Below are 56857 nucleotides of genomic sequence, written 5' to 3'. Positions count from 1 at the left end.
ACCAGTGCCTGCTGGCTCATTTCCTTCACGCTGAGTGACGCGATGATCTGTTCGAAGACACACGGATCGTCGCAGATGGCGGGCAAGTCGATCTGTCCAGCGGGTTTGATCAGGAAATTGTCGTCCTGCTCAATGTCGTCGCCGCAAAACAGATGTTTTAGCTGTGCCTGCAGGTTGGTGAAGCGCGGCGCAAAGTCCATCTCGAACCAGTACATGGCCGCGAAATTCATCTTGTTGATGCTGTGCATGTCTCCGGTGATAATCGTCGGCGCGATATCGGTCGTGTTGTGGTAACAGAGGTCGAAGACGTAATGGCTTTCGTGCTCGTGCGCACCGATGAGGTTGGCGAGTGTGGCAACGTGATTGGTGAGGGAGGTAGAGGCGACGACTCCCCGTTCGCGACCGAAATATTTGCGCGAGTGCCTCGCCTTTGCGGTCGGAGTGGCGGCAGCGAACTTCTGTCCGTCGATGGCACCGAAAAGTGCGCCAAGATCGGACGAGTAGTACTCGAAGATCGGTAATTGTGCGATGAAGTTGGCAACCCGGTCGTTGGCAGCCCGCAGTGTGGCCAGACGGCAGTACTGGCGATATGTTTCGTCGAGTGTGTGATACGGGATATCGCAGGTCTGGGACATGGCGAGATTGCCGAGATTGGTGGCCTGCGCAATAATCACCGCCATCAAGCTGTCCGCGTCGGCGATCTTCTTCGCGTAACGGGGTTGCAGGGGCGTCATCGTCGACAGGAAGCCGCAACGCTCATTCACAAACCGGATGATGTCGGCAATGTCGCGTAGCGGCAGCTTCGCGTAGAAGCTTTCCTGCTGTGTGGCGTTTTTGTCGGTTCTGTCGCGATAAGGAATTAAGGGCGACCGAGGGTGGCAAGAGCGCCGCGGTCATATGGCCAAGGAATAGAACTGCTCGGCGGCCGACGGACTGCTCCCCTTGGGGATAACCATCTGCCCTTTGCGGATCATCCGCATGGTCTCGATGCCACCGAGTACGATGCGAGCGCAGCGAAAATTCTGGAACCCCTACATCGGCCTGACCCGGCGTTTGATGCCACGGTGGTCCCGCTCAACGAGGTTATTCAGATACTTGTTCTGCCTGATCTTGATCGGCGTTTCCCGCTCAGCATTGATCGCCTGCAGGGCCGCGAGGTTCGCGCCACTCTTGTCCACCGTGACGGTCTTTGGCGCACCGTTCTGGGCGATGGCCTTTTCGAAGAAGCGCCGGCGCGCAACAGGAAGTCAATGGTCTTACCGGCCTTGTCCCTGTCTCTTACTCCACTCAAGGGCCAGTGGAAGTATCTCTGCCGGGGCGTAGTCGAACTATTTCTGCCTCTCCTCCCCGAACCGGACGTGCGCCTCTCAGCGCATCCGGCTCTCCGCTGAAGTGTCGTTTCGAACAAAGGCGACACCGTTCCACCGTGCCGCCAGTTTGCTTTGTATTTCACTGATTATCGAAGGTCTTCACCTCACTACAGTCAGTTAATCAACAGGCAAACCACTTCAACTGCCCCCCTTCGCCATGTAGCCGCCTTTCCCGGCCTCGGACTACTACGGAGGCTCCGCCAGCTTGCACATCATTGGGGGCACACTCCCTTAACATCTGTGCAAGCCTTCCCCAGTTCACATGCTGGACTCAAGCGCACGGGCGAGGCTGCCTGTCGCAGTCTTTATCCTTGCTTGCCGCAAGTCGTCGCGAATACCGCGGCCTAGCTGCGCGCTCTCCATGGCTCCGTGCTGATGGGCCTATATGGCCAGTCAGCATTCGCGTTGCCGGGCCGTACATATGATCGGCAACAATTCGCGTCCTGCCTATTAAGCGGTGTAGGCAGGGGTGACGATTCAACCCTCAGATGCGTTCAAACAGGTTCGTGTTCCTCAACCGTCCCATGCTCAGCCTAGAGGCTCATCTTGGCGTAACCGCCTCGCCGCAAGCCCCGTTTCCCACGGACTTCGTCACCGTGCCAGTGTCGGCAAGTCACCGCCGCTTCGGCTCACTTCCTCTCGCAGCAGAAGAAGGGCATACCCCGGTACTACAACAGCAACTTCTCCGGGTTTTGCATTCCAACTATGCTCAAGCAACTTCACCCCCATATAGGCGGGCTACGTTGGCTGGGCGTACTGTAGGTCTCGTCCATGCGCCAGCTGTTGCCTACCGGGCGCTGGCGCCGACGAAAGGCCTTCTCGAGCACCGGCAGCAGCTTGATCGCTTGATCACCCAGCGATGCACCGTGGAATGATCCACCTCGATGCCGCGCTCGGCCATCATCTCTTCCAGATCCCGCAAGCTCAGCGAGTACGCCACGTACCAGCGCACGCACAGCAGAATCACGTCCACCGGATGGTGCAGGCGCTTGAGGACATTGGCAGCAATGCCGCCTGGCAGGCTCGTGCGCGGCGTCTTCGCTGGCTTATTCATCTGCTGACTTGCAGTTTCCAAAACCGGCCATTCTACTTCCCGTTATCGCGACAGAACCTCACCGGTCGCCTCGCTTGCGCTCAGCGGACACTGATCATACCCACTCGCATTCACTGATGGCATAAAAATTGCAGCAAGGTACGCCGACGACGTAACCTATACATAGTCAAGGCCAAACATCCATGCAAAAAATTGTCACCATCTTTCTGCTTCTAACTTCCTACTGCACGTTGCTATCGGCTGCTGACAACCAGGGGAACGGAACCATACACCCCCCCTTTGCTCTTACCCCCTCAGACTTTCAGCGGGCTCTCACAGTTCGTTATCAATACTCGGATAAAATTGTCAATTTCGTCGATACCCCCCCTTTCTGGCTTTCGCCCGAGACCCTTGCCTACCGACGGACGACACATGGTGAGCGCCAGTTCATTAAATTCAATATCAAAACTGGGAAGAAGCAACCGGCTTTCGATCATAGCCGCCTTGCCGACGCATTAAATAAGGCGGCCTCCTCGAATTTCCGAGGCAATTCGCTGCCCTTTGACCGTTTCGAAATCGGACAAGACGGCAACCAGTTGCTGTTCTCCATTCATTCCGTTCAGTGGAGTTGTGATCTTTCAAGCTACATCTGCACTAGGATCTCTCAGGGCGAAATCTTGTCATTTCATAACGACTTCACGCCAACGGCTGAAAGCGATAGTCGAATCACAAGCGATTCACCGGACGGCAAGTGGAAAGCATATATCAAAAACTACAACGTCTTTCTACTGAGTAAGGACGGGTCAGTAAATGTACCGTTAAGTTGGGACGGGACAGAAGCGAACAATTACGTCTTCTCATCCCTAAAGTGGTCCCCTGACTCCAATCACCTCGCAGGTTACCGTGTCGCCGTCGGCCAACCGCGTCAAATCATGCTTGTCAATTCCTCAGCAACAAACCATCAAGCGAGGTATGAGCCAATAGCGTATCCCAAAGCGGGAGATATTCTTCCGCGACCGCAACCGGTACTATTCGACATAGTCAACAAGCGCATGGTCAATATCGACAATGCTTTGTTCCCGAATCCTTTTGACCTTTCCCAAATTAATTGGTGGAAGGATGGGGAAGGCTTTACATTTGAGTACAACCAACGCGGCCATCAGCTCTACCGAGTAATCGAGGTGGAGGCAGCCACCGGCCGTACGCGCTCTTTGATCGATGAGGTCAGCTCCACGTTCGTCGATTATACAGATTTAAGAAATAACCAAATAAATGCCGGAAAACACTTTCGTTACAATGTTAATGATGGAGAGGAAATTATCTGGGCATCCGAGCGCGATGGATTTGAACATCTGTACCTCTTTAATGGCCGTACCGGTGTTTTAGAAAACCAAATCACCAAAGGTGACTGGATTGTCCGCGCGGTGGACCACATCGATCCAGTCAGAAGGGAAATTTGGTTTGAAGCAAGCGGAATGAATTTCGGTGAGGACCCTTATTTCGTTCACGCCTACCGAATTGGCTTCGACGGAAAGGGGCTGACATCACTTACGCCAGAACCGGCCAATCATCACATCGAGTTTTCTCCTGACGGTAGATTCTACGTCGACCTCTGGTCACGTATCGACCTTCCCCCACGCATGGCGCTTTTCCGGTCTAGAGACAACGCTAAACTGATGCAGATTGAGAGCACCGACATCTCCCAACTCGAATCTAATGGATGGAGAGCACCAATCAATTTTGTTGCCAAAGGGCGCGATGGTAAGACCGATATTTGGGGAATCATTCATCTACCAGATAGATTCGATCCACATCTGAAGTATCCTGTGGTGGAGGATATATATGCCGGCCCGCAAGGCTCTCACGTCCCAAAGTCATTCACAACCACAACAGATCCCCTTACCCAGTTGGGTTTTATCGTTGTGCAAATCGACGGAATGGGCACTAACAACCGTTCACGCCTTTTCCATGACGTCGCGTGGAAGAATCTGAAAGATGCAGGCCTTCCCGATCGCATTCTGTGGCATAAGGCGGCTGCCTCTCTATATCCCTGGTACGACATCTCGAATTTGGGAATCTTCGGTACATCAGCTGGCGGCCAGAACGCCATTGATGCACTGCTATTCCATTCGGACTTCTATAAGGTTGCGGTAGCCAACAGTGGTTGCTATGACAACCGTATGGACAAGATATGGTGGAACGAACAGTGGATGGGCTGGCCCGTCGGCATTGAATACTCACAGTCCTCCGCCATCGACAATGCCGACAATCTGCACGGCAAACTTATGCTTGTTGTGGGCGAAATGGACCACAATGTCGATCCGGCCTCCACCTTTGCGCTCGCCGACAGTCTCATTAAGGCGGGAAAGGAATTCGAAATGGTCTATGTGCCTGGTGCTGATCATGGAGCCCCCGGTATCTTCACCGAGCGTAAGCTCATGGATTTCTTCGTTCGCAATGTTTTCGGGCAAGATCCGCCTAATTGGAATGCCACATCGACGCATTTTCCGTCGAGTTGATGACCCTTTATACTGATCGCCGTGACATTGAGTTCGTAGGATTTTTGTATAGTCACATTCAATCGTTTACATTGGGCTCAGGACTGCTATTGCTTGCCTTCGTTGAACGCAAGCCCGCAAGATTCCTGTGGGAGACCGGCGCAGTGTCATCGCCGGTCGCTGAGCGTCGCCGTCGTTCAGGCGCTACGCCTAAAGCAGTGGGGTCAATGCTTTTGCGCGTTGGCGATCGTACTCGCTCTGGCGCTTGAAAAATTTCTCGCCTCAGTGGTCTTGGACCTGAGGATTGAAAGTGGCACGGCCATTGGGATGCCAACGAGATCATTCGCTTGTAGGGGTTATAAGCTGGAACCGCCGATTTTTTCGAAATTCTTCGAATTCAATAGGTTAGCGGCTATTTTCGGGCGGCAAAGGCCTGATCCATATCCCTCGCACGCTGGATTTCGTCGCCGTGCAGGTAGAGGGATGTCGTCGCGATCGATGCATGGCGCAGGTTGTCGCGCACGCTGGTCAGTTTGGCCCCGCTAGCGAGCGCGTGGCTCGCGTGACTGTGGCGCATCCAGTGCGGACTCGCGCGGCGCAATTTTTCGGCAGCTACCGGATGATCGGCCTCGATCACGTCGGCTGCCTGTGCGAAGAAGCGGCGCATGACGCGCCCCAGACGCGAACCCGCGATACCCGCGTCGCCGTCTTCGCCCAGACTCGCGACCAGTGATGTCTTCGGGTTCCAGCGTTGTGGCGTGACAGGCAGGCGTCGCTGTGCAAGGTACTGATCGAGCGCAGTACGCGCGAGCGGCGGCAGTGCCACCTTGCCGGGCTTGCTGCCCTTGCCGACCAGATGCAGCCAGTGATCACCGTGCCCGTCCACGCGGATGCTGCCGAGCTCGGCGCCGACCAGTTCGCTCGCGCGCAGACCCGTCGCGTAGCCGAAGTCAAGCAGGAAGCGCAGCCGCTGCGCCGCTGGCTCCGACCAGCCATAGGACCATTCGAGGCCGTCGGCAATCGCGCGGACCAGCAGCCACTCACCCTCGGTGAAACCGCGCGTCGTGTCCAGCGCTGGCTGCGAGGCGTGGCCTCGGACCTTGACGCCGGAAAACGGATTGGCGAGCACGTAACGCTGCTCGATCAGCCAGCGAAACAGCGCCGAGAGCACCGTCAGTGCGTAGGCTGCTGAGCGCGCTGACAGGCCGCCCGTAAAGGGGCGCCATTCGACGGAATCGCGCGGCCGCGGCGGCCCGACCCAGCGCTCGCGCGGCGTCGGACGTCTCACGAACGCCCGGTAGGCGATCGCGTCGTCGGTTGTCAGTGACGACAGCGCCCGCCCGCGTTCGACGATCGCCCACAGGATCAGCCGCTCGGCCTCCTTGCGATAGGCGCGCTGCGTCGTCGCTGTTTCGTGCAGCGCAAGCCACGCCTGTACCGCCTCGTAATCGTTCGTCGCGTTCAGCGTGCAGGCATTACGCGGCGCCCGGAAACTGCCCTGCGAGCCATCGACCTCGTGCGGCAGGCGCAACTCTTCCCACGGCACGATGCTGCGTGGCTGGGTGACCGCGACCAGTGCGCGGGCGCGCTCGGTCAACAGCGGATGCCCGGCGAAGAAGGCTTCGACTTGCCGAGCCCCCATCGCGCCGAGCCCCTCGATCGTTCGCCACCATCCGCGCCGTCGCGGGATGCGTACGGTCAGTTCCGAGAGCGTATGGATGCCGTGTGCACGCAGGGCATTCGCGGTCCGGGGTGCGAGCCACCGTTCAATGTCGTCGCTGATCTGGGGCTGTGGCGCAGTCAACGAGGGCAACGTCCTGAGCGCGTGTTCAACTGCCTTGGCTCGCCCCTGCCGCTCTTGGGGCGTGTGCTGGAATACCGCCGCCAGATCCAGTCGATGGCGGCTTTCGGCGAACGCGATGAGCTGCCGGCGGATGCGGCCGAGCATGCCACGTGCGGACTGGCCCGACGCCTTGAGGCCAGGCAGGTAGCGCAGGACGGTTGCACGTGAACTGAGGCCTGCATACCAGCCACGCAGCGCGGCCAGCGCATCGGCATCCGGGAACCCGGGTTCGGCAGGCGTCGCGGCCGGGCGCCGGGGCAGACGCGTCTTCATCGGTTGAGGTTATGTAAAATCAAGATGATAGCCCGATAATATCAATTATTGGTCTGTCACGCTTTAAAATGGCGCCCTTTCAGTTTCTTCCGCCTCTGGATGCGCGCCCACAACGGCCATCTCACCCTGTTGCCCGAAGCAGAACGGCAAGCGCTCTATGACCGCCCCGAATTCGATGATTTCCAGCGCGCGGAGTACTTTGCCTTCACCGCCGACGAACTGGCGCTAGCGGAACGGCGCCGCGGCCTCAACGAACAAATACTCTGTCTGCTGCAAACCGGCTATTTCAAGGCCACACGGGCGTTTTTTACGTTTAGGGGTCTTCAGGAAACGGAAAATAAAACACGCTAAGCGGGGTAGCCTCAAGAAACGGATTTTTACGTACGCTACACCTAGGTCTCCCCACGGGTTCTGTCGCGATAAGGAGGTACCGTAAAATCAGAACATGAAAAATTTGTGCAAAGCGCCGGTGAAGAAAGAACGCATTTCCCGGAAGACGTTGCCGGTGGGGATCGCGAAGGTCCTGAAGCGGCTGCATTTCCCGGTGGACGTGATTTTGCTGTGCGTACGGTGGTATGTGGCGTATTCGCTGAGTCTGCGTGATCTCGAAGAGATGATCGCGGAACACGGTATCGAAGTCGATCATTCGACCGTGCACCGATGGGCTATCAAGCTGGTGCCCTTGTTCGAAAAAGCCTTCCGCAAGCACAAACGTCCGCTCGGCAAAAGCTGGCGGATGGACGAGACGTACATCAAGGTGCGGGGCCAGTGGAAGTACCTGTATCGGGCGGTGGACAAGGCCGGAGACACGGTCGATTTTCTGTTTCGGGCCCGTCGGGACAAGATTGCCGCGCAACGATATTTTGAAAAGGCGATCGACCAGAATGGCGCGCCGGAGACGGTCACGGTGGATAGAAGCGGGTCCAACCTTGCGGCGCTTCAGGCCGCCAATGCCGAGCGGGAAACGCCCATCAGGATTCGCCAATGCAAGTACCTGAACAACATTGTTGAGCAGGATCACAGGGCCATCAAACGTATCGTCAAACCGATGATGGGCTTCAAGGATTTTCGCTGCGCACGCATCATTCTGTCTGGCATCGAGACCATGCATATGATTCGGAAAGGCCAGATGCGGGTGAAAAAAGGCACCCACCCGTCAGCCGCCGAGCAGTTCTACTCTTTGGTTATGTAAGCCATCCTGATTATATCGAGCAGGCTCGTCCGTCCACCGTTACCGCGACAGAACCGGCGCTTGAGCACCTTCGCCACCGCGGGATTCAGGTTCTGCTTTATCGGTCAGATCGTCCGTCTTCGGGACGTCAGCATAGCAGGTCCCTTATTGCGACATAGCCCGCGTCGCTACATCAGAGCGTTACTGTCAAGCTTCGTGTGAAATCGCTGTCCAGCTTGCCGTGAAATCCGTGTCCACCTTCGCGTGAAATGCCTGTCCAGCTTGCTGCGAAATCAGTGTCCGGCTTGGTGCGAAATACGCATCGAGAATTCATCGTCAAAACAAAGAACGACGCGTAACCCGAGGGCACTGCGCTCCACTCATGTGATCTTTGGCGCCGAACACACGCGTGCGGGATTGCCGACAGCAGTGGCGCCAGCTGGCACGTCGCGCGTGACGATGCTGCCTGCGCCGATCAATGCGTCGTCGCCGATCGTCACGCCCGGCAGAATGATCGCGCCGGCACCGATCCAAACGTTGCGTCCGATCCTCACCGGCCGACCGAATTGGAGCCCTGCCCAACGAACAGCCGGATCGCGAGGATGATCCGCGGTCAAAATCTGCGCGCCGGTTGCAATTTGCGTCATATCGCCGATCTCGACCCGAACGACGTCAAGGATGATGCAGTTGTAATTGAGGAACACCCCGGCGCCCAGACTGATGTTGAAGCCATAGTCACAATGAAACGGGGGACGAATCATGGAGTCTGTTCCAATCGTAGCGAGTCTCTCTTGCAAGAGTTCGTATCTCTCCGAGAGCGGCATGTCGATGGCTCCGTTGAAGCGGGCCATCCATGCTCGGGCTTCCGCCTGATCGACCTGAATCTCGGCTGCCCTCGCCGTGTACAGTTCTCCGGCAAGCATCTTTTCTTTCTCCGTTCTGCTCATAACCCTTCTCTCCAGTCAAGCTCGTCGCTTGCGCCATGTTCCCATAGTCGGTAAGCGCGCGTCGAGTCGTCAGTCATTCAACATCCACTCCGGGTATGTGGCGTCTGCCCATAGAATGCTCCTGTTCACGTGCAGCCGTTTTGACGAATACGCGCTTCTCATGAGTGAACTCGGGGATCTCGGCTTTCGCCGCAGGGTAACTGCGCAGCGGGTCCGTCAGATCCTGCGCGGCACCGGGTTCGAACACAGCACCCACCGGAAAAGCGCTTTGCCGCGGCCTTGTCGCGTCGCTCTTGCATCAGCACATCGAGTTTGGCGCCGTGCTCATCGATCGCACGCCATAACAGATACGACCCGCCGCGCAGCGTCACGAAAATCTCATCAAGATGCTGAAGATACCAAGTGCTATCCAGCTTTCGCCGCGCCGCTTTGACGCACTGGGCAAAGACAGCACCGAATTTGTTGCAGTTCAGTGAACACACGATCTAGCACGCCGTCGCTGGACCAGCGATTCATTCGCGTGTAGATCGTTTGCCATCGGCCAAAGCGCTTGGGCAGTCCGCGCCATTTGCTCCCATGCTCGGCCACATAAAGAATCGCATTGAGCACCTGCAGGTTTGTCAGGCTGACATTGCCGCGCTGTCGCGGCAGGCAATGCTCAATCCGCTGATATTGGGCTTCGGTGATTTCCATCGCCGAAGGATACGATCCAATACGATTAGTGTGAACAGGCCCTAGCCTTCGCATAGCGCGATTTCTCCGTGCATGGCCGGCCTTTCGGGATCGGGTGGAAAGACGCACCACTTTCCGTCTCGATGTCGAAAAAAGAACATTGCCTTCGACCCGGTTCCGTTGTCTGCGACCACGCAGACATATCGTCCCCTGCTGGATCTTCCGTAGTGGCTGACTCGAAACCCTCTCTTCGGGTCAGGCGCCAACCAGTCCTGCACCATACTTCTCAGCGACGTCCCTGCTATCGCCATACACAAATCCGTCCGGCCGCGTGACGGGGTCAACGGACTGGATTGTCCGGTCGAGTTAATAGCCGAACCACTGCGACCACTCATAGTCCGGGCTCGACAAGTCGTCATAGATGCCAAGCCTGCTCGATGCCGAGCCATTCAGATTCCAGAGCCTCGGCGGACGTGGAAACTTCAGCTCGGCGATTACCCCGTGCTGGACTGCAAACGTATCGAAATAAAACGTTCCGGTGCGCGTCACGTCGTTCTTGCAGAACTGCGCCTCCCAGATTGCCGTCTCCGCCGCATGGGCCGCGTAGAGCCACCAGAATGGCGGTGTGCCGTCCGGCCGGAATAGCTCAGGCGGCGGACCAAATCGGTAGACACGCTGTACCCTGACGGGCAACACGCTCTCGGGCACATACGCGGCACGGAATAACTGTGCGCTCGTGTCCGGATCCGCGAGCTCGCGGGAAAGTGCCTCCCTCAAAAGCTCTTGCGACGGAATCCGGTTCCGCAGATGCGGGGGTAGTTCGACGATCGGTTCATTCTTATTGGTCATTGCATTAGCCGTTCACTCGGCCATGCCTTTCTCCGACGCCCGAACCAGCGACAATACCCGACGTTGGCGTTCCATCGCGGGCAACTGCAAGAGTCGCAGCTGGCTGGGGTGCACCGACGGGCGCGTCTCGAACGGCACGCCAGCCAATATCTCCGCGGGAGACAATTCGTTCAGTTCGTCCTGCGCGGTCACGAAGAAAGCATGCACCTCTGTTCTCAACGATCCTCGAAGCGCGAACAGCACCGGTTGAAGCAGCTCGGGTACCGGCTCAACAAACTGCCACGCCGGAAACTCACGCCCGTTGCTTTGCCCCGCAGGCACGACGCAGTAGAACTTATTCGCTTCAACATAGCGATACAGGCTCGCGAGCGACATGCTGACCTTGCGCTGTTCAATCACGTCCGAGGGTCTCAGATTGGCCACAGGCAACGTGGGCGAGCGGTTTTCCGCGTCTTGGGATTTTTCCAGCGCCAGCATCGTTGCCAGACGTCGCTCAAGAACGTTGCGCACGAGTTCGTGGATCCTGCCAGTCACCAGTTCGGGCGCTTGGCCGCGCAAAGTGCCCTCGACGTCGGATGCAAACAGTTCGGCGACGTCACGAGCCGCTCGCTGTACGTCAAGAGGCGTCCCGCCCGACAGGAAAGCGCGGATCTTGAAGTCAGCCGCAGCATTCCGCTCGTTGATTGCCTGTGCCATGAAACTCTCCTTCATGCGATTTGCGGAGGTGCGCCAAGCGGCGTCATGCGCTTCGCGATGGCCGCCGTACTACCCGTTTCGACGGTAGCCCGTGCGATATGTCGGAGCAGGAATGCGCGGGCCGCAGCGAAGCACTGCGCGAGGTGTCGTCGGCTGGCCACGAGCTCGCGCAACCGCGCCAGACGGTATTCCCGTGCGAGCTCACGGCTATTGACGGCGTCGAAATCTGCCGCCAGGTAATCGGCGCCGGGTGCAGTTCTTGATCCGAGCAGCGCCGCAGCAACCTGCACCACTAGCGATTTGCTGGAGCGCGTATCGGTCGGTTGACCAAACAGCAGCGTCCAGACTCGCCAAAAGGCGTCGGGTTAACAGCGAGCAAGGTGTTTTGACGTTCTGCGGGGTCAACCTTCGCGGGGTTTGACACCGCTTCATTCGATTCAGCGAGCAACGGGTAAAGCAGCAGCCGCGCGGGCCGAGCCTCACGCTCGGCGTATTCGCCGGGTGCGGGCACAGGCGGTGTGACCTGATTCTCAGTCACATCCGCTACGCATCCCCCTATCGCTTCGGACAGATCGCAGTCGGTGTACCACATGGAGCATCTGCCGTTCGGATGTTTCCACGATAAGCTATTTTCGCAGTTTTCGCAATATTATTCTTTGTCGCATTCGTTGCGTTTTTCTCAGGTAAGCCTGCCGTGAACGCATCATTGCCAGAATAGGTTTGCTATCTGTCTATGAGCGTCTAGTCTGGGTTGCTGGCGAGTGGCCCCGAAGTACGGCGTTATGGGCGTACCTCACAGTCCCCGCCAATCGGCGAAACATGGCAGCCTCTGCCCGACTATCGCGCCGTCGTTCGCGCTCAGGGCGTGCGCGTGCGCACGACCATGAAAGACAGGCATGTCCTGACCACCCGCCGCGACGGATGGATTCAGTTCACCGTCGACGACGACAACTTCTATATCGATACAGAGTTCCAGGGATGAGAAACACGCGACGATCGTTGAAGGCCGGAAACATGACCTGGTGATCGTGAAGGCCCTGTCTAAGCTTACGGCCTACCGCATGCATGTTCCCAAGTGAGCGGTCGCGCCGACGAGCGGCGCCGGTGCTGGCAGGCATGGCGGCCACGCTAACCGGGCTTAACGCCCTTTATCTCGCACTGGACGTCGACACGGCCGTACGGGAATATCAGCAGATTTCTCCATTGATGCCGCCGGGCACGCTTGTCAGTTACCAGTTGACCGTTGACCCTATCGTCGACTTTACAGGCGGGTATCAGAGCGGAAAATGATCTGCCCTGTGGGAAGATTTCTATTGCGACTGGCGTGGCTGCTGGTTCAACCAGCGCATCGAACCCCCAGCCGGGTTGTCGGTGACGAGGTTATCGCGGCCGGGGCGAAAGGGATTCTCTTCAGGTCACGCCTATCGCCGGATGGAGTAAATCTCGTCCTATACGTGGATGAGCTTGAGCCGACAGATCGACTTGACGTGCATGACCCACAGCGTTCGCTTCCGCAAAACCAGTCGTCCTGGACGTAAGCGCCTTCGCAGCGGACGGCATTGATCATGTGTAGAATGTGGACAGATATGCGCATATTCACCAACATGGAGGCTCACATGGCACATGCAACTGCCGCCGTGCCACGGAAGGCGACCAATGTCACGCTGCCTGTCGACGTTTATGAGCGGGCGAAGGAACTGGGCATCAACTTCTCGCGTGCCTGCGAGCAGGCTTTGCGCGACGCAATCAAGGCCGAGGAAGGTCGTCGCTGGGCGCAGGAGAACGCGGAGTTCATTAAGAACACCAACGACTGGGTCGAAAAGAATGGCCTTCCACTCGCTGAATACCGGATGTTTTGATGGCGCGATTCGAAGTTTATGCCAACCCCGGTAAAAGCAAGGCGAGTACGCCGTACCTTATCGACGTGCAGAGTGACTTTCTCGATGGCCTGACAATTCGGGTTGTTGTCCCGCTGATTCGTGCGGACTCTTTCCCTCCCGGCAAACTGCCAGCAGATCTCACGCCGTCCTTCGAGATCGCTGGCGTCAAATGCCTGATGCACCCGGCGTTCATTGCATCTGTTCCGTTAACCGAGCTTGGTCCCTCGATCGGCTCATTGCGGGAGCATCGGGACAAGATCACTGCAGCGCTTGACCGTCTGCTGGGCGGCTACTGATCGCTCAATCACTGCTGTTGGCATTACCAAACAGGACCCAATCGGTCGACGCGACATCCCTCGTCAGCATCAGGCGTTATCCTCCCCCGGCCGCATAATGCAAGAGTTCGCGACCTGCAACTCTTGCATGCGGTTGCAGCCTGGCCCTATCCTCGAAATTGAAGACCCTTGATTGTCGGTCGATTCGTAAAAGCGCCTAAAATATAGGATACCTATCGATATTCGCTAGATTGAGTCTATGCGCAGTCGTGATTCGCGCCTTGAGGTAGCGCCAGGCCGTCGCCGGCGAAATCGCGACACCGTAGTCCCACTCAATCAGAGAGTCGGCCAGGATTCAAAAATCCGTAAGAGCGAAACAGGTCGCCGGCTCAAGCGGTGAAACGCGGGACAAAAGATCACCCGCGGCGTTTCGCGGATTTCGACGTAGTACGCGGACGTGCAACGGGCTTTTGAGACGCGACCGAACGGTTCGTCTTCGATGTGCCGGGATCGGAGTTGCCCCTGGGCTTTTTCATGGCAGCGGGGCCGGACTTCGCGGTCGGCGTCGCGACCTTGCCCTTCGGCGCCGATTTCACGGTCACGGACGGCTTCGGCGTGGTCAAAGCAGACTTTCTCGCTTGCGAAGTGGATGGTTTGCGCGTGCGGTTGCCTCGGACCGAGTCGGCATCTGCAAAGGGTTCCGTGTCAATGTCGATACCGAACACATCGCCCAGAACGGCAGTATCGAGCAGCTTGCCGGACGCCGGGACGGCTTTTCCCGCACCGGACAAATTCGCACCTGTGTGATTGACGAGATCGGTGGGGTCAACGCCACGTAACGTAAAGAGCAATTCGGGCTGCTGGTCGAGCCGTGCGCCGATGCCATAAAGTACTGCTGCGATGTGCTTGCACATCACCGCCCAATCCAGGCAGTTGCAACCGAATTTGATATCTTTCGGCGCAGGGAAAAGCCCGGTGCCGGGCTGGCAGATGCGGCCCATCACCGCAGCCGAGAGCTTACCCTGCAGCAGTTCGACCATCGAGTCAATCGACGACGAACAATCGGCGCTCAACGCGCGCCACTGCCTTTCCGGACAGGCGGCGACATCAATTGTGATCTCGTACAGGCTTGATCCCATCACCTGCGCATGGATCTTCCCTCTTGTAATCCGCAGATCGATCACCGAACCATTACGCACGTAGGTGCGCCCCCTTGGCAGGCGGCTATCGTAGTCGCTGTACTGCTCCAGATTATCGCACCACGCTTTGCCCCAGAAAGTCTTCGCAATGGCCCCGCGATACGGTGCAATGGGTGACAGGGTCTTGCCAGCCCTGGTCGCTCTGGCGACCAGCTGCTCCGCTTTTTTTCGCCGCTCGGCCACCGGGACGTAAGGGTTCCATCCACCGTAGTTTGCCATCAGCGTTCCTCTCCATGATCAGTTTTCCTGCGCGGAATGAATATCGAGCTTGACAAGATCAAGCAGCTCCTGGTCACTCATCTCGGTCAGCTGCAGTTCCGCACCGCCTTCAAGCATATCGTTCACCAACTGCTGCTTCGATTCGATCAACTGGTCAATCCGATCCTCGACCGTGCCCTGGCAAACAAACTTGTGCACCAGAACATTCTTGCTCTGGCCAATGCGAAACGCCCGATCGGTCGCCTGATTCTCTACGGCGGGATTCCACCAGCGGTCGAAGTGAATCACGTGAGACGCCGCGGTGAGATTCAGTCCCGATCCTCCCGCCTTGAGCGACAGCACGAAGAACGGTGTTGATTCGTCTTCCTGGAATTGCCTGACCAGTTCGCGCCGTTTGCCTACGGCCGTACCGCCATGGAGAATCAAGCCCTCCCGGCCGAAAAGGGATCCCAGGAACGCGGCAAGCGGCTCGGTGGTCTCGCGGAACTGGGTGAACACCAGTACCTTTTCCTGCTTCGCCGCGATCACGTCGACCAGTTCCCGCAGGCGGCCAAACTTGCCGCTGGCTTCGGGGCTCCACGCCGCGTCGCCAAGCCACTGGGACGGATGGTTGCATATCTGCTTGAAACGCATCAGGTAGCTTAAAACGATGCCTTTGCGTTCAATACCGTCGGCACCCTCGAGCGCCGCCGCCAGGTCCTTGACCGCGCGTTCGTACAACGCGGCCTGGACGGGGCTCAGATGGCACCACGCCTTGAGTTCGGTCTTTTCGGGGAGATCGGCGATAACACGCCTGTCGGTTTTCAGACGGCGCAAGATGTAGGGCCGCACAAGCGTGCGAAGCGGACCGAAATGCTCGATTTTTGCCAAACGCCGGCTGAGATCGGCAAATTCCTTCGCCGAGCCCAGCAGGCCTGGATGCGTGAAATCAAAAATGGACCAAAGATCCGACAGGCGGTTTTCCACCGGGGTGCCCGTCAGGGCGATACGTGACTGGGCCTGAAGCTTCTTTACCTGTTTCGTCTGCCTGGCGCCGGGATTCTTGATCGCCTGGGCCTCGTCGACAATCGCGATGCGCCACTGGATCGTTTCCAGACCGGGTTGACGCAGCAGCGAACCGAAACTGGTAATGACGAGGTCCGTCTGCGTGAGGTGCGCGTCGCTCAGTGCGCGTAGTTCTTCTGCAGGCGTCACGGACGGGTGAGCCACCAGCACACGCAGGCCGGGTGCGAAGCGTTCAGCTTCCGCTGCCCAGTTTGCCAGCAAGGACGCGGGGGCGAGCAGCAGGCTCGGGCGCGAGTCGGCCTGTTCGCGCTTCAGGATCAACAGCAGGGAGAGTACCTGCATCGTCTTTCCGAGGCCCATGTCGTCGGCCAGACACGCGCCCAGCCCGAGCCGGTTAAGGAGGTATAGCCATCGCACGCCGGCCTGCTGATAGGGCCGAAGCTGGGCTCTCAGGTCGGGGCCCGGATCGACCTGCACCAACCCTTCCGGTTGGCGCAAATGTCCAAGCGTCTCTGCCAGCCAGTCTCCTGCAACGACCTGTGCCCAGTCGCGCTCGTCGGAGCCTTCAGCTTCATCGTCCGATACGCCCGCGAGGAGACGCAAGGCATCGTTCAACGGCAGCCCCGATTGCGCCGCCTTCTCCATACTCTCAAAGCGTTGGAGTACGTGGCCGAGCTTTTTCGTGTCCACTTCGATCCAGCGTCCACGAATCCACTGGAGACCGTCGGCCCCATTGAGCAGGCGCCGGATCTCGGCGGGACTTAACGCTTCGCCATCGAGCGACACCTCCATTCTGAAGTCGAGCAGCGCATCCTTGCCGAGGAGCGACGGAGGCCGTGCCCCAACGCTGGCCTTGACCGCAGGTCGCGCGGGGCGGCCCGTCGCCCAGGTAGCTGGTAGCCGGACCATGATTCCGGCAGATTCCAGAGCGGGCAAATCGCAGAGAAGACGGTAAGCGTCAGCCGGCATCCAGCGCAACGGGTGGTATATTTCGCGCGAATCGAGCATTGCACGAAGCCAGTCGCAGCGTTCAGCAGCGCGCTGAACCGGCATCAGGAGAGAGAGCAGCTTCGCCTTGTTCCGCGCACCGGAAAATTCCTCGAGCGCCCGCGAAAGCGGTTGATGTTGTGTCTTGCCATGGGCCGATATCCGCGCTGCGTAGGTTGCCAGGAAGGCGAAAGGGGCTTCAGGATCCTTGCGGTTTTCGGCAAGGTTGAAGTGAACACGGCCCACAAGATTCCAGGCAGGATGACGCGACTTGAGAAATGCCTGAAGCGACTCCCCCGTGCTCGCCAGCTCATCACGTAAAGCGATGTCGATTTCGCCCCACAGTGCCGCCAGGACATCCGACGTGAGATATTCGGCACCCGTCATGGGAGGTGCATCTTCGATCAGTCTTTCGAAGTCCCCAGTGTCCGGTTGAGAGACCGTGACCTCCTCGCCTTCTGACGTGGTGCATAAAGACGTGACATAGCGGGCGCCAAAGTCGCGCCACCATGCCCAGGCAGGCGGCAGTGCGCGCCCTATGGTTGCGCTCCCCAGATAGAGCAGCCCATGACCCGTGCCGCGCCTGAAGGAAGCGCCTAGCGCAACGTCATCTGGCAAGGCAGGCGCATCGACGTCCGGCGCCGCAAGGAGATGGCCTGCCGGTGTGATTTTGGGCGCGAGACAATCGCTATCGGTCAAAGACATGGATGGTCGATGGGGAAGTACCAGCTTCGAGGCGGCAAATAGCCTTGCGTGCAGATCACGTAATATCTCGCGCCCCGGGAAAAACTGCTATTCCTGATCATGGTGCTGGCTTCCGCCGGCATGTTGTACGGCATTACCGGGTGACGCTTCTGTCCGTGCCGCACAATGGTTTGACCCGCAGGCTGCGGCGACCGGACCTTTACTCAGCGCGCAAGACGGTTCAAGAGCGGTCAGTGCTTCGTCACGTGCTCCGGTACACCTGCCGTTACCGATGCAATGCCATGCGAGTTGATGGTGTTCAACGCTTCGGCCAGCGCGGCTCCGTCGGTCGGAAACGGGTCGTCCCACACTGTTGATGTTCCGTGCGAGTCGATGATTTCCAGGATCCAGCCATCGCGGCTGTCGTTTCCGGCCCGATAGACGTGCACATCGACAGACGTGCCTTCGCGAGTGACGCTGGTAGACAGCGGGGACAATGCAAGCGGGTGAAACGCATCTTCCGTCGTCCGGCCGAGCGAATCGACAAGGAACAGGTCTTCGGACTCGTTCCCGTCTTGCGCATCCGGATCGCCGCGCCCGGCATGCTCTTTCGGCCTTGAAACCGGCGGGATCATGTTCGGCCGCTCGCCCTGTTCCATCAGTTTTCGGCGCTCCTCCCCCCAGTATCGATGGATATTGAGCGCTGCGGCCGTGAGCAGGTTTGCGAATGACCGACGTTGCTCGACGGTGTAATCCCGCTGCCCCAGTGCCTGGTATCCGGAGGCTGTTCCAAACAGCAGGATGACATTGAACCACTCGGGGTGTCGTTCGATCAGCAGCTCCCAGGCCTCCCGGTCGATGTCGATGCCTTTGCAATAGCCCTCGCACCACTCGTTGAGGACGAGAATCTCTTCACCCCGCCACTCGGTCGTGTGCAGGGGAGGTTCGAACAGATCGGGACAGTGATTCAGGGCGTTGTTGATGTCGTTCCAGTGTTGAATGATCAATCCGGTAATCTTGCGTGCCCGACCGGCTGATAAAAATCTGGGCTGACGTGTTGCGTGCCTCGCATCCCAGATCCACGGAAGCACCGCGCTTGGCATGACCATGTTCGGTCCAGAGATGACGGCGGTCAGAAAGCCGTGCAACATGACGGCGTCCATCGCATCGTCGCAAACGGCATTGCTCGAAAGAAAGCGTTCGAGCACACCAAACTCTTCATCAGTCAGCGGATCGTCGAATTCGGGATCGAGATTCATGATATTCCCACGGTGGTACACGATAGACGCGATGCCGCTCGCCTGTGTATGTCACTGTCGCCGACATGCAACTCGATGCAGCGCTTGCACGCAATCCATTTCGGCGGGTGCCGGGAGCCCAACATTCTACCCGATGGGGTGACGTACAAATCGGACTACCGGTCGGTAGGCGATGAAATACTTTCGCGCACATGTCGCTAACCCCTGTGATCGATAGGGATGCGTTTTCTGGAGAAACTCCAGTTTGCAAAAGCGCCTCCCCATTGTTCCGGCACCTATAACATGCCGATGCTGATCACCAGCTTCGATCCTCTTTCCCCGATGCGCCGTCAGTGTCCGCCGCGCGTGCCGGATACGCAGACCATGGCAAGCCGAAAATATTACATAGCAATCCTTCTTAACGCTGCCAATCCGCGCTCACGGGTATGACTGTGTCCGCCATCACAATCCTGGGCGCGCGCAGAGCTGCGTTAACATTCACGTCGCCCATGCGCGCATCAGATTGCGCAGCCTGATGCGGGCGTGCACCGATGTTTAAACCGAATGCACCTTGGGCCGGGCATCTGCCCATTGCCGGTTCCTGGCTTTATGCATTCTCGAATGGAAGAAACGAATGAATTGGCGGCTACTCATGACAATATTAATCGCAAATCTACTGTGCGCTCGTGGCAGCGCGCATGGGGCGTCTTCTGCGCCAGATCCGTCAGCAGCGACAGGCTCGCAGTCCAGTGAGGCAGCAATCACCGCGCGCCTGCCGACGAACACCGGCGGCTTCGCAACGGCGACCGGGTCAGACGATTCCGCCGTCACGGTTGCCAGCCTCGCTGATCTGCTGGCCGCATTCAACGCGCGACAGCACCACATTCTTGTCAAGGGGGAAATTTACGGCGGGCCGCGACTGACGACCGTCACCTTCGCCACCACAGACTGGAACAACACGACGATCGAAGGCGTCAGTGGAGGCAGTGCAGTGCTGAAAAACATCCAGCTCAAATTTGACGGCGAGATGCTGCCGGCAGGCAAGAACATCCAGAATGTCGTGATCAGAAACATCACCTTTCATGGCGTTATCCGGGACCTTCAGGCCCTGCCCGCTCAAGTTTACGGCACATCCAGTAACGCCGGTATCAATTATGAAGGCGTGTCGCTTCGACGGGTCACCAATGCGTGGGTCGATCATTGTGCGTTCTACGATACGAGCGACGACCTAATGAGCGTGACACTGTCGTCGGATAGGGTGACGGTTTCCTATAGCCGGTTCTATTTCACCAGCGAGTGGCTGACGATGCATCCCGATCCTATGTGGAACTGGGCGGGCAAGAACCAGGACTTGGCCAATGAACGTCTGGCGATGCTGGTTGGCGCAAACAGGCAGGATTCTTATGCATATGGAGGGAACAGGCTGCATGTCACGTTGCACCACAACCAGTTCGGCCCGAACCTAAAGGGACGTCCGCTGCTGCGGGGCTGGATTCACGCCTACGACAACTATTTCGATAACGGAGCGACACCCACTGGCCTCACGGCGGCTGGGTCAGACGAGACCCAGTACAACGCTCTGCAGATTGGCAGCGGCGGCGTTGTCTATTCGGAAAACAACTATTTTTTCAGGACAAACCAGAGCATTCAGGTTGGCCTTGATTCGCCGGGCGACGTCTACGCTTTCCATGAGAACGCAAACCGGTACGACCAGACCACCGGCAGATCGGCAAGGGGCGAGGCTTTTTCACTCGCGCCTGTCGGTTACGCGTATCGGGCCGGAACAGCCTCATCTATTCTCAAAGCCGTGCAGACCTTCGGTCCTCGCTAGTGGCAAGCATGAACAGGACGACTGCCCGTGGCTGTTGGATTTGTCTCACGGGCATCGACGTCAGTAAAGGCCGACGGTCGCCAGCGACGTATCGCGGGGTGCCGCAGAAATATTCGTTCGCAGATTGGGATTCCCCGCCGTGCAAAACGCAACGGTGATCGGTATGTGCAGGCGGGAGCGCGTTTCACTTCAGGGTGAAAGTGAGGGTTCCGTATTCAGGCCGGTCGAAGCCCCCGCTGTTGGGTCGGTCCGTAGTCGCACCGCCGGCCTCTGGTCTTACCTTGACCGCAAAGGCTTCAATGTCGGGCGCGTCGAACTTCGTCGCGATGACGTAGTGGTTGTAGAGAAGCTTCTAGATGGTCGTATATCGCCGCAGTCCCCGTTGGAGATCGTCGGCTACCTGACATCGCTTTCCTGATACAGCACTTCGGACAGTGGAAAGCCGCCGCCAATGGCCTTCGAGATCAGGGGCGCGTCGGGCACGATGCCCCGCCAGGTCTAACGCGAACATCGTTCAGGTCCGGCCGAGTCCCGTCTGAATCGTCGATCAGCAGTGGGATGCCGAAACGTTCGGTAAGGCCGCGCGCCCCCGTAGTCACGAGGGCGGCGCTGGAATCAGCCCGCCTTCGCCCAGCACCGCCTCGACGATGACCGCGGCAGGCGCGACGATGCAGCTTTCGGGATCATTCAGCACGCGCTCAATGTACGCTAGCGAGAGTGCTTCCGTACCCGCCCCGTCAGCGCGGAAGGGGCAGCGGTACGCAATGCACGTCCGCCATCAGCGATGCGACGTCCGTCTTCGCGTTCAGGTTGCCCGTCAGGGCGAACGCACCCGCGGTCATGCCATGATATCGGCCGCGAAACGCCAGCACCGAACGCTGGCCGGTGGCCGTCTTCATCGGCTTGACGACGGCCTCGGTCGCGTCCGAGTCGGACGGCCCGCAGAACTGGATGCGGGCCTGCCGCGCGAACATTTCTGGCAGCGCATCGAACGGCGCTTCGATGAAGCAACTCTTCGCGGGCGTCGTGAGGTCGAGCGCCTGGAGCAGTTGGTCCGGCTGAAAATATTCAATCACTCAGTCGCAGACGTACGGGTGATTGTGGCTCAGCTCCAGCGTGCCGGCGCGAGACAGGCAGTCGAGACACTCCTTCCCATCGCTGTCGGCCACGTGCGCGCGCCAGCGTTGCCGAACTACCTCGAACATATCGGATAGATCGAACAATTCAGCATCTGGTCTGTTCGTCGGCTCAATCCCTGAAAGAGCCATTTATATGACGGACTTGCGTTCCGCTGTGATTCTCGCGCTCGCGACGACCGCTTGCCCGAGTGCAATACCGCCGTCGTTGGTCGGCACGTCGCGATGCGCATGTACGTCGAAGCCTCGCCGCCGAAGTTCGACCAGTGTATTCACCAGCAGAAATTCATTCAGGAACACGCCGCCGCTCAGCACGACCGTGTCGAGCGCATGCCGGCTACGCAGCAGATCGCACAGCGACGCAATCGCCAGTACGATCGTCGAATGAAAGCGCCGGCTGATCGTCGCCAGCTCGACGCTACCGGCAGTATCCGACACGACCTGCCGCACGAGCGGCCGGTAGTCAAGCTCGACCGGCGCGTCGGCGGACGGGTCAAAAGCGTAACGATACGGTTTGCTCATCGCCAGGTCGCGCGCAAGCAGCCCCTCGAATTCGATCGGCCCGTGTGCTTCATATTCCGCCCGCGAGCAAACGCCCGCCAGCGCCGCGACGCCGTCGAACAACCGCCCCATGCTCGACGTGCGCGTCACGTTGATGCTCTTCCGCCACATCGTCGCGTACACGTGCCGCGCTTCATGGCCAAGCGCCGCAAGCGCGGGCACGCACGCCAGCATGCCTTCATCGCCGTCGAACGATTCGAGCGCAAGTGCGAGTGCCGTGCGCACCGGTTCATGCACCGCCTTGTCGCCGCCGAGCAGCGACAGGTAACGCAAGTGTCCCGCGCGCTGCACCGCCCGCGCGTCGCCGATGAAAAACTCGCCGCCCCAGATCGTGCCGTCGATGCCATAGCCGGCGCCGTCCAGAATCACTCCGATGGCCGGTCCGTCGAGTCCGTTGTCGGCGAGGCACGACGCCATGTGTGCATGGTGATGCTGGACCTGCTGACGCGACACATGTGTGTCCGACGCGAGCCGGGTCGACCGGAACGATGGATGCAGATCGCAGGCGGCCACTGTAGGCTTCACGCGATACAGGTCTGCCAAGTGCGACGCGATCGTCTGGTGCGAACGAAACGTGTCGTCGTTGCCGAGATCGCCGATATGCTGGCTCACATAGATTCGCTCGCGATCCGCGAGCGCGACTGTCGTCTTCAGTTCCGCGCCATAGGCGACTACTGGCGCCATCGATCGCCCGACTTCTATTACGTATGGCGCGAAGCCTCGCGCGCGCCGGAAGAAACTGATCTGCGGTTCGGGCAACTGCGGGTGGTTCGAGCAACGAATCACGGAGTCGTCGATACGAATCGCGATGTCGCGGTCGTTCAGCAGCACCAGGTCGGACACCTCGAACAAGCGCGCGAGTGCCTCCTCGTTGCGATACGCAATCGGAAATTCAGACACGTTTCCGCTCGTCATCACCAGTGCCGGCAGGTCGGGATCGGACAGCAGCAGGTAATGCAGCGGCGCCGACGGCAGCATCACGCCGAGGTTCGGATTGCGCGGTGCGACGTTCTCCGCCAGGCCAACGCCGTTTAACTTGCGCAGTAGCACGATTGGCCGGCCGGGCGACCTCAGCCATTGCGCCTCAAGTTCGCTGCAGTCGGTCCAGCGCCGAGCCGTCTCGACCGACGCCATCATCAGCGCGAACGGCTTAGAATTGCGGCGCTTGCGGTCGCGCAGCCGCGCGACCGCGTCCGGATTGCGCGCGTCCACGACGAGATGAAAGCCGCCGACGCTCTTGACCGCGACCGTCAGGCCCGTGCGTAGCGCGTCGATCGCCGCGCGCAACGCGTCGTCGCCGGCCGACAGCATCCGGTCTGCATCATATAGCTCCACCCGCGGCCCGCATTCCGGACACGCATTCGGTTGCGCGTGATAGCGGCGGTTGGACGGATCGCGGTACTCCGCTTCGCACCGGGTACACATCGTGAACGCGCGCATCGTCGTATTGATGCGATCGTACGGAATCGCCTTGATCAGCGAGAAGCGCGGCCCGCAGTTTGTACAGTTAATGAAGGGATAGCGATAGCGCCGGTTGGCCGGATCTGCCATCTCGCCCAAGCAGGCATCGCACACGTGCGAATCCGCAGGCAGTTGCGCTAGGTTACTGCCGCTAGGCTCGCTGTCCCGGATCACGAAGCGCTCCGTCGCGTCAAGCAGCGGCGCGACGCAGTGCGACTGCAGCGACGCTACGCGCGCAAGTGGCGGCAATTCCGAGCGTAGTGCCGCAGCGAAATCGGCCAGTGCGTGCGCGTCGCCCTCCACCTCTATCAGTACACCGTCGGCATCGTTCAGCACCCAACCGCGCAACGCGCGCGACGTCGCAATCCGGTACACGAACGGCCGGAAGCCGACGCCCTGCACCACGCCGGTAACACGCACGCGCAATCGAATCGGCCCGTTCGCGCCGGCGTGCGGAGCGACGGCGGTTGCGTTGCCGGTCAACATAGGCGCGGCAACTCCGCGCCTGCCAGTTCCTCAATCGTGCGCTGCTCGCCGTTGCGGGTGCGCATGACGACTGCGCGATCGCCCGCGTCGCGCACCTCGCCAATCTCGACCGCCTGCCTGCCGTATGGATGACCGCGCAGCACCGTGAGCACCTGCTCGACATGCTCCGGCGCGACGAACAGGCAAAGGCAGCCTTCGTTCGCCATATTGATCGGATCGACGCCGAGCATGTCGGCCGCCATCGCGGTCTCCGCCTGGATCGGTAGGTCGGCTTCACGAATTTCGATCGTCGAATCGAGCGCGGACGCATATTCGTGCATCACGGCCGACAAGCCGCCGCGCGTGACGTCGCGCACCGAGCGCAGCGCGTTTTCCGGCATCGCGTCAAACAGCATGGCCAGCATACGGTTGAGCGGCGCGCAATCGCTCAGCACGCGCGTCTCGAATCCGAGCCCTTCGCGAATCGATAACAGGTGGATCGTGTGATTGCCGATCCACCCGCTCAGGATAACGCGATCGCCCGGCCGCACATGCTTCATCCGCAGTGGAGCGCGCCCGAAGAATCCAACGCCCGTCGTGTTGATGAAGATCCGATCCGCTTCGCCCTTCCCGACGACCTTTGTATCGCCCGCGACGATCTTTACGTTCGCTTCGCGCGCCGTGTCGCGAATCGACTCCAGCACTCGCACCAGGGTGCTCAAGGGCAGACCCGTCTCGAGAATCAGTGCGAGCGACAGGAACTTCGGCGTCGCTCCCATCACCGCCAGATCGTTGACGGTACCGCACACCGCGATCTTGCCGATGTCGCCGTTGCCGAACAGCGGTGGATCGACGACGAATGAATCCGTCGTCATCGCGAGGTATCCACCGTCGACGTCGAGCAGCGCGCTGTCCTCCATTTCGCCGATAAAGGTATCGCCCAGCACCGACACGATCATTTCTACCAGTTCGCGGCTGAGTTTGGCACCCGTGCCGTGGTCGAGTACGATCGCCGAGCGCGAAAGATCATTGATATTCATGGATGCTTCGATCGAAAGTTTCGGGATACATGCTGTCGTCCGCTGGCCGCGTGTGCGGCACCGCGACCGGCGAGTCTGTGCGTCAAGGCGTCTTGATCACCTTGCGAGGCAGGCGACCGAACGCGTCGATCGTGCGTAGTACCTCGGCCGATTCGGTCACGGTCGCGCAATAGGCATCGAGCCATTCGAGCGCTCGCTTCTTGTCCGTTTCCTGCGCGGACACGACACAGTCGGACGGCACCCAGATGTTGTATCCACGAAAGAACGCATCCGCCGCCGTGGTCTGCACGCAGATCTGCGTCTGCATGCCGGTCACGACCACGGTGTCGACGCCGCGCGCCTGGAGCATTTCGTGGAGATCGGTCTCGTAAAAGCCGCTGTCCTTGTTCTTTTCGACGACCAGATCCGATTCGACGAGGAAATCGGCGATTATCTGTGCGCCTTCGCTACCTTTCGTCACAGGCAGATACCCGTTGTACCGCTCGGCGTTCGCGTCGTCTTCTCGATTGATGAGTTGCAGGTGTACGATCTCACAGCCTCGGTCCCGCATGCCGTCTAGAAACCGGCAGAAATTGTCCTTCGCGTCGGCCACGGCGCGAATGCGCTCGGGATTCTTGTTTACCAGTTCGTACTGGAGATCATTCGTCAGAACCGCAATGTTGCTTGCCATGTCATGCATTCCTGTCGGATAGGTGAGTGACGGCCACGGTCGCGCTGACGGCCGCAGCGGCGCGATGGTTGTTTTCGCTGCGCCAACGCCCGCACGGCGCGCGTCGAGCTCCACGCGGCCGATCGTGTCAGCCGTGCAATAGATCGTACAGAGCGAAGCGGCCGGCGGGATCTTCGCCGCGATATGCGGCGTGTCGGCCAGCCAGTGCGCGAGCACTTGCGCGACCAGAATCCCCAGCCGATCGCGAGTACGATCGCCTTCGCGGCGTGTGGCGCCGGCGGGTCGCACCGGAATCGCACGGCCAGCCACGTGATCAGCCGAGTCACCGCGTAAGTCATCCCGAAGCTGCAGATGCCCTACACTACGGCTGCGCGGCCCACGATCCACGGCCCAACCGCATGGTTCGCATGAGCGGCCCACACACCCTGCACGCACATCGCGAGGAGCGACGCCAACGTGGGCTGGCGTCATGCGTCGTCCCGCTGGACGGACGTGGTCTCGAACTCGGACTCACCGAGAATCGGCGTGTCCGAGCGGTGCCAGAACGTTTTCGTGCGCTGCTGGTAGGCGATCACGTCGTCCACGTACGCGCGCAGAAAATAACCCGTGATCACGCGGCCGTTCACGCGCGCGAAGTCGTCGAGTCGGCCGTACTCAACGAAACCAAGACGACGCCATAGCTGCTCGGCCTTACCATCGCTGCGTACATCAATGACGATCATTTCGCAGCCCATCTCCTTGACACGTTCGAGCGCAAGCCGCCAGCCGTCGAGCACGAACCGCCCTCGATACCCAGGCTCGATCACGCAGCGCTTCATTTCGACGATGTGCCGCCGCGCGGGCAACGCTTGACGCGCGAGAATCAGCATGCCAACGATCCGACCGCCCGGCAGCTCGCGTGCGATCAGCAGGTCAACCGCGCGCGCGCGGAGGTCGGCATCGAGAGACTCCATCATCTCGAGACCGGTCGACGCGGTGATGGGTTCGAAGAATCCGAGCGTCGTCTCGCGCGTCGATACCGTATTCATCAGGTCGACCAGCTCGGTCATGTCCTGTCGCGACAACGATGACGGCCATTCAAATGTCATAGAGCCCTCATGCAGTGAAATACCGAATCAGGGAAATCGCGCCGCGGCGACGCATCGCGCGCTGCGCGGAGGACGGCGTGCAGCACACGCGAGCGCGCCGGCTTTCGGCCACAGTGGTGACCGCCGCAACCGGTTCCGTCATAGCCGTCTCAGGGATTCGGTGCCGGCAAGCGCGCGCTGTGCGCGACTTCAACGAAGTAAGACACGAACGGCGCGTTGAGCTTGACGAGGTGTTCGACGAGGCGCGCTTCGTCCGCCGGGTCTTGATCGTGCGCGTGATCATGTTTCAGAACCATATTGACGTGATCGTCGGGCGTTCATCTCAGGAGTACGGAGGATAATCGCATCGATCAACTGCACGCGCAATGCAGAAAGTGGATGGAATTGACCTGCATCAGGCCGATGTCTACCGTTCCGGTGGAAATATGGTGAGAGGCACGGGTTCTGTCGCAATAGCGTAGGTGAGACCAGACTTATCGCTTCTGGGTCGCTGCCGCGCATCGGATGTGCCAAAGTACAGGCTCGAAACGTTGACCGACGGAGAACCCCTGATGAAGCTTGCCGCGGTCGGCGTAGCTGCTGCAAAACGCGTGTTTCGATTGCGCTGGGTAGAAGCGGAAACCATCAGCTGGGAGCGGCGCAGCCTGTAACGTCGACGGTGGATTCGGCCGGTATCCGTGGGTTGGCTCCTCACATTACAGGGTTCCGTCTTGCGAACCTGCCGCGCTCTCTGTCCGAGAGTCTGCCGTAAAGGCTGTCTCGTAGTATCGTGGCGGATTTTTCGCGGACCGTGCTGCGCATGTCTTCAGCAGACTGTTGTTCCTCCGCTGATTGTTCAATGTTGCCGTAATCAGCGCGTGTGCGATTGAGGCTGGGTCGGCAGCAGTCATTCGCGGGGGATCCCCCGCGAATGCCGCCAGTTCCCGGCAATCGCGGTCAGGGAGACGTTGAGATGCTTGCCGCGGACGGCGACCAGCGTGCGACCCTTGCGAATACGATGTACCAACTCAATACCTGAGAGAGTGATCGCTGCGTTCCTGAAACGTTTGGAGCCGAGCATGACTTTCGTCCGGGACTTGATGTTGCGGTGGTCCTGCTCGACCAGATTATTGAGATATTTCGAGGATCGGACCTTCGCGCCCTCAGGCAGCAAGCCATCGGCCTTCATCTCGCGCACGGCGCTGTGCGAGGCTGCATAACGATCAAGCGTGATGGTCTTCGGTGGCGGCTGGGCTTGATGTTTGATTGCCTTCCTGAAAAAGGCTTTTGTCGCCTTCACGTCGCGCTTGGCACTGAGCATGAAGTCTACCGTCTGGCCCACCGGATCCACCGCCCGATAAAGATAGATCCACTTGCCGCGCAAGCTCGAGACAAGTCTCGTCGACGCGCCACGACTGGCCGGTGGGCCTGCCGAAGCGGCTCCAACCGTTTGACGAACTCCGGCGTAAAGCGCCGCACCCAGCGCAGGATTGTCGTGTGCGCCAGCGACAGGCTCCGTTCCGCCTTCATTTCGACCAGATCGCGCAGGGCTAAGCTTGTAGTGCAGGTACCAGCGAACACACAGAATGATCACATCGCGGTCAAAGTGACGGCCTGCGAACAGTTCGTCCAGACTCTTCAGCTTGCTCATCGTCGGTTCTCAATTCGCTCAGCCCGACACCTTAACCGATTCGCCCCCGCGCTATTTGCACCAGAGTCGGCGAAGAAAGGCGGGGACAATCTCGGCTTCAGCGGCCACAAGAAGAAGGCTGCAAGGTGGTTGCCCTGTGTGACCGGAATTGCAACGTGATCGCGCCGTTCGTCAGAGCACCGGGCAATCGCGATGAATCGCCGCTGTTACGAGAAGCACTGACGCGCCTCGCGAGCATCACCCGTGCGGTGGGGCTGGATCTACGGGGCACGGTCATGAGCCTGGATGGCGTGTACGATTGCCGGGAGAACCGCAAACCCCTTTTCAATCGCGGCATGGTGATCAACGCTAATTCCCCCGGCAGAAAGGGACCAAAGCGCGGGCGCACGCCACTGTTCGATCCGGCCGTCTTTAAAGAACGGTTCAGGACAATCGAGAGGGTGTTCGCGTGGGAAACAAGTTCCAGCGCCTGCTGCTGCGCTTCGAGCGACTCAGCCACCTGCACTACGCATTGAAAACCCTCTCGCCTACACGATGATCAACCTTCGGGCTGAAGCTGATCACTCGCTTCAAAACCTTTGTTTCGTCGCAGGCCATCACGCCGTGGTCACCCTCGCCCGCGTCATGTCGAACCATTCGCACGACGACACACATCGTCGCATCGCACGCCTGGCAGCCGCGATTCCTTCCCATCCCATTGGCTTGTCCAACCGCGCTGCGCCGAGCCTGCTCGAAACGCGCAACTAGTTGCATGGCACATGATACCCGACGCTTATCGCGACAAAGCCCGAAGACTGCCCATACTTATCCATTTTCAAACCGGCAGCCGCGCAGGAACCAACACCTATCCGAGCACGTTGTCGATGCTGCACCTCAGTATCTGCATTGCTTCCTCGATCTGATCATCGGTGGTCACCAGCGGACAAAGACACTTTATTACCTGGCCGGAATGGCCGGATGTTTCGATGACTAGTCCCTGTCGGAACGCCTCGCCAGTAATCTTGGTCGCCAAGGCGCCTGATTGAACGTCAATGCCACGCATCAGTCCGAGCCCGCGTTCCTCCGCCTCAACTTGACGATATCGCAATAAATCTATCAGCTCGAGAAAGCCTTTCCTGACTATTTCTCCTTTGCGCCGGATCTCGTCTGCGAAAGCATCGTCCGACCAAAAGTATTCCAGTGCTTTCGCACCGGTAATCATGGCCGCATTGTTTCCGCGGAACGTACCGTTGTATTGCCCTACCTCCCACTGATCATGCTCAGGGCGAATCAAGACCTGCGAGAAAGGCAATCCAAATCCCGACAGCGATTTCGAGTTGGTCACGAGATCCGGCACCACCCCAGCGTGCTCGAAGCTGAAGAACCGGCCGGTCCGACCGCACCCCGCCTGGATGTCGTCGATGATCAATAAGATGTCTTGATCTCGGCAGACCGTTTCCAGCTCTTGCAGCCACGCCGGAGAAGCGACATTGATTCCACCTTCTCCCTGCACCACTTCAACGATAACAGCTGCTGGGTAGTCCAGTCCGCTGGAGCGATCGCTCAGGCATTTTTTGAAATACCTCAGGGTATCGACACCTTTGCCCAAATAATTGTCGAATGGCATTAACGCGTTGCCCATGGACGGCAAACCGGCTGCGCTCCGAAACTTCGCATTTCCCGTGAGGGCGAGCGAACCCATGGTTATGCCGTGGAAGCCGTTGGTGAAGGAAACAATGGTACTTCGTTTCTTTATCTTCCGAGCTAAGCGAATGGCGGCTTCAACCGCGTTGGTGCCAGTGGGTCCTGTCAGATGCACCTTGTAGTCAAGTCCACGAGCCTTCAATATCAGACGGTCAAAGGTATCTAGGTAAGCGTATTTTGCTGCAGTCCAAAGGTCCAGTGAATGAACGAGGTTGTCGCCCCGTAAATACTCTATGATCGACTCCTTCAAAGCCGGATGGTTGTGCCCGTAATTGAGCGCTCCCGCGCCTGCTAAGAAATCAATATAGCGTCGGCCATCGACCGAGTAGATCTCTGCGCCCCGCGCCTTGCAGAAGACGACTGGAAAAGCTCGCGAATAGGTGCGGACATTGGATTCTAGCTCCGTTAGCTTCTCAATCATGTGCTCCATGAATTCTCCGGCATAACACTGCATTGGATTTATATCTGCGCCTAGCCATTCCGTTGGCGTCATCTCTCCGCAAGTCAAGCCGGAGGAAGTCGTGATGTTCCGGGCGCAATAGACGAGTGACGAATATATAACCGCGGCTGGCATGCAACCACACAGCACCTGGAGATCCGCGTGCAAAGGAGGTACGAGCGAGCTAACGGTGTGGCGCGAGAGGGATGCTCATGGATCTCGTACGTGCGATGTCAGGGACGTACGGTTTCAATGTGCCCAACGCGTCGAAGCAAACGCAACGCGGTGCAATTTACCTCGTACTCCGGTTTTCAATAATCGGTCCATTTGTGCTCCATATAGACCATCATGTTGCTCTAGTCTGGCGATACCGGCGTCATTGGCTTCTCGTAGATACAAGAATCGGCACGATACATTTCATGAGATTCATGGCATCTACAGTTGTTGCGAGAGCGGGTTCACGGCTTGTTTAGCAAGAGCCGCACCCGAACATGACGAAGTCGCTAGACATACCGTTCAATAGGTCTTAGTCAGAAGTGCTACACGGCACTGTGTCGATCATTTGCTAGTAACGGGTTTGTTTTGTCGGGAAAAGGACATTTTTCAGCCCGGCGCAATTTCTCAACAAATATCCGCCAACCTTCCGCCGTCCGGTACCTTACGAGGGTTCGGACCGGCATGGCCCAAAAGCTGCTTAGAGTCGGTCCGCGGACTGGGCCTGATCAGCGTGTGGAGCAACAGGAACAGATCAATGACAGCTCCGACCTCCAATAGTTGCAGCTGTGTAGCTCTGTGGTCCGCAATGATCTTCCCTACTGGAAATTTATCGGCAAAAGAGGGCGGTTTGGAAAGCTTTTACGATGTCATGCGAAGTCATGGGGCGACGCGGCGCAGTTTCCTCAAGTTTTGCAGTTTGACCGCCACGGCGCTAGGGCTCGGTTCGTCGTTCATCCCTCGTATCGCGCGCGCATTGGAAACGAAACCACGGACCCCGGTAATCTGGCTGCATGGCCTCGAATGCACGTGCTGCACTGAATCGTTTATCCGCTCCTCTCACCCACTTGCGAAGGACGCGATCTTCTCGATGATTTCGCTCGATTACGACGACACGATTATGGCGGCGGCCGGCATGCAGGCCGAAGCAATCCTGAACGACATCATGACCCGCTACAAGGGCAGCTATATCGTCGCCGTCGAGGGCAATCCGCCACTGAACGAAGACGGCATGTTCTGCTTTCCTGGCGGCGAGCCGTTCATCGAAAAGCTCAAGCGTGTATCCGCGGACGCCAAAGCGGTGATCGCGTGGGGTGCTTGCGCATCATGGGGCTGCGTGCAGGCAGCAAAGCCTAACCCGACTCGCGCAACACCGATCGCCGGCGTGATTCTCGACAAGCCGATAATCAAGGTGCCAGGTTGTCCCCCGATTCCCGAGGTAATGGCTGCAATCATCACATACGTGGTTACGTTCGACCGTATCCCGCCGCTCGACCGTCAGGGGCGACCTAAGATGTTCTACGGGCAGCGCATTCATGACAAGTGCTATCGCCGGCCTCACTTCGACGCTGGCCAGTTCGTCGAGATCTGGGACGACGAGGGTGCGCGCAAGGGCTATTGCCTGTACAAGATGGGTTGCAAGGGACCGACCACTTACAACGCGTGCTCGACAGTGCGCTGGAACGACAGCGTATCGTTCCCGATCCAGTCGGGACACGGCTGTCTTGGCTGCTCGGAGAACGGCTTCTGGGACAAGGGCTCATTCTATGACCGGGTCGTCGACATTAACCAGTTCGGCGTTGAATCGAATGCCGACCGTATCGGTCTGGCGGTGGTGGGTGCAGCTGGCGCTGCAATCGCGGCGCATGCAGTCGTCAGCGCGATCAAGAGTTCAGCGGTCAAGATGCAGGAACTGAAATCGCTCGGCGAAGCACATAATAAAGCAGCACAAGAGGATAATCGCCAATGAGCTATCAGACTCAGGGCTTCACACTCGACAACACCGGGCGTCGTGTTGTCGTCGATCCGATAACGCGGATCGAGGGGCACATGCGTTGCGAGGTCAACCTCGACAGCAACAACGTCATTACGAACGCGGTCTCCACTGGCACGATGTGGCGCGGCTTGGAGGTCATCCTGAAGGGCCGCGATCCGCGCGACGCGTGGGCATTCGTCCAGCGTATCTGCGGCGTGTGCACCGGCGCGCACGCGCTGACCTCGGTGCGCGCGGTCGAGAACGCACTGAACATCCCGATACCCGACAATGCGAACCTGATCCGCAACCTGATGCAGGCAACGCTGTGGGCGCACGACCACCTCGTCCACTTCTATCATCTTCATGCACTCGATTGGGTCGACGTGGTGTCGGCGCTGCGGGCCGATACGAAGCGCACCTCGGAGCTTGCGCAAAGCATCTCCGACTGGCCGCTGTCGTCACCCGGCTATTTCCGTGATCTGCAGTCGCGGCTGAAGCGCTTTATCGAGTCTGGCCAGCTTGGCCCGTTCCGCAATGGTTACTGGGGCCATCCGGCGTACAGGCTACCGCCGGAGGCTAATCTGATGGCGGTTGCGCATTACCTCGAAGCACTCGACTTCCAGAAGGACATCGTCAAGGTACATACGGTGTTCGGAGGCAAGAACCCGCACCCGAACTGGCTTGTCGGGGGCATGCCCTGTGCGATCAACATCGACGACGTGGGGGCGGTAGGCGCAATCAACATGGAGCGTCTGAATCTCGTTTCTCGAATCATCGATGAGACGATCAAGTTCTGCGATCAGGTGTATCTGCCGGACGTGATCGCAATCGCCAGTTTCTACAAGGACTGGGGTTCCATCGGTGGCGGATTGTCCTCGCAATCTGTGTTGTCGTACGGCGACTTCCCCGACCACGCAAACGACTACAGTGCCCAAAGTCTGCTCGCGCCGCGCGGCGCGGTGATCAACGGCAACTTCAACGAGATCAACGATGTGGACGTCTGCAATCCCGATGAAATCCAAGAGTTCGTCGCGCACTCTTGGTACCGCTATCCCGAGGGCACGCACGGCCTGCACCCGTATGACGGCCAGACCGAACCGCACTTCGAGCTCGGCCAGGCTACCCGGGGAAGTAAAACGAGGATCGAGCAGATTGACGAGTCGGGCAGGTACTCATGGATCAAGGCACCGCGCTGGCGTGGTCACCCAATGGAGGTCGGTCCGCTTGCGCGTTACCTGATCGGCTATCATCAGAACCGCACGGACATCCGCGAGCCGGTCGATGCCCTCCTCAGGCGGCTCGACGTGCCACTTGCCGTGCTGAACTCGACGCTCGGCCGCACCGTGGCCCGTGCGCTCGAAGGTCAGTGGGCCGCGTACAAAATGAAGTACTTCTTCGATCGGCTGATGGCCAACATAAAGGCCGGTGACATATCGACGGCAAATGTCCACAAATGGCAGCCGTCGACATGGCCGTCGACCGCACGCGGAGTGGGTTTCACCGAAGCACCACGTGGCGCGCTGGGCCACTGGCTGAAGATCCGTGACACGAAGATCGACAGCTATCAATGCATTGTGCCGACCACGTGGAACGGCAGTCCTCGCGATGAAGCGGGGCGGATTGGCGCATTCGAGGCGAGCCTGATTCAGACGAAGATGGCCCGTCCCGACGAGCCTCTGGAGATCCTGCGCACGCTGCACAGCTTCGATCCATGTCTTGCGTGCTCCACCCATGTCATCGGACCTGCCGGCGAAGAACACGTCAACGTCACGGTGCGCTGAGACGGCCAGGCAACGATGTCTAGGAACCAACATATGAAGACCTATGGTTTTGATGGCAACGCCCCTTCGCAGGTCGACAGCAGGCGGATTACGTCGGTCTATGTGTATGAGGCGCCGGTGCGGCTATGGCATTGGCTAACGGTCTTGTCGGTGATAGTGCTCTGCAGTACTGGCTATTTCGTCGGAAAACCGCTTCCGACGCTGTCGGGCGAAACTCATGCTTATTTCCTGATGGGTTATATCCGCTTTGGGCACTTCTGCGCGGGCTATGTACTGGCGGTCGGCCTGATCTTCCGCGTTTGCTTCGCGTTCCTCGGCAACGCGTTCGCGCGGGAGATTTTTGTCGTGCCCGTCTGGGATACCCAGTGGTGGCGAGAGTTGCTCTACGAATTGCGCTGGTATCTGTTCCTTGCACGCTACCCGTGCAAATATGTCGGCCACAATCCGCTCGGCCAGATCGCGATGTTTGGCTTTTTTATTGTGGCTATATTGACAAGCGTCAGCGGCTTTGCCCTGTACGGCGAAGGTCTTGGCAATGATAGTTGGGCCTCGCGCCTGCTCGGTTGGACGATCGCGGCACTCGGCGGAAACAGCCTGTCGCTGCACAGCTGGCACCGGCTCGGCATGTGCAGCATAGTGCTGTTCGTGATGATTCACGTCTATGCCGCGATTCGCGAAGACGTCATGTCGAAACAAAGCATGATCTCGACGATGGTCAGCGGCTTCCGGATGTTCAAGAACTGACCCATGGAAACAACGACGGCACACACCCTGCCCCATATCGTCGTGCTCGGCATCGGCAACGTGCTGTGGGCGGACGAAGGCTTCGGTGTTCGGGCGGTGGAACGACTCAACGCGCTTTGGCATTGGCCGGAGCATGTGGAGCTGGTGGACGGCGGTACGCAGGGGCTCGCGTTACTGTCATTCGTTGAATCGGCGGATCGGCTCATTGTGTTTGATGCAGTCGATTTCGGTCTGGAGCCGGGCACGCTCGCCGTGCGGGAAGGCGATGCGGTACCCGCCTGCCTGAGCGCCCGCAAGATGAGTTTGCATCAGGCCGGTTTTTCGGATGTGCTCGCCTGCGCGCAGCTCAAAGGCAATTACCCCGACAGTCTGGTGCTGATCGGCGTTCAGCCGGTCGAACTAAATGATTTCGGCGGCAGTCTGCGTCTAGCGGTCCGTACCCAGATCGAGCCCGCCATAGCGGTAGCGGGCGAATGGCTGCGACGCTGGAGTGCATTCCCCGTTACGCACGCTGACCGCGATGCGCCAGTTTCGTCGTTGAACGCCAACGGTCTTGCGCTGTCCCGCTACGAGAGCGAACGTCCTTCGCCGCAAAGCGCGAACCGGCACGGCGACACGCGCTTCTGGCATCCTTCGGAGCCTTGCTGATGTGCGTCGGTATTCCTGCGCGCGTGCGACTCGCCAACGGTCTGCGCGCGCAATGCGAAAGCCGCAACGGACCTTGCATGGTCGACCTGTCGCTCACGGGACCGCTTGCTCCCAATACGTGGGTGTTGACGTTCCTCGGCGTGGCGCGTGAGGTGATTGATGAGGCGCGTGCACGCGACATCGAATCGGCCCTCGCCTCGCTCGATGCGATCGCCCACGGCGAAAGCGGTCTTGACGCCTACTTTGCAGATCTGATCGATCGCGAGCCAGAGTTGCCAACACATTTACGCGAGAACATTACGCGATGACAACAACACAGGGCACATCCGCCGCGTCGACGCTCGAGTGCCTGCGCGAACGTCTGCTCAACCAGGGCTTTCTCGAACTGCAGAACCAGTTTGGGCCAGACTCGTTCCGCGCGGCCTTTGCCATCCCGCCGGCAAGCGCAGCGATCGCGAATCGCTTTGGCGTGCTGCGTCACCCGACGCTGATATTCCTGCGTGAAGGGTGCTGCCTTGGCGCGATCGAAGGACTGCGCGACTGGCAGGATTATCTGCAGTGTTTTACACGCATGCGCACTGAGCTGCCCCAGCCGGTACCGATCCAACTCACCGTGTACGGAGCCCGATCATGAGCCGCCCGTTCCCTGTTTCGTTCATGACGGCCGGCTCGCAGCCCGAGCCCGATGACTGGTCGTGCCTGCCGCTGCCCTCCCCGAGCGAAATCTGGCGCACGACGGCTGCGCCCGAGCACGGCGCGGACGACGTGCTGGCGCTGTTGCGCGCCATGGTCGCCGCGCTTGATGGAAATCCGTCGCCCGCGCACCCGCTCGTCTTCCGGGTCGGTACCTTGGGTGCCGACGCGCATCGACTGCTCGCTCAGATCATGGGCGAAGGCGAGGTGTCGGCGCGGGTTGTGTCGAGTCGCGGAGCCCGAACCGATGCCGGTGCGCTCGTCCGCATTCAGGAATGCCGGTATCCAGGTATCTGGCGGGTCATCGTCGACAGCGCGAACGGCGTGCGCATCGACGACCGGATCGAAATCGGCGCAATTCCGGCCGCAATCCTCAACGAAGCGTGCCACAGCGGCACGACGCAAGGCACAATCCCGGACACGGCGAGCCACAACTTGACGAACGCGCCGTCCATCGCCAGCGAAATCGTTGCGGCCCAAGCCAGGGCTGTCAGCTGGCGCGGCGCGGGCAGTCACGTCATCAACTTCAGCCTGTTACCCGTCACGCCCGCGGACGTGGCATGGCTCGACAACATGTTGGGCGCGGGCACTGTCGGTATCTTCTCGACTGGCTACGGCAAGTGCACGGTCATCGCCACCACTTGGCGTCACGTGTGGCGTGTGCGCTATTTCGATGGATCGAACAAGGTTCTGCTGGACACACTCGATATTGCCCTGATTCCCGAGATGGTCATGGCGTCAGCCGAGGACCTTATGGACTCGCTGCGGCATCTGCGCGAAATCGTGAAATGGCTGGAGGACTGATGTTCGAAGGCAGCTATCGCGGCGGCGACCATGTGCTGCGAGCGAATCGCCGGCTCGAATGCAAGATCGGCTGGTGGGTCTATGATCCCGCACAGGGCGAGTCCGCCTGGAACGTTTCGCCTGGCACGCCGCTCGCCGATCTGCCCAATTACTGGAAATACCCAGTATGCAATGGCTCGCACGATCAGTTCATGTTATTTCCAGACTGAAGCCATGGCGCCCACAGCATCGTCTTTCAGCGCCGACCTGACGCACCGGATCGAGGGCGCGTTCGAGCAGATAGCACAGACTCGCATGTGCGACCTGCCCTTTCTAAATTCGCGCCTGAGTGTCGCCGCGGTGGCTTTTCGTCCGTGGCAGTCCAGCTGGATCGGTGTGCTCGTAACGCCGTGGGGCATCAATCTACTGCAATTGCCGACGCCCGATGCACCGTTTCCGCCGACGCGCGCCGACGCCGTGACCGAAGTCGCCCTGCCGGGCGGGGTTATGCCGTTCCTGCCGGCGCGGCTCGATACGCTCGGCGAGTTCCGGATGTGCTCGCTTTTTTCACCTGCGCGACAATTTGCCGATCAGGAGACTGCGCTCGTAACCGCTTGGGAAACGATGCGGCTGCTATTCGAGCCGGAGAGCGTGGCACAGCCAAAGGTGGGTTCCGACGGTTCTGCACAATTACACCCGGATCGTCCCCGCCGGTTTCGGCGACGTCTGTTTGGATTGCAGCCGTGACGCCCTTGCAAGTTCGGGTTCTGGCACTCACGCTCGACGGTGATAATGAAGGCGTGCACTCGGTAGTCGGCCGGTGGTCGCCCGTGCCCGTCGAGCGTTTGCTGATCGGCCGGGATGCGTCTGACGCCCGAACTATAGTCGGCGCGATGCTCGTGCTATGCCGTCATGCGCAATGCGCAGCATCGGCGCGCGCGCTCGCGGCCCCACAACCCACCTTTTCGCCGGTCGCGACGAACGACGAACAGATCGAACTCGAAGCTGCACGCGAAACGCTGCGGCGCTGGCTAATCGATTTCCCGGGAACGTTCGGCGGGACGTGGTCAAGCGACGTGATCGCCCAATGGGCGGGACTCGGTTCGCGGGCGCGCATCGCCGATTTCTGCGAACGCCAAGTATTCGGCATGCCTGCCGCCAAGTGGCTAGCGCTGTCGAAGTCCGATCTCGCCTACTGGGCTGCCGGTACCGGGACGCTACCGGCGCGCTGGCTGAACGTCCTGCAAAGACAGGCCGCACGGCCCGTTTCGATCCGGCCGGCAGACGTGCTGCACAGTGTGCGCCAAAATGCTGCAGAAATGCTGCTCGCGCGCGATACAGGCGCATTGGAGGCGTCCGGGCCAGCTTGGCCCGCCCATGCGGACCTCTGGAGCGATCCGGAGACGGCACCGGATCTCGCTAGCGGATTGATGAGCACACGATTGCGCCATCTCGCACTGCTTTGCGCGAACCGCGCGAGTGCTGCAGCGGGCGGCCTGCGGTGCGGCGACATCAGCATCGGCTGGGCGCGCAGTGCTCGGGGTGTGCTCGTGCATCTTGCACGCCTCCAAGAAGGTAAGGTCGCCGCGTACCGAATTGTACCGCCAACCTGGTGGAACTTTGGCCGCGCAAACCTGCTAGAGGCCGCTCTTCGCGGCCTGCCTTGGGAAGCGGCGCAACCGCTCGCACAACGTCTCGTGCTATTGCTCGACCCATGCGCACCCTACCGGATCGATGTGAACCGCCGTGCATGAGGTGTCCGTTGCGGAAGGCATCCGGGACGTAATCGAGGACGAGGCGCGTCGCCATCAATATCGGTGCGTCCGCGAAATCGGGTTGGAGGTCGGGCAGCTTGCGAACGTCGATACCCGGGCGCTGCGTTTCGCACTCGATGTCGCACTGCGCGGCTCTCTCGCCAATGGCAGTGTCGTCACGATTCACGAGCCACCCGGCCACGCATGGTGCATGCGTTGCGGCGACACGGTTGAGCTACGGCGGCGCGGCGACGGTTGCCCCGCCTGCGGCAGCTATCAGCTCGCTGTGACGGATGGGGACCAGATGCGCATCGTCAGCATGGTCGTCGACTGAGGCATGTCGGCTGGTGCATTGCGGGATAGAAGTGACGCGAGGCTTTGGTTCAACCGGTCGCGCACCCGGTAGCGCATCCTGCAAAATCATTTGAGTTCCTTATGACCTGCGCGACGGTGCGCCAAGAACGGAGGACAAGATTATGTGTACGACTTGCGGATGCGCTTCATCCGAAGGCCAGATCGAGGACGACGGTTCGTGGACGACTCTCCATTCCTACAAGCACGATCAGGCGCACTTGCACGCCGCTGGCCGCGCGCACACTCACGACCGCATGCAAGGCGGCGGCCACGCGCATCCGCATGGGCCCCATGGGCGTCACATCCAGCTGGAGCGCGACATCCTGCACGAGAACAACCATCATGCGGGCGCGAATCGCGAGCGCCTGCGCCAACGTGGCGTATTCGCGTTGAACCTTGTATCGAGCCCCGGATCCGGCAAAACGTCGCTGCTGGTGCGCACGGTGTCGGCTCTCAAGGGCACCCTGCCCGTCGCCGTAATCGAAGGCGACCAGCAGACCGCCAACGACGCCGAGCGCGTTCGCGCGGCCGGCGCGCCCGCCGTGCAGATCAACACCGGCAAGGGATGCCATCTCGACGCGCACATGGTCGGGCACGCGCTGGACCGGTTGCCGCAGAATGAGGGCGGTTTATTGCTGATCGAGAACGTCGGCAACCTCGTTTGTCCCGCCTCTTTCGATCTGGGCGAAGCGCACAAGGTTGTCGTCCTGTCGGTGACTGAAGGCGAAGACAAGCCGCTCAAGTACCCGGACATGTTCGCCGCCGCTCGACTGATGCTGCTGAACAAGACGGATCTGCTTCCACATCTCGACTTCGATGTGAATAAGGCGTGCGGCTGCGCACGACGCGTCAATCCTTCGATCAAGATCTTCTGCGTATCGGCCCGCACGGGCGAAGGCTTCGAACATTGGCTCGACTGGATTCGCGCCGGCTGCGCTAGCGCACAGGCAGTTGCCGGACGGCCCGAATCTTAACCTGCTGCTGCTGGCACGCCGGCTCGCCGCCCTGCGCGATCCGGTCGAAATTGCCCGTAACTGGCACGCAACGCTCGCTACAGCGCTTGCCGACTGGCTGCGCCACGCGATGCGCGCCACCGACATCGATACGATCGCCGTCGGTGGTGGCTGCCGCACGAATCTCGCGCGGACGTCCGGCTTGCGAGATGCCCTGCGCGACGTGCGCTGCACGCTGCTGCAGCCCGTAGTTTGCCGCCGGGCGACGATGCACTCAGCTACGGCCAGGCGTGGACCGCAATCCAGCAATTACAGTCCCCTACTGTCCTGACACCGAAGGACCGACCGAAATGAAAGGAGTTCGATCATGTGCCTAGCCATTCCCGTCGAAGTCGTCGAGCTGCAGCCTGGCGAACGGGCTCGCGTCAGCGTCGACGGCGTAACACGCGAGATCTCGCTCGCGCTCGTCGAGAACGTCACGCCCGGCGACTTCGTACTGCTGCATGTCGGCTACGCGCTCGGCACGCTTAACCGGGCCGAGGCCCACGCAACGCTCGCGCAGCTCGCGGCGCTCGCTGCTTCGTGTGACGCTGACTCAGCAATGAGCGACGCATCCGGAGGAAACCCAGCGTGAAATACATCGACGATTTTCGCAATAGCGCCCTCGCGCGTCAGATCGCGAGGCGTATTCATGCCGCCGTTGAGCCGGAACGACGCTATCGCCTGATGGAATTCTGTGGCGGCCACACGCACGCTATCGCGCGATATGGCTTAACGGCGTTGTTGCCGCCCTGCGTCGAGCTGATCCACGGCCCCGGCTGTCCAGTGTGTGTCTTGCCGGTCGGGCGTATCGACAGCGCGATAGAGCTTGCGCTCGAGCATCGCGTCACGCTTTGCACGTATGGCGACACGCTACGAGTGCCCGCGTCGCGTCAGATGAGCCTATACAAGGCGCGGGCCGCAGGCGCCGACGTGCGCGTCGTCTATTCGAGCGCCGACGCGTTGGCATTCTCTCGCGCGAGATCTGACCGGCAGGTTGTGTTCTTCAGCATTGGCTTCGAGACGACCACGCCCCCCACTGCTGTCGCGCTGCTAACCGCGCAGGCCGACCGGCAGGACAACTTCAGCGTGCTCAACAACCACGTGCTCACACCCGCCGCAATACGCCATCTGCTTGCCGACAGCGATGCAAATCTCGATGGCTTCATTGGCCCGTCGCACGTCAGCATGATCATCGGCATAGCACCTTATCGCGTGATCGCGCGTGACTATCGCAAGCCGGTGGTCATCACCGGTTTCGAACCGCTTGACGTGTTGCAAGCCGTGCTCATGCTCGTCACACAGATCAACGAAGACCGCGCGGATGCTGAGAACCAGTACACCCGTGCCGTCACCGAACAGGGCAACCTGAAGGCGCAGGCACTCGTCGCGCAGACGTTCGAGTTGCGTAACGATTTCGAATGGCGCGGACTCGGGCTCGTGCCTGAAAGCGCACTCGCGATCCGCACGCCGTTTGCGCAATGGGACGCGGAAAAGCGCTTCAACCTGTCCGCTCAGCCGGTCGCTGACGTGAAGGCCTGCCAGTGCGGCCAGATCCTGCGCGGCCACGGCAAGCCAACTGACTGCAAGATGTTTGGGACGGCGTGCACGCCTGCGGCACCACTTGGCGCTTGCATGGTTTCGAGCGAGGGCGCCTGCGCAGCACACTACCAGTATGCTCGCTTCAACGATGCAGCCGCGGCCGGATGTGTTCACCAATGAAACACCCCATTTTTCATGCTCGCCCCCTCGACCTCAAACACGGCCGCATCGATCTGACGCATGGCGCCGGCGGCCGCGCCAGCGCACAACTGGTAACCGACGTATTTGCTCCGGCGTTTAATAACGCCTGGCTCGCGCAGGGCAACGACCAGGCCATCATGCCGCCTGTTGCCGGACGGTTAGCGATGAGTACCGACTGCCACGTCGTCGCCCCGTTGTTCTTTCCCGGCGGTGACATCGGAGTACTTGCCGTCAACGGCACAGTCAACGACCTCGCCGTCGGCGGCGCGCAGCCGCGTTACCTGAGCGCCGGATTCATTCTCGAAGAAGGTCTGCCACTCGTCGATCTCGTGCGCATCGTCCAGTCAATGGCGCGGGCCGCACGTGACGCTGGCGTGCAGATCGTCACAGGCGACACGAAAGTCGTCGAACGCGGCAAGGCTGATCGACTGTTCATTACGACAGCGGGCGTCGGCGTCGTACCGCGGGGCGTCGAGTTGGATGGCGGTAACGCGCAGCCAGGCGACGCCATCTTGCTGTCCGGATGTCTTGGCGAGCACGGTCTTGCCGTGCTGTCGCAACGCGAAAACCTAGGTTTTGACAGCAGCATCGTGTCGGATTGCGCTGCGCTCAACGGTCTGACCGAGCAACTACTCGAAACGTGCCCGTCGCTGCGACTGATGCGCGATCCGACGCGTGGTGGCCTTGGAAATGCGCTCAATGAAATCAGCCAGCAATCGGGTTTCAGTATGCGCATCTGGGAAGAGGCGCTACCGATAAAAACAACTGTGCGGGCGGCCTGCGAATTCCTCGGCCTTGACCCACTGTACATTGCGAACGAGGGCAAACTAATCGCCGTATGTGCGAGGCAGGACGCGCTCGCACTCGTCGATGCGATGCACGCTCATCCGCTAGGGCAAGATGCCGCGCTGATCGGCGAAGTAACGGATGATGCGCGCGGCCTCGTGAGAATGCAGACCTCGTTCGGCGGCGAACGACTCGTTGACTGGTTGAACGGTGAGGTGCTGCCCCGCATCTGTTGATGGAAAAAGGGCTCTGGTGCAAATAGTGCTAGGCAAATCGGTTAATGTTTCAGGCTAAACGAATTGAGGACCGACTATGAGCAAGCTGAAGAGCCCGGGACGAACTGTTCGCAGGCCGTCAAGTTGACCGCGATATGATCACTCTGTGTGCGCCCGTACCTGCTTGCAGGTTCGCGGGATCGACAACATAACATTCGATCCCGCGAGCCTGCAAAGCATGATAGAGCCAGAACGCGTCCTGGCCCGCCTCGGAGCTTACGACGCTTCGAAGTTCGGCTGGCAACGCCCATTTCTGCCGACGCTGTTCAATCAGCGACAGCATCGCCTGCAGGCAGGATAGGATGCGGCCTGTGGTCTGCGTGACCGTATGTACGGCCAACTGATCGCGGCGGCCATCATGTAACCCGACTTTCCACTTCGCCATTGCCAGCTCAAGCGACACCGCCAGTATAACTTCCTCGGCGGATCGCTTGGAAACCTGTTGTGCACGCACGATGCTCTCCTTTGAGCAAGCGTTGACGAGTTGATTTTACGGATAAACGCCGATCAGGATTTGGCAGATCCAGTACCTTTACAACATCGTGGAGCAGGACCATCGCGCAATCAAGCCCATCATCGGGCCTATGATGGGCTTCAAGGATTTCCGTTGCGCGCGCATCATCCTGTCCGGCATTGAGTCGATGCACATCTTCGCAGAGGGCGGATGTTAACCCTGTCATCCGTCGCGGAAGATAAAGCTATACGCGCTCAACGCCGGCACGCCGCCCAGATGCGCATACAGCACCTTCGAGCCTTCGGGAAATTCGCCGCGCCGTACCTTGTCGATCATCCCGTGCATCGACTTGCCTTCGTACACGGGATCGGTCATGACGCCTTCGAGCCGCGCGCACAGACGAATCGCTTCCAGCGTGCCTTCGTTCGGCAGGCCGTATTCGGGACCTCCATAGCGCGTATCGAGCACGACATCCTGCGCGGTGATGTCGCGGCCCAGATCGACCTTTTCCGCCGTGTGCTTTGCGATACGCGTGATCTGCTCGCGCGTCTGCTCGGGCTTCGCCGACGCATCGATGCCGATCACGCGATCCGCGCGCCCATCCGCCGCGAAGCCGACGATCATGCCCGCCTGCGTGCTGCCCGTCACCGAGCACACAACGATGTAGTCGAATCTGAAACCAAGCTCGGCTTCCTGCTGACGTACTTCCTCCGCGAACCCCACGAAGCCCAGACCGCCGAGCGGATGTTCCGAGCAGCCGGCGGGAATCGGATACGGCTTGCCCCCCGCGGCGCGCACGCTGTCGAGCGCTTCTTCCCAGCTTTTGCGAATGCCGATGTCGAAGCCGTCGGGCGCGAGCCGCACATCGGCGCCCATGATGCGAGACATCTGGATATTGCCGACGCGGTCGTACACGGCGTCGCAGTAGTTGACCCAGTTCTCCTGCACGAGCACGCACTTCATGCCTAGATGCGCGGCGACGGCGGCGACCTGGCGCGTCTGGTTCGACTGAATGCCGCCGATCGACACGAGCGTATCGCAGCCTTGCGCGAGCGCATCGGGGATCAGGTATTCGAGCTTGCGCGTCTTGTTGCCGCCGAACGCAAGGCCGCTGTTGCAGTCCTCGCGTTTCGCGTAAAGCTCGACCTTGCCGCCGAGATGCTGCGAGAGCCGCTTGAGCGGCTGGATCGGCGTCGGTCCGAAGGTGAGCGGGTAGCGCGTGAATCGTTGCAGGTTCATCGTGGCTCCGTGTAAGTGATTTTGCGCGTTCATGGTATGAGGCCAGTTCAAAAATGTGACGCTGCTCGTTTGAAAATGTTCCCGCAGACGAGCGAGCAAGCAAATTTGAAGAATGCTTCGTGAATATCGCTACGACGATTGAAGCGGATACGAAGACGCTGGGAATTTGTGAAGCCACAAGTGAGTGAGTCCGTCCGTTCTACCATTCACGGGCTCGCGATGTGTGTCGGAGTCGTAGCCGCGATCGCCGTAAATTCCCTTGGGCTTGCGAAGTGAGGTTCTTTCGAGTTAACAAGACCTAATCTAGTGAGCGCTGATCCTTGCACGCTGCCTTCTCTAGCATTCGATCTTCCCTCATGGTCGAATGCTTACGAACCAAATGGCGACTTTCGCACATGGGCGGTTCGCATGAAAACATGCATTGACGATACCAATCCGGCTGACAGCGTTGCGCTATGTCCGCAGCAAGCGATAGCACATTCACTGGGAATCGGCCCATCGTTCAACCTAGCTGCGCGGGCCGGGTTTATCTGCGGGCAGCGTGATGACAGGTTCGCCGTGTCTTAAGGGGGAGCACCGGGTTGATCCCGTAGAAAGTCGCTGGTGCAGTTGTGCACCAACATCTCGGTATTGAACCTAAGTCGGCATAACCTATGCTTTGAAAGCATTTCGGCAAAATCGGATAACAAATTGCGGCAGGGTTCCTGACGACGGCTTGCAATTCGTACCCGCTCCAGCAGGTTAAAAAAGTATATGACACTCAAAATATTATACAGGACAACGAATTATGTGCAATGGTTTCGCAAAGTCGGTCTGTGTAGCTATGTTCGGCGCGTGCTCACTCGCTCAGGCACAAAATAGCGTGACTCCGTACGGAGTTCTCGACGAAGGGATCATGTACCAAAGCAACCTTGCCGACGGAAAGAGGGTTTCGCTTGATTCGCTTGCCGGTGTCATGGGAAGTCGGTGGGGCGTGACCGGTGTCGAGGACCTTGGCGGCGCTTTACATGCGATTTTCACCCTTGAGTCGGGTGTGAACTTAAATAACGGTCAGGCTGCTCAGGGCGGCCTGTTGTTTGGTCGTCAGGCCTTCGTCGGTGTCAAACGCGACAACTGGGGTGGCCTGACATTTGGACGTCAATACGATATGATCTTCTACTTCACCGAGCCACTCACTGCCGAAGCGCTTGTGGGAGGTGCGCCGGCCGGGCACCCAGGGGACGTGGACAATGCGTGCAACACAGTTCGACTGAATAACTCAGTACGATACATGAGCCCTGACATCCGCGGCGTGAACTTCGGGGGGGCGTATAGCTTTGGTGGCGTTGCCGGTAATTTCACATCTACCAGCGGCTATTCCGTAGGTGCCGGGTACACGAATGGGCCATTAAAACTGGGGGCAGCATTCGAGTATTTTAAGAACCCCACCGCAGCGCCAGGCACAGGCTTTTTTACAGCCTATGGGAATGGTGTTTCTCCTCTTCAGGGTGCCCTGAACAAGGGATATGTTTCCGCTAAAGCTTACCAGTCGGCAGTCGTAGGAGCCAATTACGCGATCGGCCCGGTTATCTTGGCAGCTTCGTTCTCCAACGTGCAATACGCAAATCTCGGCCCGTCGCTCGCAGAGGGAACGGCAATATTCAACAATTACGACGTCGGAATAATGTATCGTTTCAACCCAGATTGGACTCTCGCTGCATCATATGACTATTTGCACTCGAATGGCGTTCAAAACGCTGCCGGCCACATAGTCGGGAACCAGCATTTCAATCAGGTAACGATTTCGACCAACTACTTCCTGTCCAAACGCATCGATGTTTATTTCGGAATTGGTTGGCAGCAAGCATCGGGAACATCGTCTCTCGGAACGCCCGCTGTTGCCAGCATCGCCAACATGAACGATTCATCCAACAATCGCCAGATCCTTGCTCGCGCTGCCATCCGTCACAAGTTCTGATTTGTGGCTAAGCCCGCCTCATTACCCGAAGAGTAGATCACTCCCTCGCGGTAATCCTCAACGGCACTGTCAGGTTGCTGGAGAGGTGACGGTAGAATGAAGGAATGTAGAAGACGAAATCGCTTTATCATGGCCACCGCTTCCCTGCGGTCGCAGCAAATCGCTTCTTTCAGCGGATGCTGCGCTCTAACCCGGTGCCGCGCACAATCGTTACCGACCAACTACGCAGTTATCCTGCCGGCAAAGGCCGATATACCTGAACTCGCTCAGGGGTTTTGTCGCGATAACGAATGCCTGCCGACAGCAGCGCTCAAAGGACATCCTCGTCGCTCAGCCGACCCGCCTCTTCGCGGCCCCGGTCGACGGTGACCAAACGCACATTCCCATCCGCTTGCAGTTCCAGCACCCGGGTGTGATACGGGAGCAGCGACGGTCGATGCCCGACACTCACGCAGGTCATGCCGCGCAGGGCGAGCAGCCGGTACAGCCGCGCTTCCGTTGCCACGTCGACCGCACTCGTTGCTTCGTCCAGGCAAACGTAACGCGCCTGGGCAGCCAGTGCACGCGCGAAGCCTATCCGTTGCTGCTCACCGAGTGACAGCACGCGCGACCAATCGATAACACTGTCAAAGCCACCATGCCGGGCGGCAAGATCAGGCAGTGATACCTCGACCAGGAATGCCTGGAGTTCGCTGTCGGTGAACGCCCGCGCTATCGCCGGATACAGGATCTGCTCGCGCAAGTTACCCAGTAGCATGTACGGCCGTTGTGGCAAGAACAGCACTTCATCGGTGTCCGGCATCGTAATCGTGCCGTTACCCGCGCGCCACAGCCCCGCCATCGCCCGCAACAATGAACTTTTGCCAACTCCGGTCTGCCCCATAATCAGCAGGTGCTCGCCAGCGGAAAGCGTCAGGCACAGGTCCCGCAACAGCGTGCGTTCCCGTCCTGGCGTCTCGACGGTGAGTCGATCGAACCGGATGGCTTGGCCACGATGAAACGTGATCGTGTCGTCCCGACCAGCGCCTTCCTGCTCGACTTCCTGTACTTTTTCAACGATCTGCGCTAGTCGCACCACGTGAGGCGCCGCCGTCGCAAATGTGTGCACGAATCCTGTCATTCGCTGGATCGCGCCCAGCAGCAGCCCTGCGGAAGCGGCGCCCTGGGTCATCGTTCCAAACATAACTTTTCCGCTGAAATACAGTGGCACGAGGACGAGAACCGGCAATAGGGTCCAGATCAAGCCAAGACCGGCCTCTGCGGTATTCACGACGAATTGATATCGCAAGGTCGCCAGTGCGATACCAACCGCCCGTTGCAAGCGTTTCCCGATGCTCGTGCCCTCTGCCTGTTCGCCGCGATACAGAGCAATGGTTTCGGCGTAGTTCCGTACATGCAGGATGCCAAAGCGCAGATCGGCTTGCGCCACGGTCGATTCAAACTGCAAGCGAATAAACGGACGGTACAGCCACCACGTAATGACCGTGGTCGCGGCACCATAGGCGAGCACACCGTAAAAACAACGCTGGCGCAATCGATTTCAGGATCCAGCCCTGAACGGACAATCCCGATCCCGTGTATAGCAAGACCCACGGCAACGTCATGGCCATGCCGCAGAACGGCCCGACTTCCTGCTGGATTCGCTGGTCGATATTATCAACATCGTTGTCCTGCTCGATGCGAAAATACGCACGGCCATTCAGATAACGCCGCACCAAGTCGCGTGTCAGCCACGCGCGCCAGTGCAAGGTCAACCGACTGACTACGAAGTTGAAAAACAGGTTAACCACGCCGCCATTGATGACAAGACCCACCAACGTAAAAATGGTGAACAGGTGCCAGTAAGCCCGATGACGGACATACCCTCTTACTTATCGCGCACGGTCTTTTACGTAATAGGACACCGGCGCATCTACAATTTCGTGAGCCATTCCAGTCACCATTCCCTTGACAGAAGCTTCAGCGGGGGTAAGACGCTCTCTATTATTTTCGCTATAGGTTATTGAGTTTATTTCTTTGCGATCCATATTCGTGCACTGACCGTAAATATCTGACAGCATCACCCTAAGGTCGCCCACATCTTCCCTCATGCGATTCAGCTCATCGGGCCGAAAGCTGCCACCGAAATCCTCGTTCGGCGCATGCAGAAGAAAGTGCGCATCAGGAAAGGAGAGGCGATTCCGGGCACCGCAGAACATCATCGTGGCAGCCGACATTACCTCATCCAGATTAACTGTTATTACCTGCACCCTTGAACTCTGAATTGCGCGGTAAGCAATTTGCCCGGCACTCATGCTTCCGCCTCGGCTATCGATGTAAAGGTATATCGATTTTAGCCTGGGATATTTCACGTTCAGTTCATCCAACGCCGACACCAGGTCATTGGCCTTTTGAAGTGTGACAGTTCCGGTATAAAATATCTTGCTGGTCAATACCTCATCGGGCCGGGCCGGGTCTGGGACAGTTTTTGATAAATCGGCATCAGCCGATTCTGCATAAAAAATGGATAGCAGCAACGCAGCACGGAGAACATTTCCGCGAAAAAAATTCATGCCTTCCTCTTTGCAAGAGAAACACTGGTCAATGAGCCATCATTGATGTCAGCGCCGACGGGCATCAAATGCCAGACGGGGATAACTCCAATTCCTCAAGATCATCGCCGTACATCAGGGTCAGAAAGTTGTATTCTGCATGCGATGCAGAATGAATGCCATTATATCACTGATTGTCAATCGCACAGATATAAAATGTTTTTTTATATCCTAAATATTTTCTGATATTGACCGGTTTGCAAGTGGGATCTAATGAGTTCGCTCTCGAAAAAACGAATCCCTTACTGAGAGTTTAAGATTCGCTACCGCACCTATCCATGCACTCTGTGAGAGACGATGAGCGCGCAAACGAGGTTTCAGCAATACATCGAACATCTGGCTGGCGGCCTGGTCATGCGGACCGCCGGGGTTTTGTCGCGATAACGACGGCGGGCCAAACATGGCTGCACTTACATAGTATTGCTTACATTACCAGCGAGTAGAACTGCTCGGCAACCGTTCGGTCGAGACCGTCGTCTTCCATCTGCTCCTTGCGGATCATATGCATTACTTCGATGCCCCAGAGAATGATGCGCGCACACCGAAAATTCTTGAAGCCCATCATCGGTCTGATGATGCGTTTGATCGCTCGATGATCCTGCTCGACTATGTTGTTCAGGTATTTGTTCTGCCGGATCCTGATCGGTGTTTCGCGCTCTGCGTTAATGGCTTCGAGTGACGCCAGATTCTGGCTTCGAGTGCCGCCAGATTCGCGCCGCTCTTGTCCACGGTGATCGTTTCGGGCGCACCGTTTTGATCAATTGCCTTCTCGAAGTAGCGGCGCGCAGCGACCTTGTCACGATGGGCACGCAGCAGGAAATCGACCGTGTTGCCACGCCTGTCGACAGCGCGGTACAGGTATTTTCCATTGGCCTTTGACCTTGACGTAGGTCTCGTCCATCCTCCAGCTCTTGCCCACCGGTCGCTTGTGGCGGCGGAACACCTTCTCAAACAGCGGCACGAGCTTGATGACCCAACGGTGTACGCTCGAATGATCGACCTCGATGCCGCGCTCCGCTATCATCTACTCGAGATTTCGCAGGCTCAACGAGTAAGCCACATACCAGCGTACGCACAGCAGGATCACGTCCAGCGGATAGTGCACTCGCTTGAAAACCTTGCCGATGCCCGGCGGCAAAGCCTTGCGCGGTGTCTTCGTCTTACCCATGCCGCTCGTCATTCATGATCGAACGCCAATTCTAACCTGGGCGCGTTAGTGCGACAGAACCTGCGTGTCGCCCCCGTGAAAGCGATACCTTCTGGTTGACGGCTCTTGATGGTCGTGAGAATCGCCATCCAGTTCGTTGTCTTGTCGGTGCCAAATTCACGTGCGACTACGTTGCCTCCGGCAGCCTTGACTGACTTTTCGATCTCATCGGCAAGACCTTGACCGTACGCCGTGCGGTCGTCGACGATGGCAACCTTGTGCGCGCCAAGATCGTGGACCAGATACGCGCCGATGACCGAACCCTGTCTCACATCATTCGCAACCGTACGGAACACGTTCGTGAAGCCTTGCTGCGTGAGCTTGGGATTGGTTGCCGATTCGGTGATCATCGGGACGCCTGCATCCGAGTAGATTTTGGAAGCAGGTATCGATGTCCCGGAGTTCGCATGGCCAACTACACCCGCCACACCGTCGTCCACCAGTTTCTGCGCGACGGTCACCGCCGTCCTGGGATCGGCCGCGTCGTCCTGCGAGTCGAGCACGAATGTCACGCTTTGCCCGCCAATGCGAATCTTTCTGTTGTTCAGATCTTCGATCGCGAGCCGCACACCGTTCTCGTCGTCCTTTCCGATGTGGGAGAGTTCGCCAGTCAGAGGAGAAACCTGCCCGATTTTTACCGTCAGATCTGCATGAGCCGCGAGAGGTTGCAGGGCAAGCGTCAGGGACGCAAGGCAAATCAGTGGCCGGGATAGTTGCATGGTCGTACTCACGATAGGTTGGCTGGGGAACGGATCGACAGAATCCGCGACCCGTTGGGCTCGGCAACACTGCGCTCGCCGTGTAACCATCGTAATGACGCGGCACAGTAGCCAAAATCAGCCGCGAGGACCTTTCTGCAAATTTCGATCGGGATGCGGACACTTTTCGATAATTTTTATCGATGCCTCCTCTCCGGGCAGCCTGATCCTTTGCCCTATCGAAGATAACCCGTTGCCATGGATCGTCGTTAGCGCACGTCGCGCGTCTTCCCCATGGTCAGGACCATCCGGAACTTGACGCCGCCGCGCTTCATCCTCTGATAGGCGGCGAACGCATTCTCCAGCGGCATCGTCTCGATCATCGGGCGCACGCCGATCGAAATCAGGCCCGTGCTACGGGCAAGCATCATTTCGGCATAGCCACCCTCGCACGAAGCGCCGACGATCGGCTGGTTCTGGCAGAGCTGGAACTGGCCGCGGCGACATTGAGGGCATTCGTTGCAGTGTCCGCCGAGACGGCCCACGCCAACGCGTTGGCCGATCTTCCAGATCGATGGCGTCCCCGCTCCAATGGCAGCAATGCGGCCGACAACTTCATGGCCGGGCACGCGGGGCGACTGCAGTGTCGGGGCCGCTCCTTCGATATCACTGACGTCGGCTCCGCAGATGCCGCATGCCTCGACCTCGATCAACACCTGACCGGCGTCCGGTACGGGCATCGGGCGTTCCACCAGTTCAAGAATCCCGGGCTTCGTCGCCTGCATTGCGCGGTAAGTCTTTTTCATCGTCAACTCCTTGTCGTGCTTCGGCCGCCGCAAAGCGCGTCTTGAGGTATCGCGGCGGCCTTCAATGCACGCACCCCGAGGCTTGCCGCCTCGATGGCGCCCGTAACATAGCCCGGAAAGCCGATGATCAGCTTCATTCCCATGAGGTAGATGCCGGCGAGGCAGATACCGACGCCGAAGCGGAAGAGCGCGCCACTCACGAGACCGGTCGACAGCCACGCAAAGCCCACGTTGAACAGCACCGACGACGGCGCTGCAGACGAAGATTCTGCTCGCGCGAAAACGATCGGCGGCGCCGCTCAGCGAGACGATGAATGTGCCGAGGATGAACCCAAGCTGCACCGCACTCGTCAACCAACCGATGTCGGCAGCGCCGATGTGCCAGATTCTCACCAAGTCGCCGGCAGTACTGTTCGCACTGAACCACAGTGCAGTACCGAAGAGTTGGGCGATCGAGATTGCGGCGACCGGGCCTATCCCTTCAATGAGCCGTTTCCGCACGCCGGTCGCCCCGATCATCGATTCGCGATGGGCGCCTGCGCGCTGCGCAACTGGTCGAGCCATCGCTCGTCTCGAGGAGACGGGCGACGATGCAGCCGTTCGTTGAGGATCGCGTGCGCTTTCCCGACCTCGCCGCTTCGCATTAGCGCAACCAGCAAGGTGTCCTCGACGACCTCGCGCTGCGCGCCGCTTCCGCCGATTCGCACGACGTCTCGCGCGACCGGCTCGAGAATCTCTGCGGCGAGCGCGTACTTTGCTTCGGCGAAGGCCAACGACGCGCGGCAGATCGCCGGGACGACGGGGCCAGCCGGAAGCTTGCCTTCGTCGATGAGCCTGTTGAGCTCGGCAACGCGTTCTTCGACGGCTTTGCTGTCGCCCGTCGCCGCGGCGACCAGCGCCATGTGGAAGTCAGCGAACGGAAAGCCCGCTTCCTTGAAGTGATCCGACGCGTACTTCGCTGCGTCGTCCCGCATGCCCACCGGAACCGCGTGGCCGTAGGCCTGCATGCGCCAGAGAAACGACGACGTGTCGCTGACGATGTTGATCGGCGTGCCGAGCGACGCAGCCGGCGCGACATGCTCGTTGTAGATGGCGAGCGCTCGCCCGGTGTCTGCCCGCTCAAGGGCGATGAGCGCGCTATGCCATGCAATGTGGCCGTGAAGCACGCCCGTCTTGCCGTACTCCGGCAGCCAGCCGGTAATCATGTCTTGCGCCTCGTCCTTCGCACCGGACTCGTACAGCACGTGTGCGACGGCGTGCGCCGCATTCACATTGTGTCGCCGCAATTGCAGCGCGCGTTGCGTGAGCGCGCGTCCGAGCTGGAGGTCGCCGTTTTCGCCGTGCGCCCAGCCTCGATAGGTCAGGAACCACCAGTCGTCGGCATCGAAGTGTTTCGCGTGGCGTTCGCACAGGTCGACGCGTGCCTGGTCGTGGTCGGCCATACCGGAAAACGCAAGGAGGCCGAACGCCCCAAGCGGCATTGACAGGATGATGACGTCCCGTGGCCAGCGGTCAGTGTGCGCGAGCGCGGCGGTGAGTGCCCTGGCCGCCTGTCCGTGGATGGCCAGCGACAGCACGTCGACGTGGCTGCGCTCACGTTCCGTCCCGTTACGGGCGACGAGATCGAGCGCCTTCGCGGAATCCAGCGCGGATGTCGGGCAACGCGCGCGCTTCGCTGTTTTTCATCGAAGTAGTCGTGGACGCGCCCGTCTTCTATACATTCTGACCACCAGTCGAAATACTGTCACGAGAAAACCTGGTTTAATGAAAGTCCCGCGTATTGATGCGCGACAGGGCCGGCCGCAGCGGACAGCCGCGCCCGATTGCTAACGAATTTCCGGAGTAACTGATTTATGGGCCGCCCTCGACCGCTACGACCTGCCGCTTTCGACGACTTCCAACCCATCGCCTGCCGATATGAACCGAGCCGCTTGCGTGAAAGCTCGAAAAGCGGCGTATTGACAGTCGCCGTCTGGCCCTTTCGTTGCCAAATGGTGCTGCTGCGAATCGAACCTTTCCATGACATGTGTTTTGATATCGATAGCTATCGATATCGGTGAACAATGCCGACGAACCTGACAAAACTGACGCAATAATTCAAATCCTAACGCTCATCGCGCGCGTAAAATGATGCGAGACTAAAGGCCTCATACAAATTCAGCATGGCACAAACCTTGCATTTATTTGCTTGTCATATAGCGATCAACACTGTCTGTCTTCCTAACCAATTACTGAGAAAAACTTATATGGTTGTTCAACGAACGTCTCTTTTAGCAGCACCTGCGCCTGACATCCCGACTCTCACGCCTCAAGCAGCAGAAAAGGTCGCAGAACTGATCGCGCTGCAAGGCGAAACGCAGATTTACATTCGTCTGTGCGCCGAAGTGCGCGACTTTGACGATATAAAATATTTCATCGTGCTAGATGATTCAGTCGGTCATTCCGACATGAAGGTAAACACGCAGGGCATTACCATATTTATCGATAACGCCAGCTTGAAGTTCCTCGCGGGCGCCCGGATCGACTATGATGAGCGAGCACCCCACCCGTGCTTCGTGATCGATAGCCTGAACGAACAAACGTTTTGCGGTCACAGTAGCGCCTTCTCGACGTGTCCCCGGTGAAGTCGGAATGCGATGAAACGTGCGCGTGATTCGATTGGAGTCGTAGCGGAAACAAACGGTGGTGGTTGCGTCTCTCCCGCTTGAGCGATCTCCATGAAGGCAAGTTCCGGCAGTTCGTACGTGTGCAGCTGATCGTTGACTTCGCGCTCAAACCACTTTGCGCACCTTATGACGAAGACGTCTATGACCTACGCCAAGAAATACGAGGGGGACCACCTCGATCCTGACTTCAGACCTGGAATTCAGTGATCAGATCAATACGTAAGAATCCCTGACGCATTGGGGGCGCTCATATAAATTATTCTGTGCGGCAATCAAGCGACAACCGGCTTTGGCCATGTCCGTACTGTCGATCCAAACTAAACGTGCCGATCGACGTCCGATTTGCGCGTTGCCGCGAGCCGAAATTCAAGCGATTTTTGCTGGTCCTGACCTCTCGACCCCGTTCTGACCACGTCATCACGCGATGCTGCTACCGATGCATAACACCGGCGCACGAGCTGGGGAGATTACGATAATCTCTTGCAGCCAGGTTGCTTTCGGCAGCCGCAGCAGCTTCGTACATCTTCACGGCAAGAACGTAAGGAGCGGTGTTTGCCACTCGGAATCAGCACGGCTGATGCGATCAAGAAATGGATGTTGTGAGCGAAGCGCGATGCCGACGTCGCTATTGTTCACAAATTACCGCAGTGAGAAGTTGACCCGCAACGGCGTCGATTTCATCCTGAACAAAGGCGATCGCCGAAGTGGTGCATACCTACCTTCGTTGTCGAGCGCGCCGACGTGTGCACCTTCTCCAGCAACGCTGCGACTATGCTGTCTTCGCCGTGCAGCGCTGCCACCATCAGCGGCGTCATGCCCTCAATGCTGCGCGAGTGAATGTCCGGGAAGTCGTGGCTCGACAGCCCATGTTGCGAGCGTTGCCCACGTGACATCGTGGCGGCTTGCGCTTTCGTATGGGACAGTGTTGGTGAGCAGTGACATGATGACGCTCCGGCTCAGTGGATAGGCGCCGCCGTCACGCGCGCCCGAAAACGCTGAAATGATACGTCAGACGGGCCTGTTTTCGTTTGGATTGCGAACCGGCCCCATCGCTTCGAGTCCGTCCGCGTAGCTGATCGTGTCAAACGGCAGATCGAAGAGGATCGCGGCGTCGGCGACCGCGTCGAGCTTGCCAGCCGTGTCTTTCCTTTTCAGCTCGCTTTTCTCCAGATGCAGCAGCTCAAGCATCTCGTTGTAGACAGTCGATTCCACAATCGGCAGCACGTAGAACACCGCTCCGTTGTACGGCACCTGATAGCGTCTGGACAGATCGACGTTGTCGCAGAACAGGAAATACTTTCCGCGGGCCGAGAGGGCATTGCCGAGCACTTCCGCGACGTCCCTGAGGTATTCGAAGCTCAATAGCCAACCGGCGAAGAACGGCAGGTCCGGCGCACCGATGTCCGCTACGGCCATGACCTGTTCGCAGGAAAGCTCGGGCGGGCGCGCCTCGTCGGCGAGCCGCGGCCCGAAGCGTAGCGCGAGCTCGCCGCGAAAGCCGATCCGGCGAGGCGCGTTCGTATGTCCCTTGAAGACCGCGTTGAGGAGTCGGCCCTGGTGTTGCAGACGGGTCAACGGGGTTTCATCGAGTTCATGGTGGCTGATCGTGTCCGTCATTAGTATTCCTCTTTGATGGATCTTGCATGCGCGCGGACCGGGCGCTGGTTCGCACATCCTCGGCGGGATGGCCGGGAACTTTGCAACATCCGTACCAATGAATGCCAGGGTCAACGCCGGGCAGGCTATAACGGGCACGCTGCCCGGTGCTGCCCATTTCGTTTGCGACAAAGGGCGCGCGATTTGTCGGGAAGGCGACGTCGCGAACGTCGCAGGCCGCCATTCGGGAGAATCTGGCGGAAACCCGGCCTGGCCAG

Annotated in this window: 50 protein-coding genes and 12 pseudogenes (1 of these 62 cut by a window edge); 31 read left to right on the top strand and 31 right to left on the bottom strand. The window is 59.1% G+C overall.

Features of this window, described 5'->3' with window-relative positions; genetic code table 11:
* The 3 genes and pseudogenes from AB4Y32_RS34945 to AB4Y32_RS34935 form a co-directional block, all read right to left on the bottom strand.
* Nucleotides 1–764 carry the 5' portion of a Tn3 family transposase gene (locus tag AB4Y32_RS34945; RefSeq protein ID WP_368725664.1) on the bottom strand. 463 nt of this gene lie to the left of the window's left edge, so 764 of the gene's 1227 nt are visible here — the first part of the coding sequence; the start codon lies at nt 762–764; its stop codon lies beyond the left edge, outside the window.
* A gap of 129 nt (nt 765–893) precedes the next feature.
* Nucleotides 894–1270, bottom strand: a pseudogene (locus AB4Y32_RS34940) (DDE-type integrase/transposase/recombinase); the annotation flags it as partial.
* An 858-nt stretch (nt 1271–2128) separates the two neighbouring features.
* Nucleotides 2129–2424 (bottom strand): annotated as a pseudogene (locus AB4Y32_RS34935) (IS6 family transposase); the annotation flags it as partial.
* A gap of 182 nt (nt 2425–2606) precedes the next feature.
* On the opposite strand from AB4Y32_RS34935, the gene AB4Y32_RS34930 reads away from it, so the two are divergent.
* Nucleotides 2607–4922: a S9 family peptidase gene (locus tag AB4Y32_RS34930; RefSeq protein ID WP_368725663.1), complete on the top strand. Its 2316-nt coding sequence runs from the start codon at nt 2607–2609 to the stop codon at nt 4920–4922.
* A gap of 391 nt (nt 4923–5313) precedes the next feature.
* On the opposite strand, the gene AB4Y32_RS34925 is transcribed toward AB4Y32_RS34930, so the two are convergent.
* Nucleotides 5314–7017, bottom strand: a complete 1704-nt coding sequence (locus AB4Y32_RS34925) for a phage integrase family protein (protein ID WP_368725662.1) — start codon at nt 7015–7017, stop codon at nt 5314–5316.
* 99 nt (nt 7018–7116) lie between these two features.
* On the opposite strand from AB4Y32_RS34925, the gene AB4Y32_RS34920 reads away from it, so the two are divergent.
* Nucleotides 7117–7368 carry a DUF4158 domain-containing protein gene (locus AB4Y32_RS34920; protein ID WP_342937629.1) on the top strand — a complete coding sequence of 84 codons (252 nt, stop codon included), beginning with the start codon at nt 7117–7119 and terminating at the stop codon, nt 7366–7368.
* A 148-nt stretch (nt 7369–7516) separates the two neighbouring features.
* Nucleotides 7517–8209, top strand: a complete 693-nt coding sequence (locus AB4Y32_RS34915) for an IS6 family transposase (RefSeq protein ID WP_342937631.1) — start codon at nt 7517–7519, stop codon at nt 8207–8209.
* 359 nt (nt 8210–8568) lie between these two features.
* On the opposite strand, the gene AB4Y32_RS34910 is transcribed toward AB4Y32_RS34915, so the two are convergent.
* The 5 genes and pseudogenes from AB4Y32_RS34910 to AB4Y32_RS34890 form a co-directional block, all read right to left on the bottom strand.
* Nucleotides 8569–9135 (bottom strand): sugar O-acetyltransferase, encoded by a 567-nt coding sequence (locus AB4Y32_RS34910; RefSeq protein ID WP_342945130.1) that lies wholly within the window; start codon nt 9133–9135, stop codon nt 8569–8571.
* A 127-nt stretch (nt 9136–9262) separates the two neighbouring features.
* Nucleotides 9263–9602, bottom strand: a pseudogene (locus AB4Y32_RS34905) (DDE-type integrase/transposase/recombinase); the annotation flags it as partial.
* Nucleotides 9598–9828, bottom strand: a pseudogene (locus AB4Y32_RS34900) (transposase); the annotation flags it as partial. The pseudogenes AB4Y32_RS34900 and AB4Y32_RS34905, both read right to left, overlap by 5 nt.
* A 345-nt stretch (nt 9829–10173) precedes the next feature.
* Nucleotides 10174–10656, bottom strand: coding sequence for a hypothetical protein (locus AB4Y32_RS34895; RefSeq protein ID WP_368725661.1), 483 nt, complete (start codon nt 10654–10656; stop codon nt 10174–10176).
* Nucleotides 10657–10668: 12 nt separating this feature from the next.
* Nucleotides 10669–11352: a hypothetical protein gene (locus tag AB4Y32_RS34890; protein ID WP_368725660.1), complete on the bottom strand. Its 684-nt coding sequence runs from the start codon at nt 11350–11352 to the stop codon at nt 10669–10671.
* A gap of 1104 nt (nt 11353–12456) precedes the next feature.
* On the opposite strand from AB4Y32_RS34890, the gene AB4Y32_RS34885 reads away from it, so the two are divergent.
* From AB4Y32_RS34885 to AB4Y32_RS34870, 4 genes are all read left to right on the top strand, one after another.
* On the top strand, nt 12457–12642 hold the full coding sequence (locus AB4Y32_RS34885; protein ID WP_368725659.1) for a hypothetical protein: 186 nt from the start codon (nt 12457–12459) through the stop codon (nt 12640–12642).
* A complete protein-coding gene (locus tag AB4Y32_RS34880; protein WP_368725658.1) occupies nt 12639–12890 on the top strand; it encodes an RES family NAD+ phosphorylase in 252 nt (83 codons plus the stop codon). The genes AB4Y32_RS34885 and AB4Y32_RS34880 overlap by 4 nt, the downstream gene beginning before the upstream one ends.
* 78 nt (nt 12891–12968) lie before the next feature.
* Nucleotides 12969–13211 carry a type II toxin-antitoxin system CcdA family antitoxin gene (locus AB4Y32_RS34875; protein WP_368725657.1) on the top strand — a complete coding sequence of 81 codons (243 nt, stop codon included), beginning with the start codon at nt 12969–12971 and terminating at the stop codon, nt 13209–13211.
* The gene (locus AB4Y32_RS34870) at nt 13211–13528 is read left to right on the top strand and encodes a CcdB family protein (protein WP_342945129.1); all 318 of its coding nucleotides are present in this window, start codon (nt 13211–13213) and stop codon (nt 13526–13528) included. The genes AB4Y32_RS34875 and AB4Y32_RS34870 overlap by 1 nt, the downstream gene beginning before the upstream one ends.
* A gap of 395 nt (nt 13529–13923) precedes the next feature.
* Here AB4Y32_RS34870 and AB4Y32_RS34865 read toward each other — a convergent pair whose 3' ends face one another.
* The 3 genes from AB4Y32_RS34865 to AB4Y32_RS34855 form a co-directional block, all read right to left on the bottom strand.
* On the bottom strand, nt 13924–14925 hold the full coding sequence (locus tag AB4Y32_RS34865) for a hypothetical protein (protein WP_368725656.1): 1002 nt from the start codon (nt 14923–14925) through the stop codon (nt 13924–13926).
* A gap of 18 nt (nt 14926–14943) precedes the next feature.
* Entirely contained in the window at nt 14944–17622 is a 2679-nt protein-coding gene (locus AB4Y32_RS34860; protein WP_368725655.1) for a DEAD/DEAH box helicase, read from the bottom strand.
* 230 nt (nt 17623–17852) lie between these two features.
* Nucleotides 17853–18860, bottom strand: a complete 1008-nt coding sequence (locus tag AB4Y32_RS34855; protein WP_368725654.1) for a YecA family protein — start codon at nt 18858–18860, stop codon at nt 17853–17855.
* 631 nt (nt 18861–19491) lie between these two features.
* On the opposite strand from AB4Y32_RS34855, the gene AB4Y32_RS34850 reads away from it, so the two are divergent.
* Nucleotides 19492–20670, top strand: coding sequence for a pectate lyase family protein (locus AB4Y32_RS34850; protein WP_368725653.1), 1179 nt, complete (start codon nt 19492–19494; stop codon nt 20668–20670).
* Nucleotides 20671–21407: 737 nt separating this feature from the next.
* On the opposite strand, the gene AB4Y32_RS34845 is transcribed toward AB4Y32_RS34850, so the two are convergent.
* The 5 genes from AB4Y32_RS34845 to AB4Y32_RS34825 form a co-directional block, all read right to left on the bottom strand.
* Nucleotides 21408–21746 carry a hypothetical protein gene (locus AB4Y32_RS34845; RefSeq protein WP_368725652.1) on the bottom strand — a complete coding sequence of 113 codons (339 nt, stop codon included), beginning with the start codon at nt 21744–21746 and terminating at the stop codon, nt 21408–21410.
* A 192-nt stretch (nt 21747–21938) separates the two neighbouring features.
* A complete protein-coding gene (gene hypF / locus AB4Y32_RS34840; protein WP_368725651.1) occupies nt 21939–24314 on the bottom strand; it encodes a carbamoyltransferase HypF in 2376 nt (791 codons plus the stop codon).
* Nucleotides 24308–25333, bottom strand: a complete 1026-nt coding sequence (gene hypE, locus AB4Y32_RS34835) for a hydrogenase expression/formation protein HypE (protein ID WP_368725650.1) — start codon at nt 25331–25333, stop codon at nt 24308–24310. Before hypE (AB4Y32_RS34835) ends, hypF begins: the two co-directional genes overlap by 7 nt.
* A gap of 82 nt (nt 25334–25415) precedes the next feature.
* Nucleotides 25416–26003 carry an isochorismatase family cysteine hydrolase gene (locus AB4Y32_RS34830; RefSeq protein WP_368725649.1) on the bottom strand — a complete coding sequence of 196 codons (588 nt, stop codon included), beginning with the start codon at nt 26001–26003 and terminating at the stop codon, nt 25416–25418.
* 467 nt (nt 26004–26470) lie between these two features.
* A complete protein-coding gene (locus AB4Y32_RS34825; protein WP_368725648.1) occupies nt 26471–27091 on the bottom strand; it encodes a GNAT family N-acetyltransferase in 621 nt (206 codons plus the stop codon).
* Nucleotides 27092–27105: 14 nt separating this feature from the next.
* Between AB4Y32_RS34825 and AB4Y32_RS34820 the strand changes: the two genes are divergently transcribed.
* Nucleotides 27106–27432: a hypothetical protein gene (locus AB4Y32_RS34820; protein WP_368725647.1), complete on the top strand. Its 327-nt coding sequence runs from the start codon at nt 27106–27108 to the stop codon at nt 27430–27432.
* A gap of 545 nt (nt 27433–27977) precedes the next feature.
* Here the strand turns inward: AB4Y32_RS34820 and AB4Y32_RS34815 are convergent.
* A pseudogene (locus AB4Y32_RS34815) lies at nt 27978–28721 on the bottom strand (IS6 family transposase).
* A gap of 155 nt (nt 28722–28876) precedes the next feature.
* Here AB4Y32_RS34815 and AB4Y32_RS34810 point away from each other — a divergent pair.
* Entirely contained in the window at nt 28877–29236 is a 360-nt protein-coding gene (locus tag AB4Y32_RS34810; RefSeq protein ID WP_368725646.1) for a hypothetical protein, read from the top strand.
* Nucleotides 29237–29255: 19 nt separating this feature from the next.
* The gene (locus tag AB4Y32_RS34805) at nt 29256–29468 is read left to right on the top strand and encodes a hypothetical protein (RefSeq protein ID WP_368725645.1); all 213 of its coding nucleotides are present in this window, start codon (nt 29256–29258) and stop codon (nt 29466–29468) included.
* Between the two features lie 97 nt (nt 29469–29565).
* Here the strand turns inward: AB4Y32_RS34805 and ectB are convergent, their stop codons facing one another.
* Nucleotides 29566–30834: a diaminobutyrate--2-oxoglutarate transaminase gene (ectB, locus tag AB4Y32_RS34800; protein ID WP_368725644.1), complete on the bottom strand. Its 1269-nt coding sequence runs from the start codon at nt 30832–30834 to the stop codon at nt 29566–29568.
* A gap of 811 nt (nt 30835–31645) precedes the next feature.
* Between ectB and AB4Y32_RS34795 the strand changes: the two genes are divergently transcribed.
* The 16 genes from AB4Y32_RS34795 to hypE (AB4Y32_RS34720) all read left to right on the top strand — a co-directional run bounded on the left by AB4Y32_RS34795 (nt 31646) and on the right by hypE (AB4Y32_RS34720) (nt 43326).
* The gene (locus AB4Y32_RS34795; RefSeq protein WP_368725643.1) at nt 31646–32806 is read left to right on the top strand and encodes a hydrogenase small subunit; all 1161 of its coding nucleotides are present in this window, start codon (nt 31646–31648) and stop codon (nt 32804–32806) included.
* Nucleotides 32803–34593 (top strand): nickel-dependent hydrogenase large subunit, encoded by a 1791-nt coding sequence (locus AB4Y32_RS34790; protein WP_368725642.1) that lies wholly within the window; start codon nt 32803–32805, stop codon nt 34591–34593. Before AB4Y32_RS34795 ends, AB4Y32_RS34790 begins: the two co-directional genes overlap by 4 nt.
* A 33-nt stretch (nt 34594–34626) precedes the next feature.
* Nucleotides 34627–35337 carry a Ni/Fe-hydrogenase, b-type cytochrome subunit gene (gene cybH / locus AB4Y32_RS34785; RefSeq protein WP_368725641.1) on the top strand — a complete coding sequence of 237 codons (711 nt, stop codon included), beginning with the start codon at nt 34627–34629 and terminating at the stop codon, nt 35335–35337.
* Between the two features lie 3 nt (nt 35338–35340).
* A complete protein-coding gene (gene hybD, locus AB4Y32_RS34780) occupies nt 35341–35985 on the top strand; it encodes a HyaD/HybD family hydrogenase maturation endopeptidase (protein ID WP_368725640.1) in 645 nt (214 codons plus the stop codon).
* A complete protein-coding gene (locus AB4Y32_RS34775; RefSeq protein ID WP_368725668.1) occupies nt 35985–36293 on the top strand; it encodes a HypC/HybG/HupF family hydrogenase formation chaperone in 309 nt (102 codons plus the stop codon). The genes hybD and AB4Y32_RS34775 overlap by 1 nt, the downstream gene beginning before the upstream one ends.
* Complete coding sequence (locus tag AB4Y32_RS34770) at nt 36290–36619, top strand: hydrogenase (RefSeq protein ID WP_368725639.1); 330 nt, start codon at nt 36290–36292, stop codon at nt 36617–36619. The genes AB4Y32_RS34775 and AB4Y32_RS34770 overlap by 4 nt, the downstream gene beginning before the upstream one ends.
* A 23-nt stretch (nt 36620–36642) precedes the next feature.
* Nucleotides 36643–37482 carry a hydrogenase expression/formation protein gene (locus AB4Y32_RS34765; RefSeq protein ID WP_368725638.1) on the top strand — a complete coding sequence of 280 codons (840 nt, stop codon included), beginning with the start codon at nt 36643–36645 and terminating at the stop codon, nt 37480–37482.
* Complete coding sequence (locus tag AB4Y32_RS34760) at nt 37482–37691, top strand: rubredoxin (RefSeq protein ID WP_368725637.1); 210 nt, start codon at nt 37482–37484, stop codon at nt 37689–37691. Before AB4Y32_RS34765 ends, AB4Y32_RS34760 begins: the two co-directional genes overlap by 1 nt.
* The gene (gene hybE / locus AB4Y32_RS34755; protein ID WP_368725636.1) at nt 37654–38208 is read left to right on the top strand and encodes a [NiFe]-hydrogenase assembly chaperone HybE; all 555 of its coding nucleotides are present in this window, start codon (nt 37654–37656) and stop codon (nt 38206–38208) included. The genes AB4Y32_RS34760 and hybE overlap by 38 nt, the downstream gene beginning before the upstream one ends.
* Nucleotides 38205–39215, top strand: a complete 1011-nt coding sequence (locus AB4Y32_RS34750) for a HupK protein (protein WP_368725635.1) — start codon at nt 38205–38207, stop codon at nt 39213–39215. Before hybE ends, AB4Y32_RS34750 begins: the two co-directional genes overlap by 4 nt.
* On the top strand, nt 39208–39549 hold the full coding sequence (gene hypA, locus AB4Y32_RS34745; protein ID WP_368725634.1) for a hydrogenase maturation nickel metallochaperone HypA: 342 nt from the start codon (nt 39208–39210) through the stop codon (nt 39547–39549). Before AB4Y32_RS34750 ends, hypA begins: the two co-directional genes overlap by 8 nt.
* A gap of 142 nt (nt 39550–39691) precedes the next feature.
* On the top strand, nt 39692–40543 hold the full coding sequence (gene hypB / locus AB4Y32_RS34740) for a hydrogenase nickel incorporation protein HypB (RefSeq protein WP_368725633.1): 852 nt from the start codon (nt 39692–39694) through the stop codon (nt 40541–40543).
* Nucleotides 40521–40853: a Kae1-like domain-containing protein gene (locus AB4Y32_RS34735; RefSeq protein WP_368725632.1), complete on the top strand. Its 333-nt coding sequence runs from the start codon at nt 40521–40523 to the stop codon at nt 40851–40853. Before hypB ends, AB4Y32_RS34735 begins: the two co-directional genes overlap by 23 nt.
* Before the next feature lie 36 nt (nt 40854–40889).
* A complete protein-coding gene (locus tag AB4Y32_RS34730; protein ID WP_368725631.1) occupies nt 40890–41156 on the top strand; it encodes a HypC/HybG/HupF family hydrogenase formation chaperone in 267 nt (88 codons plus the stop codon).
* Nucleotides 41153–42283, top strand: coding sequence for a hydrogenase formation protein HypD (gene hypD, locus AB4Y32_RS34725; protein ID WP_368725630.1), 1131 nt, complete (start codon nt 41153–41155; stop codon nt 42281–42283). Before AB4Y32_RS34730 ends, hypD begins: the two co-directional genes overlap by 4 nt.
* The gene (hypE, locus tag AB4Y32_RS34720) at nt 42280–43326 is read left to right on the top strand and encodes a hydrogenase expression/formation protein HypE (RefSeq protein WP_368725667.1); all 1047 of its coding nucleotides are present in this window, start codon (nt 42280–42282) and stop codon (nt 43324–43326) included. Before hypD ends, hypE (AB4Y32_RS34720) begins: the two co-directional genes overlap by 4 nt.
* Nucleotides 43327–43444: 118 nt before the next feature.
* On the opposite strand, the gene AB4Y32_RS34715 is transcribed toward hypE (AB4Y32_RS34720), so the two are convergent.
* Complete coding sequence (locus tag AB4Y32_RS34715; RefSeq protein WP_368725629.1) at nt 43445–43819, bottom strand: hypothetical protein; 375 nt, start codon at nt 43817–43819, stop codon at nt 43445–43447.
* Nucleotides 43820–43865: 46 nt separating this feature from the next.
* Between AB4Y32_RS34715 and AB4Y32_RS34710 the strand changes: the two are divergent.
* A pseudogene (locus tag AB4Y32_RS34710) lies at nt 43866–44036 on the top strand (DDE-type integrase/transposase/recombinase); the annotation flags it as partial.
* A 5-nt stretch (nt 44037–44041) separates the two neighbouring features.
* Here AB4Y32_RS34710 and AB4Y32_RS34705 read toward each other — a convergent pair.
* Together AB4Y32_RS34705 and AB4Y32_RS40770 are read right to left on the bottom strand one after the other, a co-directional pair.
* Nucleotides 44042–45058, bottom strand: a complete 1017-nt coding sequence (locus tag AB4Y32_RS34705; protein WP_368725628.1) for a 1-aminocyclopropane-1-carboxylate deaminase — start codon at nt 45056–45058, stop codon at nt 44042–44044.
* Nucleotides 45059–45105: 47 nt separating this feature from the next.
* A pseudogene (locus AB4Y32_RS40770) lies at nt 45106–45244 on the bottom strand (IS5/IS1182 family transposase); the annotation flags it as partial.
* A 601-nt stretch (nt 45245–45845) separates the two neighbouring features.
* On the opposite strand from AB4Y32_RS40770, the gene AB4Y32_RS34695 reads away from it, so the two are divergent.
* Entirely contained in the window at nt 45846–47015 is a 1170-nt protein-coding gene (locus AB4Y32_RS34695) for a porin (protein WP_368725627.1), read from the top strand.
* Nucleotides 47016–47167: 152 nt separating this feature from the next.
* Nucleotides 47168–47282 (top strand): annotated as a pseudogene (locus AB4Y32_RS34690) (IS6 family transposase); the annotation flags it as partial.
* A gap of 43 nt (nt 47283–47325) precedes the next feature.
* Here AB4Y32_RS34690 and AB4Y32_RS34685 read toward each other — a convergent pair.
* From AB4Y32_RS34685 to AB4Y32_RS34650, 7 genes and pseudogenes are all read right to left on the bottom strand, one after another.
* Nucleotides 47326–48525: an ABC transporter ATP-binding protein/permease gene (locus tag AB4Y32_RS34685; RefSeq protein WP_368725626.1), complete on the bottom strand. Its 1200-nt coding sequence runs from the start codon at nt 48523–48525 to the stop codon at nt 47326–47328.
* Nucleotides 48452–48832: a hypothetical protein gene (locus AB4Y32_RS34680; RefSeq protein ID WP_342945119.1), complete on the bottom strand. Its 381-nt coding sequence runs from the start codon at nt 48830–48832 to the stop codon at nt 48452–48454. The genes AB4Y32_RS34685 and AB4Y32_RS34680 overlap by 74 nt, the downstream gene beginning before the upstream one ends.
* 54 nt (nt 48833–48886) lie before the next feature.
* Entirely contained in the window at nt 48887–49567 is a 681-nt protein-coding gene (locus AB4Y32_RS34675; protein WP_342945118.1) for an ATP-dependent Clp protease proteolytic subunit, read from the bottom strand.
* 463 nt (nt 49568–50030) lie between these two features.
* A pseudogene (locus AB4Y32_RS34670) lies at nt 50031–50774 on the bottom strand (IS6 family transposase).
* A gap of 71 nt (nt 50775–50845) precedes the next feature.
* Nucleotides 50846–51532, bottom strand: a pseudogene (locus AB4Y32_RS34665) (branched-chain amino acid ABC transporter substrate-binding protein); the annotation flags it as partial.
* A 374-nt stretch (nt 51533–51906) separates the two neighbouring features.
* Nucleotides 51907–52317, bottom strand: a pseudogene (locus tag AB4Y32_RS34660) (alcohol dehydrogenase catalytic domain-containing protein); the annotation flags it as partial.
* Between the two features lie 515 nt (nt 52318–52832).
* Nucleotides 52833–53954: pseudogene (locus AB4Y32_RS34650) on the bottom strand (tetratricopeptide repeat protein); the annotation flags it as partial.
* Between the two features lie 525 nt (nt 53955–54479).
* On the opposite strand from AB4Y32_RS34650, the gene AB4Y32_RS34645 reads away from it, so the two are divergent.
* Nucleotides 54480–54941 carry a HesB/IscA family protein gene (locus tag AB4Y32_RS34645; protein WP_368725625.1) on the top strand — a complete coding sequence of 154 codons (462 nt, stop codon included), beginning with the start codon at nt 54480–54482 and terminating at the stop codon, nt 54939–54941.
* 719 nt (nt 54942–55660) lie between these two features.
* Here the strand turns inward: AB4Y32_RS34645 and AB4Y32_RS34640 are convergent.
* Nucleotides 55661–55798 (bottom strand): hypothetical protein, encoded by a 138-nt coding sequence (locus AB4Y32_RS34640; RefSeq protein WP_368725624.1) that lies wholly within the window; start codon nt 55796–55798, stop codon nt 55661–55663.
* A 193-nt stretch (nt 55799–55991) separates the two neighbouring features.
* Nucleotides 55992–56600 carry a hypothetical protein gene (locus tag AB4Y32_RS34635; protein ID WP_342937831.1) on the bottom strand — a complete coding sequence of 203 codons (609 nt, stop codon included), beginning with the start codon at nt 56598–56600 and terminating at the stop codon, nt 55992–55994.
* Between the last annotated feature and the right edge of the window lie 257 nt (nt 56601–56857).

It is taken from the genome of Paraburkholderia phymatum (genome assembly GCF_040965635.1).
Classification (GTDB): domain Bacteria; phylum Pseudomonadota; class Gammaproteobacteria; order Burkholderiales; family Burkholderiaceae; genus Paraburkholderia; species Paraburkholderia phymatum_B.
Note: the sequence above shows the minus strand (reverse complement) of the source record. Positions and strands in the feature narration are given on the sequence as shown.

What these genes read in the sequence shown, in the direction of transcription:
- AB4Y32_RS34930 (WP_368725663.1), top strand. Translation starts at nt 2,607, where the DNA reads ATGCAAAAAATTGTCACCATCTTTCTGCTTCTAACTTCCTACTGCACG.
- AB4Y32_RS34925 (WP_368725662.1), bottom strand. Translation starts at nt 7,017, where the DNA reads ATGAAGACGCGTCTGCCCCGGCGCCCGGCCGCGACGCCTGCCGAACCC.
- AB4Y32_RS34920 (WP_342937629.1), top strand. Translation starts at nt 7,117, where the DNA reads ATGCGCGCCCACAACGGCCATCTCACCCTGTTGCCCGAAGCAGAACGG.
- AB4Y32_RS34910 (WP_342945130.1), bottom strand. Translation starts at nt 9,135, where the DNA reads ATGAGCAGAACGGAGAAAGAAAAGATGCTTGCCGGAGAACTGTACACG.
- AB4Y32_RS34895 (WP_368725661.1), bottom strand. Translation starts at nt 10,656, where the DNA reads ATGACCAATAAGAATGAACCGATCGTCGAACTACCCCCGCATCTGCGG.
- AB4Y32_RS34890 (WP_368725660.1), bottom strand. Translation starts at nt 11,352, where the DNA reads ATGGCACAGGCAATCAACGAGCGGAATGCTGCGGCTGACTTCAAGATC.
- AB4Y32_RS34880 (WP_368725658.1), top strand. Translation starts at nt 12,639, where the DNA reads ATGATCTGCCCTGTGGGAAGATTTCTATTGCGACTGGCGTGGCTGCTG.
- AB4Y32_RS34875 (WP_368725657.1), top strand. Translation starts at nt 12,969, where the DNA reads ATGGCACATGCAACTGCCGCCGTGCCACGGAAGGCGACCAATGTCACG.
- AB4Y32_RS34870 (WP_342945129.1), top strand. Translation starts at nt 13,211, where the DNA reads ATGGCGCGATTCGAAGTTTATGCCAACCCCGGTAAAAGCAAGGCGAGT.
- AB4Y32_RS34865 (WP_368725656.1), bottom strand. Translation starts at nt 14,925, where the DNA reads ATGGCAAACTACGGTGGATGGAACCCTTACGTCCCGGTGGCCGAGCGG.
- AB4Y32_RS34860 (WP_368725655.1), bottom strand. Translation starts at nt 17,622, where the DNA reads ATGTCTTTGACCGATAGCGATTGTCTCGCGCCCAAAATCACACCGGCA.
- AB4Y32_RS34855 (WP_368725654.1), bottom strand. Translation starts at nt 18,860, where the DNA reads ATGAATCTCGATCCCGAATTCGACGATCCGCTGACTGATGAAGAGTTT.
- AB4Y32_RS34850 (WP_368725653.1), top strand. Translation starts at nt 19,492, where the DNA reads ATGACAATATTAATCGCAAATCTACTGTGCGCTCGTGGCAGCGCGCAT.
- hypF (WP_368725651.1), bottom strand. Translation starts at nt 24,314, where the DNA reads ATGTTGACCGGCAACGCAACCGCCGTCGCTCCGCACGCCGGCGCGAAC.
- hypE (WP_368725650.1), bottom strand. Translation starts at nt 25,333, where the DNA reads ATGAATATCAATGATCTTTCGCGCTCGGCGATCGTACTCGACCACGGC.
- AB4Y32_RS34830 (WP_368725649.1), bottom strand. Translation starts at nt 26,003, where the DNA reads ATGGCAAGCAACATTGCGGTTCTGACGAATGATCTCCAGTACGAACTG.
- AB4Y32_RS34825 (WP_368725648.1), bottom strand. Translation starts at nt 27,091, where the DNA reads ATGACATTTGAATGGCCGTCATCGTTGTCGCGACAGGACATGACCGAG.
- AB4Y32_RS34805 (WP_368725645.1), top strand. Translation starts at nt 29,256, where the DNA reads ATGATCAACCTTCGGGCTGAAGCTGATCACTCGCTTCAAAACCTTTGT.
- ectB (WP_368725644.1), bottom strand. Translation starts at nt 30,834, where the DNA reads ATGGAGCACATGATTGAGAAGCTAACGGAGCTAGAATCCAATGTCCGC.
- AB4Y32_RS34795 (WP_368725643.1), top strand. Translation starts at nt 31,646, where the DNA reads ATGATCTTCCCTACTGGAAATTTATCGGCAAAAGAGGGCGGTTTGGAA.
- AB4Y32_RS34790 (WP_368725642.1), top strand. Translation starts at nt 32,803, where the DNA reads ATGAGCTATCAGACTCAGGGCTTCACACTCGACAACACCGGGCGTCGT.
- cybH (WP_368725641.1), top strand. Translation starts at nt 34,627, where the DNA reads ATGAAGACCTATGGTTTTGATGGCAACGCCCCTTCGCAGGTCGACAGC.
- hybD (WP_368725640.1), top strand. Translation starts at nt 35,341, where the DNA reads ATGGAAACAACGACGGCACACACCCTGCCCCATATCGTCGTGCTCGGC.
- AB4Y32_RS34775 (WP_368725668.1), top strand. Translation starts at nt 35,985, where the DNA reads ATGTGCGTCGGTATTCCTGCGCGCGTGCGACTCGCCAACGGTCTGCGC.
- AB4Y32_RS34770 (WP_368725639.1), top strand. Translation starts at nt 36,290, where the DNA reads ATGACAACAACACAGGGCACATCCGCCGCGTCGACGCTCGAGTGCCTG.
- AB4Y32_RS34765 (WP_368725638.1), top strand. Translation starts at nt 36,643, where the DNA reads ATGACGGCCGGCTCGCAGCCCGAGCCCGATGACTGGTCGTGCCTGCCG.
- AB4Y32_RS34760 (WP_368725637.1), top strand. Translation starts at nt 37,482, where the DNA reads ATGTTCGAAGGCAGCTATCGCGGCGGCGACCATGTGCTGCGAGCGAAT.
- hybE (WP_368725636.1), top strand. Translation starts at nt 37,654, where the DNA reads ATGGCTCGCACGATCAGTTCATGTTATTTCCAGACTGAAGCCATGGCG.
- hypB (WP_368725633.1), top strand. Translation starts at nt 39,692, where the DNA reads ATGTGTACGACTTGCGGATGCGCTTCATCCGAAGGCCAGATCGAGGAC.
- AB4Y32_RS34730 (WP_368725631.1), top strand. Translation starts at nt 40,890, where the DNA reads ATGTGCCTAGCCATTCCCGTCGAAGTCGTCGAGCTGCAGCCTGGCGAA.
- hypE (WP_368725667.1), top strand. Translation starts at nt 42,280, where the DNA reads ATGAAACACCCCATTTTTCATGCTCGCCCCCTCGACCTCAAACACGGC.
- AB4Y32_RS34705 (WP_368725628.1), bottom strand. Translation starts at nt 45,058, where the DNA reads ATGAACCTGCAACGATTCACGCGCTACCCGCTCACCTTCGGACCGACG.
- AB4Y32_RS34695 (WP_368725627.1), top strand. Translation starts at nt 45,846, where the DNA reads ATGTGCAATGGTTTCGCAAAGTCGGTCTGTGTAGCTATGTTCGGCGCG.
- AB4Y32_RS34675 (WP_342945118.1), bottom strand. Translation starts at nt 49,567, where the DNA reads ATGAATTTTTTTCGCGGAAATGTTCTCCGTGCTGCGTTGCTGCTATCC.
- AB4Y32_RS34645 (WP_368725625.1), top strand. Translation starts at nt 54,480, where the DNA reads ATGGCACAAACCTTGCATTTATTTGCTTGTCATATAGCGATCAACACT.
- AB4Y32_RS34640 (WP_368725624.1), bottom strand. Translation starts at nt 55,798, where the DNA reads ATGACGCCGCTGATGGTGGCAGCGCTGCACGGCGAAGACAGCATAGTC.
- AB4Y32_RS34635 (WP_342937831.1), bottom strand. Translation starts at nt 56,600, where the DNA reads ATGACGGACACGATCAGCCACCATGAACTCGATGAAACCCCGTTGACC.